35 protein-coding genes and 1 tRNA gene (1 of these 36 running past the window's edge) are annotated in these 43698 nt (G+C 41.4%); 18 read left to right on the forward strand and 18 right to left on the reverse strand.

All coding sequences use genetic code 11. The annotated features are described in order from the left end of the window. A tRNA-Lys gene (locus KVT36_RS02925) sits at nt 1–26 on the forward strand (it extends 55 nt beyond the left edge of the window). 837 nt (nt 27–863) lie between these two features. Here the strand turns inward: KVT36_RS02925 and KVT36_RS02930 are convergent. After that, nucleotides 864–1115 carry a hypothetical protein gene (locus tag KVT36_RS02930; RefSeq protein WP_217601978.1) on the reverse strand — a complete coding sequence of 84 codons (252 nt, stop codon included), beginning with the start codon at nt 1113–1115 and terminating at the stop codon, nt 864–866. A 391-nt stretch (nt 1116–1506) separates the two neighbouring features. Between KVT36_RS02930 and KVT36_RS02935 the strand changes: the two genes are divergently transcribed. The 9 genes from KVT36_RS02935 (at nt 1507) to KVT36_RS02970 (ending at nt 8771) form a co-directional block, all read left to right on the forward strand. Then, complete coding sequence (locus tag KVT36_RS02935) at nt 1507–1824, forward strand: hypothetical protein (RefSeq protein WP_217601979.1); 318 nt, start codon at nt 1507–1509, stop codon at nt 1822–1824. Between the two features lie 345 nt (nt 1825–2169). Continuing rightward, entirely contained in the window at nt 2170–2394 is a 225-nt protein-coding gene (locus KVT36_RS33110; RefSeq protein ID WP_217601980.1) for a DUF4160 domain-containing protein, read from the forward strand. Between the two features lie 10 nt (nt 2395–2404). Beyond that, nucleotides 2405–3919, forward strand: a complete 1515-nt coding sequence (locus KVT36_RS02945; protein WP_217601981.1) for a helix-turn-helix domain-containing protein — start codon at nt 2405–2407, stop codon at nt 3917–3919. A gap of 11 nt (nt 3920–3930) precedes the next feature. Continuing rightward, complete coding sequence (locus KVT36_RS02950; protein ID WP_217601982.1) at nt 3931–4575, forward strand: DUF4186 family protein; 645 nt, start codon at nt 3931–3933, stop codon at nt 4573–4575. Then, nucleotides 4562–5560 (forward strand): radical SAM protein, encoded by a 999-nt coding sequence (locus tag KVT36_RS02955; RefSeq protein ID WP_217601983.1) that lies wholly within the window; start codon nt 4562–4564, stop codon nt 5558–5560. Before KVT36_RS02950 ends, KVT36_RS02955 begins: the two co-directional genes overlap by 14 nt. A 28-nt stretch (nt 5561–5588) precedes the next feature. Next, the gene (locus tag KVT36_RS02960; RefSeq protein ID WP_217601984.1) at nt 5589–6866 is read left to right on the forward strand and encodes a hypothetical protein; all 1278 of its coding nucleotides are present in this window, start codon (nt 5589–5591) and stop codon (nt 6864–6866) included. Further along, entirely contained in the window at nt 6841–7368 is a 528-nt protein-coding gene (locus tag KVT36_RS02965) for a hypothetical protein (protein WP_217601985.1), read from the forward strand. Before KVT36_RS02960 ends, KVT36_RS02965 begins: the two co-directional genes overlap by 26 nt. Before the next feature lie 3 nt (nt 7369–7371). Next, on the forward strand, nt 7372–7932 hold the full coding sequence (locus tag KVT36_RS33115) for an AAA family ATPase (RefSeq protein WP_368669992.1): 561 nt from the start codon (nt 7372–7374) through the stop codon (nt 7930–7932). 17 nt (nt 7933–7949) lie between these two features. Then, on the forward strand, nt 7950–8771 hold the full coding sequence (locus KVT36_RS02970; protein ID WP_256449933.1) for an HNH endonuclease: 822 nt from the start codon (nt 7950–7952) through the stop codon (nt 8769–8771). Between the two features lie 147 nt (nt 8772–8918). Here KVT36_RS02970 and KVT36_RS02975 read toward each other — a convergent pair whose 3' ends face one another. From KVT36_RS02975 to KVT36_RS02995, 5 genes are all read right to left on the reverse strand, one after another. Then, nucleotides 8919–10226 (reverse strand): relaxase/mobilization nuclease domain-containing protein, encoded by a 1308-nt coding sequence (locus tag KVT36_RS02975; RefSeq protein ID WP_217601987.1) that lies wholly within the window; start codon nt 10224–10226, stop codon nt 8919–8921. Further along, nucleotides 10211–10603 (reverse strand): hypothetical protein, encoded by a 393-nt coding sequence (locus KVT36_RS02980; protein WP_217601988.1) that lies wholly within the window; start codon nt 10601–10603, stop codon nt 10211–10213. The genes KVT36_RS02975 and KVT36_RS02980 overlap by 16 nt, the downstream gene beginning before the upstream one ends. Before the next feature lie 292 nt (nt 10604–10895). Further along, on the reverse strand, nt 10896–11813 hold the full coding sequence (locus KVT36_RS02985) for a toprim domain-containing protein (RefSeq protein WP_217601989.1): 918 nt from the start codon (nt 11811–11813) through the stop codon (nt 10896–10898). An 11-nt stretch (nt 11814–11824) separates the two neighbouring features. Further along, on the reverse strand, nt 11825–12112 hold the full coding sequence (locus tag KVT36_RS02990) for a helix-turn-helix domain-containing protein (RefSeq protein ID WP_217601990.1): 288 nt from the start codon (nt 12110–12112) through the stop codon (nt 11825–11827). Between the two features lie 135 nt (nt 12113–12247). Beyond that, complete coding sequence (locus KVT36_RS02995; protein WP_217601991.1) at nt 12248–13201, reverse strand: hypothetical protein; 954 nt, start codon at nt 13199–13201, stop codon at nt 12248–12250. Nucleotides 13202–13888: 687 nt separating this feature from the next. Here KVT36_RS02995 and KVT36_RS03000 point away from each other — a divergent pair. Genes KVT36_RS03000 through KVT36_RS03015 form a run of 4 tightly spaced genes read left to right on the forward strand, consistent with a single transcriptional unit; the run spans nt 13889 to nt 23130 of the window. Further along, the gene (locus KVT36_RS03000; RefSeq protein WP_217601992.1) at nt 13889–15436 is read left to right on the forward strand and encodes a hypothetical protein; all 1548 of its coding nucleotides are present in this window, start codon (nt 13889–13891) and stop codon (nt 15434–15436) included. Further along, on the forward strand, nt 15408–17132 hold the full coding sequence (locus KVT36_RS03005) for a hypothetical protein (protein ID WP_217601993.1): 1725 nt from the start codon (nt 15408–15410) through the stop codon (nt 17130–17132). Before KVT36_RS03000 ends, KVT36_RS03005 begins: the two co-directional genes overlap by 29 nt. Next, the gene (locus tag KVT36_RS03010) at nt 17129–18022 is read left to right on the forward strand and encodes a hypothetical protein (RefSeq protein WP_217601994.1); all 894 of its coding nucleotides are present in this window, start codon (nt 17129–17131) and stop codon (nt 18020–18022) included. Before KVT36_RS03005 ends, KVT36_RS03010 begins: the two co-directional genes overlap by 4 nt. After that, complete coding sequence (locus KVT36_RS03015; RefSeq protein WP_217601995.1) at nt 18019–23130, forward strand: DEAD/DEAH box helicase; 5112 nt, start codon at nt 18019–18021, stop codon at nt 23128–23130. The genes KVT36_RS03010 and KVT36_RS03015 overlap by 4 nt, the downstream gene beginning before the upstream one ends. Before the next feature lie 181 nt (nt 23131–23311). Here the strand turns inward: KVT36_RS03015 and KVT36_RS03020 are convergent, their stop codons facing one another. The 4 genes from KVT36_RS03020 to KVT36_RS03035 all read right to left on the reverse strand — a co-directional run bounded on the left by KVT36_RS03020 (nt 23312) and on the right by KVT36_RS03035 (nt 26920). After that, the gene (locus KVT36_RS03020; RefSeq protein ID WP_217601996.1) at nt 23312–23536 is read right to left on the reverse strand and encodes a hypothetical protein; all 225 of its coding nucleotides are present in this window, start codon (nt 23534–23536) and stop codon (nt 23312–23314) included. 11 nt (nt 23537–23547) lie between these two features. Further along, nucleotides 23548–24915, reverse strand: coding sequence for a site-specific integrase (locus KVT36_RS03025; RefSeq protein WP_217601997.1), 1368 nt, complete (start codon nt 24913–24915; stop codon nt 23548–23550). A 224-nt stretch (nt 24916–25139) separates the two neighbouring features. Continuing rightward, entirely contained in the window at nt 25140–26411 is a 1272-nt protein-coding gene (locus tag KVT36_RS03030) for a toprim domain-containing protein (RefSeq protein ID WP_217601998.1), read from the reverse strand. Between the two features lie 158 nt (nt 26412–26569). After that, nucleotides 26570–26920, reverse strand: coding sequence for a helix-turn-helix domain-containing protein (locus tag KVT36_RS03035; RefSeq protein WP_217601999.1), 351 nt, complete (start codon nt 26918–26920; stop codon nt 26570–26572). Between the two features lie 243 nt (nt 26921–27163). On the opposite strand from KVT36_RS03035, the gene KVT36_RS03040 reads away from it, so the two are divergent. Genes KVT36_RS03040 through KVT36_RS03050 form a run of 3 tightly spaced genes read left to right on the forward strand, consistent with a single transcriptional unit; the run spans nt 27164 to nt 29816 of the window. Further along, on the forward strand, nt 27164–27550 hold the full coding sequence (locus KVT36_RS03040; protein WP_217602000.1) for a hypothetical protein: 387 nt from the start codon (nt 27164–27166) through the stop codon (nt 27548–27550). After that, on the forward strand, nt 27532–29421 hold the full coding sequence (locus tag KVT36_RS03045; RefSeq protein ID WP_217602001.1) for an RHS repeat domain-containing protein: 1890 nt from the start codon (nt 27532–27534) through the stop codon (nt 29419–29421). The genes KVT36_RS03040 and KVT36_RS03045 overlap by 19 nt, the downstream gene beginning before the upstream one ends. A gap of 5 nt (nt 29422–29426) precedes the next feature. Then, entirely contained in the window at nt 29427–29816 is a 390-nt protein-coding gene (locus tag KVT36_RS03050; protein ID WP_217602002.1) for a hypothetical protein, read from the forward strand. 77 nt (nt 29817–29893) lie between these two features. Here the strand turns inward: KVT36_RS03050 and KVT36_RS03055 are convergent, their stop codons facing one another. The 5 genes from KVT36_RS03055 to KVT36_RS03075 all read right to left on the reverse strand — a co-directional run bounded on the left by KVT36_RS03055 (nt 29894) and on the right by KVT36_RS03075 (nt 39440). Next, a complete protein-coding gene (locus tag KVT36_RS03055) occupies nt 29894–30058 on the reverse strand; it encodes a DUF1801 domain-containing protein (protein WP_217602003.1) in 165 nt (54 codons plus the stop codon). A 267-nt stretch (nt 30059–30325) separates the two neighbouring features. Then, on the reverse strand, nt 30326–32152 hold the full coding sequence (locus tag KVT36_RS03060) for a glycoside hydrolase family 2 protein (RefSeq protein ID WP_217602004.1): 1827 nt from the start codon (nt 32150–32152) through the stop codon (nt 30326–30328). 275 nt (nt 32153–32427) lie between these two features. Continuing rightward, entirely contained in the window at nt 32428–34599 is a 2172-nt protein-coding gene (locus tag KVT36_RS03065; RefSeq protein WP_217602005.1) for a TIM-barrel domain-containing protein, read from the reverse strand. Nucleotides 34600–34663: 64 nt separating this feature from the next. Then, nucleotides 34664–36406, reverse strand: a complete 1743-nt coding sequence (locus KVT36_RS03070) for a RagB/SusD family nutrient uptake outer membrane protein (protein ID WP_217602006.1) — start codon at nt 36404–36406, stop codon at nt 34664–34666. Between the two features lie 19 nt (nt 36407–36425). After that, a complete protein-coding gene (locus tag KVT36_RS03075) occupies nt 36426–39440 on the reverse strand; it encodes a SusC/RagA family TonB-linked outer membrane protein (RefSeq protein WP_217602007.1) in 3015 nt (1004 codons plus the stop codon). 464 nt (nt 39441–39904) lie between these two features. Here KVT36_RS03075 and KVT36_RS03080 point away from each other — a divergent pair, with 464 nt between their 5' ends. Beyond that, nucleotides 39905–41515 carry a DUF6377 domain-containing protein gene (locus KVT36_RS03080; RefSeq protein ID WP_217602008.1) on the forward strand — a complete coding sequence of 537 codons (1611 nt, stop codon included), beginning with the start codon at nt 39905–39907 and terminating at the stop codon, nt 41513–41515. 9 nt (nt 41516–41524) lie between these two features. Here the strand turns inward: KVT36_RS03080 and KVT36_RS03085 are convergent, their stop codons facing one another. The 3 genes from KVT36_RS03085 to KVT36_RS03095 all read right to left on the reverse strand — a co-directional run bounded on the left by KVT36_RS03085 (nt 41525) and on the right by KVT36_RS03095 (nt 43564). Beyond that, a complete protein-coding gene (locus KVT36_RS03085) occupies nt 41525–42082 on the reverse strand; it encodes a hypothetical protein (RefSeq protein WP_217602009.1) in 558 nt (185 codons plus the stop codon). A gap of 21 nt (nt 42083–42103) precedes the next feature. Beyond that, nucleotides 42104–42610 (reverse strand): hypothetical protein, encoded by a 507-nt coding sequence (locus KVT36_RS03090; protein WP_217602010.1) that lies wholly within the window; start codon nt 42608–42610, stop codon nt 42104–42106. A 246-nt stretch (nt 42611–42856) separates the two neighbouring features. Then, the gene (locus KVT36_RS03095) at nt 42857–43564 is read right to left on the reverse strand and encodes a Fic family protein (protein WP_217602011.1); all 708 of its coding nucleotides are present in this window, start codon (nt 43562–43564) and stop codon (nt 42857–42859) included. Nucleotides 43565–43698: the final 134 nt, after the last annotated feature.

Genomic DNA, 43698 nt, shown 5'->3' on the forward strand with positions numbered 1-43698 from the left:
CTAGGGTTCGAGTCCCTACGGGGTCACTTAGTGGTAAAGGGTTTCAGCCGGTTGAAGGTTGGAACCCTTTAAAATTTGCAAACAATTTGCAAACACTAAGGTTACTGGGCCTTTTGCAATCCTACGAAAGTGTTTAAAAGAGCTTTTGAAAAAGAAGGTGTTTACTATTGTTATAAAGTTACTGAATTACCTTAAACCCCATCAATCCATTCTCCATTTATTTAACTAAGTGTAAAAGCACGTTTAATACAAAAATTCAGGGGCGCACCATACCCCTGAACCCCCAGGCGGGGATACAAATAATAAAACAGAAAAATCAGCAGCCACAAAGACAAACGCACAAATTGAGCAGAAAACTCCTATCTGCTGTTATCTCAATTACTACCCATACACATAACATTTCAATTACCAAGATTCACCGGTTGCTCCAAATAATTGAATCAGCAACAACAATTCCTCTGTTCATTGTTTGTATCCCCACCTGGGGGTATGGGAGCAGCGATTGCCCCCATATTTTTGTATTATAAAAACCAGGTAAAGACCTGGTTGTATTATGATTATTGTCTCACTCCTTTACTATGCCTATTAAAACTTATGCTAATCTCTTTGGAAGAAAAGACTTAAGTTTCAACCAATATGTCAAAGAACTTCTTATATATATTGAAATACCTGCTTAATAATATCAGCAATCCTGACTTTTGTTTACAGGCTTGATTAATCAACTAATAGCTCTCAGCTCTGCCAAATGCATATTATGTTCATATCTATCTTATAAAATACTATTATCCCTACTCTATATTAATTGTCTTCAATGTAAAGCCCATCCATCGTAATAGTTTTTTCAGAATAATGCAAAGGGTACTTTATCGGTTATGATTACGGTACTTTTCACAATAATCCCATAGTTCTTCAAATGCTTCATCAAATACCGCTATTATCTTTTCCTTTTCCGCATTACTCAGGATAGTGACATCTCTCATCTTACGATAGAAAGTGGGCGTGCTCCATAGGCACTCCTGACCTACATGATCTCTAAAAAAAATTGGGAAGGCTATCAATCTTGAATAAATATCTTTTAGCATATTACCAGGGCCTGGATCTATTGTCTGCTTCATTATTGAGACATTTAAATCATTTAAGACAATGGTAAGCTATGGGGTACGCATAAAAAAAGCGCAGGCCACAACTTACCGTCTTAGAGGCACGGCCAAGCGCCTTGGGAACGGGTAAGTGGGCCCACGCTATAACATGGGCACTTCACTTATCCTCTCGTTCCCTTTTGAAAATTGGCCGTTTCCTAAGACGAGAATTTAAGCGAATGCTTCAAATCAGTTAGAAGATTCGCAAACTTATATTTTAAATGCTTAATTGCATAGAACAAAGGTAAGGTAAAATATTTGATTTCAAAGTATAAAAATTAGATGTATAAGTATATTTATTTGAATAATAAGTATTTTATTGATTTTTATCGTAGTTCTACTATCTTTTCGCATATTATATAGCGTTATGGCTAAAACGTATGACGAACTTTTATCGGAGCTAACCGAAACCGAAGAAGGCAAGGACAAGATTAACATTGTCAAAAATGCTTTACTGTCCGAAACAATGGACGATTTTAAGCAACTGTTTGCCATTGTAGCCAGGACAACCCTACAGACCTTATTAGGTATATCATTTTACGCATTTCCCAAAAAAGTGGCTAATCCGGGCCTGTTTACATTAGATGAAATAGACTTTATGGCGGAACTGTTTAAGGTGGAGTTTGATGTGATGTTAAGGTTTATTAGAAAGGCCAAGAAGGGAAAGGGGAAGCGTAAGGGGTGAATTCTAAAAGTTGAGCATATTTTGCCAGCCCTGTTTAAGCATCAAGCATTCCAAATAATCTTTCGGCTGCGTTTGCTTCCCCTATATTCAAATTTGCAACTTCTTTTTTAATGGTCCCAGGTACCTTCTCCTTTCTAACGCGAGATCAAAGGAAGGTGCTTCAGGCATAATCTGTATCTAGCTTTCATATACCTAATTAATTTTACGTATAAGTTATTGATATTGTATACAAATTATAAAAATGATAAAATAAAGCACAATTCTCTATTTTATTAACATAAATGTTAATTATATTTACATCAATGAATACGAAAGAATATTTATTTGTGTGTAAACTTCAGATTAATGAATTTTGGGACCAAACATGTCAAGATAAAAATATACGCCGGTGACCATCCACCACCACATTGCCATGTAGAAAGAGCTGATGGTACTGTCACAAGAGTGACCCTACCAACATTCATAATTTTAACTGGACCTCCTCTTTCAAAAGGGGAAAGGGAGATGATTGAAGACAAACTGGATGAGTTGTGCGACTATTTCGACCAGATGAATCCAAAGACACACTAAAAAGAATTTTATGAAAAAGTGGGATGAACTTAACTACCAAAAAATAAGAGAAGCCAAGCTGGACGGCGATGAATTGGTGGCCGTTTTTCGAAATGGCGACAGTATCAACCTGCCCCTTGTAAAGGTACTGCCAGTAGGATCCGATCCAGTCAATGCTATTCTAATTACCTATAATGAATATGAATTGCATTTCGACTCGAATAAGGATACAATAGTTGTTCCCTGGGATAGATTGAGAGTATTGACTGACCCGGATTTTGCCAAGGAAATGGCGGCAAAAGCGGAAGAACATGCTCAGCAGGTAGGTGCAAGACTGAAAAATTTAAGGGAGAGAAAAGGGATTAAAAGCAATGAATTAGCCGAAAGGGCAGGAGTTACTCCACAAACCATCACAAGAATAGAAAAGGGTTATACTGATGTGAGCTTTGCCACGTTGAGAAAAATACTCGCTGCTATGGGATACACTCTTAAGGACCTGGCTAACGAAGAATTGGCTTCTGAAAGGCAAAGGGAAACTAGTAGCTTCAAAACAATTTTAAGAAAGTTAAATAAAGCAGGTATTGATGCAACACTTGTGAGAAAAATATTACCGGCTGAAATTCTGCAAATTTTGGAATCCAAACTGGACAAGATTCCTTCACTTCTTGCTGATGAGGTTTCCTTTTATCTGAACAGGATATTTGGCTGGGACAAAAATGAAATCTGGAAAGAAAATGATTTCGAGTTTGTTGAAAGCCCGGCACAATTTGCCTATTTCAAGACACCATCTAAAGGTAATATAACACAAATAAAAGCCTATTCACACTATGCTTATTATATAGCTAATATTGTCAGGAAGGCGAATATACAAGAGCCTTCTTTGGAGTATCCAGAAAGTCTAGAAGATTGTAAAGAGATATTTCTACAGAAGTATCGTACAATAGAATTCGAAAACCTTGTAAACTTTGCTTGGGATCTCGGTATTCCGGTAATCCCGTTAAATGATTCCGGAATATTTCATGGAGCATCTTGGAATATCGACAATAATCATGTAATCGTATTGAAGCAAAAGACAGAATCTCATGCGAGATGGACATTCGACTTGCTTCATGAACTTTATCACGTTTTCGCACATCTTGAGAAGCCCAATACTTCAATTGTCGAAATGAGCGAACTGAATCCTTATGAAAACGACTCACCGGAAGAAGCAGAGGCAAATACCTTTTCTAATCAATTTATATTTGAAAAGAACTCGGAAGGTTTAATCAATCGATGTTTGCAATTAGCAGACTACAGGATGGAATCCCTGAAAAAGGCAGTGACTGAAATCTCCGAAGATGAAAACATTCCGGCGGATTATCTGGCAAACTATCTGGCCTTTCGCTTGCAGTTAGGTGGAAAAAACTGGTGGGGTACTGCACAGTCCTTTCAAAAGATTTCTCCTTCACCATCTTCTATTGCTGCGAAGGTCCTAAAAGAAAGAATACAGTTGCAAACCATCGATCCAATTGATAGGAATTTGCTGGCAACAGCAATAGAAAACTAAATCTTTTTAAAATGAAAGAAAGAAAGAAATTCAAAAGAGTAGTGCCGGAAGAAATAAAGATAACTGATCTTACAGTACTGGATATCACATGTGGCACTACGAAGTGTAGTGAGGGATTTCATTGTTACAGTCAGAAGAAATCAAGCATCAGGAAATTTGGTAAAGAACGAGTTTGCAAGGAATGTGGTGCAGACCTTATCGACTGGGAGAGAATTCATAAAGGTGGATTGAAGGAAGTGGACTTTATTTTCGAATCACTGCAGTCCGAAATAATCAGGCATGTTTTCTGGCATACGCCTATTCAGGAAGATGCTCTCGAAAAAACATTTGCAAATGGATACGATACCACAAAAGCCATTGCGCTTAAGCTGCTAAAAGCGAGGATAGGCAAATACAACTATTTTATGGATGGCCGGCAAACGCCAATGGGTAAGGATGAGATTGTCAATTATGCGCAACACGCTACTGCCACCTGCTGTCGCAAATGTCTGGAAACATGGCATAATATTAATATGGAAGTGCCACTTACAGAAGAACAACTGGAATACTGCGCTGAACTGGTTATGAAATATATTGCTAGGAGAATACCGGGCCTAACAAAAGAAGGAATTACTGATGAAGAACAAGTAAAAAAGCTAGCACGTGAATTTAATTAAGACAGACGAATACTCTGCGAAGCTAAGAGGCAAGGGGATTGACATCGTCAATAGGAAAATCCTCATAAGCAATTATTCTGGCAGCGAGCAGGAAAAGGATCTTACTGAACCTGCAAATTGCAAAGGCTTTGGTAGAGTCAGGCACTTTAAACTTCGCAGGTCTACGGATTGGCCAGTTAATCCTCTTCCTATCGTGCCTGCACTCAAGTATCTTCAGTTGCCGGACGATTCAGAGGTACGCGCTCAAATATTTCAGAACTCTATTTGCAACTGGCGATGCTGGTATTGTTATGTAGACTTTAAACTTCTAAACGGTGACAAACGTTATTCCGAATTCTTGAGTTGTGATGATCTCATTGATCTGTACCTGGCAGAAAATGACAGACCCTTAATTATTGATCTATCCGGGGGACAACCCGATCTTACACCGGAATGGATCCCATGGATGATGGAAACGCTTCGAAATAGAAACCTGGAGGATAAAATTTTTCTTTGGTCCGATGATAACCTAAGCAATGATTATTTTTGGCAATATCTCTCTGCAGAACAAATAGAGCTTGTTCGCACTTACCAACGGTATGCCAGGGTTTGTTGCTTTAAGGGGATCAATGAGGAGTCATTCATCATCAATACAAAGTCCGAAGGAAAGCTTTTTGATAATCAGTTTCATTTGTTTAAGAGACTATTTGATTTAGGTATTGACCTTTATGGCTATATTACACTTACATCTCCATCGGCAACAAAGTTCGAGAACGATGTACCAGTTTTCCTGGATAAAATTCAGCGAATCCACTACAACCTGCCTTTAAGGATTGTTCCCCTGAAAATTTATGAATTTAGTCCAACAAAAGATAGGAAAGATTACGACCAGCAGGATTTGCTGACAGGACAACAAAAAGCGATTGCCATTTGGCAAAACGAACTACGAAAAAGATTCCCAGATAATTTACTGGCCTTGCCAATAACTGATATCCCCCTGAACTAACTATTTTATCAACCTCAAAACCCTTCCTATGTACGAAGCATATCTGGAAAAAGCTATCTTAAGGATCTGTAGTCAACCGAGAACCTTCGAGTACATTAGTAAAAATTTAAGTGGGTTGGATCCTACAGTTGTCAATAGAATCCTTCGGCAGCTTGTGGAAAAAGAACTTGTGGTGTCGATGGACGGTTATTGGGTCATCAAAGAGGTTAGCACTAACAAGAACCTGGAACTCTATCCCAATGATGAGAAGATATTTCTTCAAAAGTACATGGGGTATTTTGATTTTCTAAAAACACCACATCCTCTGGATTTTGAATGGCGAAACTCAACTAAAAGCCTTCATCGGTTACTCAATCGGTTGACGGAAATAAATAACCCCCATGATAAAATACTCCTTCTCGGCATGCCAACCCTTTTTGCAACAGCAATTCAAAAGGACGTGCCGAACCAAATAACATTAATTGAGCGAAATAAGCCCATTGTACAATCGTTAACAACACAAATAACAGATAAGAGACGATTTAATATTTACGAAGCGGATATCTTCAAGATTGAGCCTGCTTCAATCAGTGACCATTTCTGCGTTGTTATGGACCCGCCTTGGTATACTGAGCACTTTAAACAATTTATGTGGCTCGCTGCAAGTAAAACAGAACTTGGCGGCATTGTCATAATTAGCCTGCCTCCGATCAATACAAGACCCAGTGTTCCTGAGGAAAGAATTGATTGGTTTTCATATTGTAATCAATTGGGGCTTTGCTTGGAAACACTTGCCCCTCAACAGCTCCAATATTCGATGCCTTTCTTTGAGTTTAACGCGCTTCGGGCAGCTGGCATTACTGACATTCTGCCATTCTGGAGGAATGGTGATCTGGCAATTTTTCGAAAAATTGACCAGGTTAAGATAAGTAGACCAACGATTGTTATTGAGGAAAACAGTTGGATTGAAAAAGAATATAATACTGTTAGGATTCGGGTGAAGAATCAGAATGATGTCGTTTCGTGCGAAGATGGTGCCCTTGAAATTTCGCACCTTGTGCCCAATGATATTCTTCCGACGGTGAGTGCGCGCCACGAGAAAAGAAAACTTGCGAATATGATGACCTCGGGTAACAGGATATTTGCAGTGAATCATCCGAAAAGATTCCTACACAATCTGGAATTACTTACTCAGGGGAAATATGAAGATACCCAGGACTACCGAAGTGTAGAAAAATTTATGACAATCATCGCTGATCTCGAAAAGCGGGAATATAAGGACTTTATAACTTGGATCTATTATGAAATGGAAAGACAAACTGATTAAGGATGTTATGAACAAGCTGACTTTAAGTAATACGAGTTCGATTCAGCTGAAGTCGAGTTTTGAAGCCGAACAAGTAAGTATACATCTAGCGATTTTCAGTGAACCGTTTTTAAGCTTACTCTTCAATGGGAAGAAGAAGATTGAATCCAGATTTTCAGTAAATAACGTTATTCCTTACAGGAAAGTTTTTAAGAACGACATAGTGCTTGTGAAAAGAACTGGTGGGCCGATACTAGGGGTGTTCTTTGTTAAAAGTGTGAACTATTATTCAAATTTAAACCCCTCAAAGGTTGAAGAACTTGAGAAGTTGTATAGTGAAAATGCATGTTGGAATATCGACCCGGAATTTTTAGAGAGTAAAAAGGTTAGCAACTTTCTTACAATTATCGAAATAACATCTGTCCATAGAATAGATCCGATTGAAGTTGATAAAAGTGACCGGACAGCATGGGCCATTATAAGGCCTGGATTTACTAATACATTATTTGATTTTAAAACCTAAAAAATGATAAACACACTTATAGGCATTATTGGTCCCACTTGTTCAGGGAAATCAACGGTGACTAGGATGATACAAGAGTTTGTTATTGTAGATGTTGTGTCATTTGGCAAATATTTATACGATTATAGTATTGAGAATAACTTGCCTACAGACAAACCGTCCTTACAGGACTTGGGAAACTCGTTCATTCATGGAGATCCTGAGGCTTTTTTAAGAAGCGTGCTCAATCATGGGATGACAGGTAAAAAGACGGTGCTTATTGAAGGAGTGCGGCATAAGATAATTTTTGATTTCTTGAAGAAACTCAGCGCCAATAGCCATTTTATCTACGTCGATGCTAGTAGCATGACTAGGTACCTACGGTACTGCGAGCGAAACCATTTTTCTCCTGAGGAGTATACATTTGATCAATTCGAATTAATGGAAAATCATATAGTTGAGTCAGAAATAAAATTCCTGAAGGAAAAGTGCGACGTCCTTATCGAAAATGATGTGATAGATATTAATGAACTAAGTACCAGAATATCTTCTATTATAGAATATTTCAATTCAGACGTTTTTTAATCCAATACTGAAATAGGATGAGATGTATTTTTTGTAAAGGAGATTCCTCAATGTCAAAAAGTGTTGAACACATTGTGCCGGAATCACTAGGTAATAAAAGAAATGTACTGCCACAGGGGATTGTCTGCGATACCTGTAATAATTACTTTTCTATCAAGATCGAAAAGCAGCTGCTTGACCAGGATTTCTTTAAGAGCTTACGCCACAGGAACAAAATAGAATCCAAAAGAAAACGGATACCAAAGGGAAAGGCAATTATCCCACACACCAACTATGAAGCGGAGGTGATATTGGAAAGGGGGCAGCCAGCCACACTTCGGTTAGATCCTGCTTCATTTGATGCGGTGAAAAGCGGTAAAGTAACCTACATTGTTGTCCCGTATGTTCAAGAACCAGATAAAACAAACAGAATAATTGCGCGATTTTTAGGAAAAATGGCGTTGGAGGCTATTGCACAGCGGCTTACCAAAAATATAGACGGTCTAAATTATCTTATCAATGACGAGCAATTTGATCTTTTGAGAAAGTATGTGAGATATAACTCGGAGAACATAATTTGGAATTACCACGTAAGAAAAATTTATGCTGAAGATGCTCCATTTATTCTAAATGATGGTACGACAACCGGGATGCTTTATGAATATGATATTCTTGTGACGGAATTGGAAGAATGGTATTTTATAATTGTTCTTAAAGGCTACGAATTTGCAATCAATATTGGTGGACCTTCATTGGACGGCTATTTATCTTGGCTTGAAGAGCATCAGCACCGAAGCCCTTTATATGTGACTAGCAAATATTCTTCTGATTTCCCCATACCTCCGTTTCCGGAGAAATAATGAAGAGAAGTAGCTTAACAGGTTTATAATGTCGATTGCTACCTTATAAAACCAAAGGACAATTAAATTTCTCCATCGTAGAGCAAGTTGCTTTGGAGAATCGCCGGATTGAACAATTATTCCTATTCTGGCTTGAGTTACTGGAGGTTATAATCCCAATGATTGGGACTGTCTTTTTTTCTTCTTTTTTCTTTTCTTACGCCACTCGTAAGACACATAATTTGAATAATCCGGTACAGGCTCCAGCCAAAATTTCAGCAGTTCGCCAATGCTTTTACTAAGGTCATTTGTCAATACAAAGTAGTGAGTATTTTTATTTTCAGGCGGGTTGGGCCATAATTTAATACCCTTCGTTGTAACTCGCCGGTGAGGGGTTTGTCTCCCGATAGGGTCGTTTATTTCACCGCACCTTTCCATAATGCGTTTGGCACTATAGTCTCGTCCCAGGTCGCTTCCGTTAAAAACGGTATGATTTCGAAGATCAATGAAGGTTATTCCATAAATATCTCCTCGCTTATTTTCCCTTAGCACGATATGAATTTGTTGTCTTGCCAGCGCCACCTTCAAGTCTTCTAACAAGGCATTGGGATCCCTGAGGAGGGTTATATCGATCCATGTTTTGATATGCTCCCTGTGTTTGGAAAGCTTTAGAGAACGATTCTGCGAGAACTTTTTTTCCAAAAAAGCCAATGTTGGCTTATTATGAATGGCACTAGCCTTAATTGGGACGCCGATAGGATTACCCTGTTTATCAAGTACCCGATAAAGTAATCCCTTATTCCTATACATTCGTGAATCTTCGGCACCTCGGTCGGCTTTTATATTATACAATGCTAAAACTGCATTCAGTTCCGGAAGTGATGAAAATTTATACACTTTTAATATATGGTCCAGGACGTTGGTAATAGCGCGTCGGGTTTCCGATTTCCCGTAAACTGCAGCCAATACATGTTCAGGTCGCAGTAACATCGAGTCTTGTTGATGCCGCCCCTTTGCCTTTATTAACCGGTGGGCCATTTCTATGGCTTCACACGCTATTCTTGACTGATTGCGGCCAATATTGTGCATGTCAATTTTATTTCCATTTGACCGGATATTGGTAGTCACAATATGGAGGTGCGGGTGGCCCGCATCATTGTGCCTGTATACAAGATAGGGCTGGTTCCCGAACCCGATCATCTGCATATAGCTTACGGCAATTCGTTTCATTTTTTCATTATCCAGCAGATCTTCGGGGTGAAAGTTGAGCGAAATATGTACACTATTTGCTTTTACTTCTTCACGCAAGGAAGCCCGGTGCTCAAGAAATCTCAACTTGTCGTAGAAGTTCAGGTGCTCCAAATCTTTCGAAAAATTCACCGCCATAATATTTTCAGCCACACCTTGCTGAACTTTCTTTTCATTATAGTTGAGTGTTCTGGAGAGGCTATCTGCTCTTTTTATCCGTGCAACCATAGATCTGAAAGTTTATTTATGCTGGATTTTATTTCATCAATCTTGGCCGATATGGGTTTATACTGTTGCCTGGCTTCAAGATAACAGGGTAAAATATCAGGAACTTGCCGAACTGCATTCAATTTTTTAACCGCCTGGTTAAAGTTGTTGCCAATAGCACTTAACTGGTTGCGTAGCAAAACCATGTCCGTCAAAAAGTCATCTATTGATTGATTTCTGGTATAATTCACAACCTTTTCCCCCATTATAACTTTGCGCAGGAAGTCGCTTAGTTTGCGGGATGTGGCAGTATGGAAGTGTTTTTCTATTTGCTGAAATTCCTCCGGTGTGAATCGTAAGGTCACTCGTCGGGTCCGGTTTGACTTGATATCTTTCATCACAATTCCATTTTCTCAGTTAAAAATATTGTACCAATCAGGTTCTTGCCCAGATACAAAACACGGTGCCGGGTAGTTCCCATTTTAATCTGCCGGATGGCAAAAATATCGGCTGCATGCTGTTGGTGAACCATCCCCTGCGACTCCGGAGCAAATTGGGGGAACCCGTTTGTCAGACAAACGGACATCTTGCAAGGTGCGGTTCCAGGCACCTTGGGTTAATCCATAGAGCGCAAGCCCTGGGCGACCAATTCATGCATATGTGCGTTATTAAATAGCTATTAGAAGGGTGTTATAAGTGTCTGCCTTTTGCCTGGTTTTGTTTTTTACTATGCTCATATCGTATAAGCCAGCTGTTAAGATCTTTATGATGCTGGTAAAATTCACTCCTATCAATGTACCTATTGCTCCACTTTAATGCCTGTTCAGTGTACTTCATCCCTGCGGTATCCCTGTCAAGAAAGAGATGAATTTGCTGGTGAGCTTCCATGACATGCCGGGATTTGTTGAAGAAAGCAAGAGAATTGAGTACAAGAAAATTTGTCAGTGCCGGTTCATTTTGATATTTAGTCAAGTAAGCCAGGTAGGAAAAGAACCCTTCAAAAACAGCCACCTCCTTTTTAAGATTGTCGATAAGTGTAACATCTTTTGGTGAGCTGCTGCCTTTGAAATTTGCGTTACGCAACTCAAATCCACCTGAATTGTTTTTGAAACCGATGGCATAAAACTGGTTGCCGGCCAGTTCATACCTTACCTCATAACATGATTCTTGTGCAATGGAAATAGAAATACATCTTTGCCGCAGATAGTAGCAAAGTGCAGGAGAAGTGATAGGGGAGTATGAAAGTATTTTTATTTTCTTTTCAGCCGCAAGCTCTGGCCCACCGATGTGGGTGGCTAAAACAGGAGCTGCGTCCAAAGGCGGGTGAAAAGAAAAAGACGATTGCAACTTTTCCAATAATTCAGAAACGGAGCAATTATGATACAAAATACCAAAGTCAATAATATTACCACCTTCCCCGATGCCATGGTCAAACCACACGTTCATCTTCCGATTGACTTTAAAGGACGGTGTTTTTTCAATTCTTAGTGGTGAATGATACCAGTGGTCCGATCCTCTTATTTTCTCTGGTTTGTACCCAAGCGAAAAAAGATAGTCTACCAGGTCAATTTGCTTCGCCTGGGCAATTGACAATTTTTGAGAATTCATAGCGGCAGAATTTAAAATGAGCGTTGACGGTTTTTCTTCACATAATCCAGCACCTCGGAGCGGAGAAAGTAAACACGTCCCCGTTGCTTATGACGGGGCAGCCCGCGTTTTACCCAATCATGGAGGGTAACCAGGGATATTCTGAAAATGCCTGCAATCTCTTTCCTTGAAAGTAATGGCTCTTCATATTCAGCGGGTGGTTGGGCACTGTTGATAACGTTGTTCCCCATACATTCTAGCACAGCTTCCCTGATCCACTTGCGGAAATCGTTCTCATTTGGAATAAATAAAGTGTCCATATAAATTTATTTTATGGACACAAATGTGGTTTAGAGAAGGAAGGAAGTCAATGATGGATTAGTCATGGATTTTTATAGGTTGAGTAATAATTGGTTATATGTGGTATAGTTAAGTGAAAAGGGATAAATAAGCGATTAGTAAAAGAAATCTTCCAGTGCCTCGATTAATTTTTTGACTTTGATATTTTCGGGTTTCAATCTATCCCGGCACTCTTTTATATATTTTTCTATAGTATTAATTTTCTTGTCCTTGAACCCATCAAAGTGTAAGAATAGAATGGATGCTAAATCCTGGTTCGGAAACTTCTTGAATATCTGTTCACTCTTTGCAATTCTATCAGGTGCTTTAGTTGTCTGTAGCAGGTAGAAAACCTGTACCAGCTTTTCCAGATGGTTATGATTATTTAGCTGAATGTCACCGGTTGGAAGAAAGCTGGTTACCCATTGAGCAAGTTCATCTTTTTCAGGAGAAACCTTTTCTGAAATATCGTCTTGCCCATTTTCGGTGATAGCCTGTATACCTTGCTTTGGTTTTTGTGGAATAGGAAGTATCTGGTGAGCCTGGTTTTCTTGTTTCTTCTCGGTTACCCAGTTCAACGCTGATTGCAATTTTAAACGGGTTCCATCCCGGGATTTTCTTTCCAATCTTTCAGAAAGCTCACAATAAAGGAAATGTAAAAAGCCCTCGCTATCTTCGTAAGCTTGGTAATGAAACTCCAGGTATTTAAAAATCTCCTCCTTATCATACCATGGCAGTTTATTAAAAATCTCGTTTTTATACTGCCTTTTATACGGCTCTTCAGGAAAGTACAAATAATAATCCTCTTGGTATGAGCCTATCTTATACTGAAAGTAGGGAGTAAAACGGCCGTGATTATTAGAGGAACTGGTACGAAAGCCAAAATCCCTTAGCATGTTTCGTAGGAACATATTGGAAAAAATCCTTTTCATCCAAATCATATCGCACAATTTTTCCAGGTTAAATAAAGCCTTGTCTCTAAAACTACTAAAATAAAAGTCAGTCGGCAAACCCAAAAAGTCCTTGTAGGATTTTTTACGCGTTTCCAGGCCACACAAAGTAGCATTCATTTGTACCAATATAAAATGGATTTGAGGGAAGCGGGGGATTAATAAAACATGAAATATATTTTTGTCCGAATCTCCATGAGAATAGCCTCTATTAATATGGGGAGTGCTTTTATTGAGATAGTAAACCTTTGGGTCAGGAAAGCAAAAATTTTTAAATAATATGGATTTAGATGTGTCATGATAAACAGGAATAACTTCCTGCCTTCATTTTTAAATTTGGCAATTAAAGTCGTTATATAATACTGAGCAGTTATTAGATTGGCGTCATTCAAATAATCAAATACTTCATCTATGATGAGAATAGCGTTTTCCTTCTTCAACTCAGATAGCCTATAGGTAGAAATTGCAGCATACAAACTGAAACAACATAGAAATTTATCTAACGACCTTGATTCGAAATATAAACTCCGTACTGTCGGATTTTTCGAAAATCAGCCCCGTTCGGAAATTGCACAGAATCCTTTTGGCGGGTTAACTTACCAGAAAGTGTCAATTTATAATAAAAAAAAATATATACAACTATAAAATTTAACGATTAACAAAAATATTCTTATATTTAAAAAGTTCAGATGCATTTTTATTACCCTAAACCTAGCAAATAATCAATGGTTGTTTCTCCCATGGTTGTCAAGCATTACATATACCCCAAGTTCGAAACTCTTTTAATTATTCATTATTCTCCAGGATATGAGTTATTACGATTTTAATAGTAAAGCCCTAACATTTTATACACAACGTGCGAAAACTAGTTTTTGTTCTTTTTCCCTTGACGAAAGCGAATTTGCCTTGTTAATTGCCCCAACTGAAGTCGGCTCATTTGAAATATTAAAGGCCGATTGGACATCGCTCGCTGAAAATGGAAATGATGTACCACGTTATTTTGGGTTAATTGCGTTACAATGTTTTGCGGCAACCTTGATGGAAGACGGAGATGAGGTTACTGAAAGAGCCTATAAGTTTCGACTCAAAAAGTTAATTGAGCCGAAAATAGATTTGCATCTATTATTCAAAGCACCTTTTGGTACACAAACCATCCAGGAAAAAATATGGTACGATGCCAAACAATTTTTGGAGCATCGTTTTGGTCTTAGACTTGAAATCCCAAGTCGTAAGACATTTGCAGGTCGTTATGTCCAATATCCGCTGTCTCAGTTGCTTCTTAAAACTGAAGATCTCAAAGATTTTACGGTTTTTTTTGCCGAGCATTTTCTGCCTGAAGAAGATATTCCCTTTGATTTTTTTAGGAAGAAACTAAAAGAATGGTTTCCAAGGACCATATCTCCACGGGCTGAAAAACTGTTAAGTGACCCTTTAAAGCAGGAGAGATGTTATGAGCAGCTATTTAATTACTTTCAGTCATGGTCGGGAGAAGTAATTCGAAAGCAACGGAAGGGAACTTATAAGATAAGAAACATTTCCAAAGCAGAAGACAAACAGGTGGGGGATTTGATCCTGATGATTGACCATGGACAGCATGATTTCTTTTTCAAAAAGAAGGCAATTCAGATTGATGAGGTTTTCACTCTTCCAGGATGCCATTATTTTCACCGCGGTATTCTGCTCTTTAATCCAGTTCCGGATTATGAAACTGATTACGAGCACTCGCGATTTCTTTACCTTAATGCCATAACTTACCTGCTGGTTGATCGAACGTTTAAGGCTAAAGAATATGATTTTCTTGAGAAACATGCTTCATCTAAATACCTACTTGCACCTAGTCGAACTTTGTTTTGTTATTCACTTCTGTCAATAGGAAATTCGCATCCGCTGCAGGGATATTTTTACCACGTAAATCCAGTATTCCTATCGGGAGGTATCAAGCTTGGCCGGGCCAATCTTTTTCTAACTGGTTTTGGTCCACGGATTGATTATCGTGAAAAATTCAATGTGCTATTTGAAAATAGGCCGGTAGAATATGATCCTCAAACCGCGCTTCCTGGAGATTATAAAGTGCGGGTAACCCATTATCGTGATGTTAGGTTTTCAATTATGAATGTCAATTCCTTCCAAAGCATTGCCCCTTTGCTCGAAGGTTGGGATTTTCATTCCTTGACAGTAACCGAGCATCCAATGCTGGAAGGTTGTATGTTTTACTTAACGGATACACCGGCACAGCATCCAATTCGTGCTTGGATTAACGCAAATTTGGCAAAAAAGGTTAACAAAATTGACCGGGATCAAAATTTAATTTTAACCCCCCTTTCATATGCGAATAAAAAAACATTCAAACGTTAAGGGCGTTATTGAAATGATACGGGGAGAGTATAATGCCCGTATTAGGATTTTGGCTTTTAAAAGAGACGGTGTTTACATTTACGATGAGAATGAAATAAAGACTGAATTTCCATCGGCAGGGTACGTTTTCGCACCGAACCTGTTTTCTGAAGACGATTATAAAGTAGGCGATCTCCTGGAATTTTCGACTTTGCCTTTCGATTCACCAAACGGCCCGGATGAAATGAGGCTTGATGTTAAAGTTCCCATCAAGACAGCTGGGACCGAGTTATTCCGGATTGACGAGGATATACTTGATAATCCACTGGCATTAGACCAGGTAAGATTAAAAATGTTTATAACTGAGGCAACGGGGAATTTTTACATCCAGAATTATTCAAAAGTATATGGGCCATTTAAGCTTTCAGGCAACGAAGTGATTCCCATAACAGATACCAAAGTGCATCGTTTTGACAAGATACCACCTATCATCGCAATCGCGGATAAGTTGTACCTCCTGGAAAAGCCAACAGAAATTGTTGCAAGGATTGATTGCAGCAGACCAGCAGAACTTGTATCTTGGTTCAAAAAGAATTTAAAATCCCTGACACTTCCTTCGCAAGAAATTCAACAGCTTCTGCAACAACTTGACCAAGCTGAAATAGCTGATCTTGACAGTGCAAAATTTGCTAGGATAAAGAAGCTTACTGAAAGCTTGCTTTTGACCCGACAGGAATTGGAACTGTTATCACGAACATCAACAACATTAGCAGAAATTTTTACAAACTCACTGCAACATCTCCGCGATGAACTTAAAGCAGAAGAAATAGAGCCCTATGAAAAGGAACGGGTCCAAATTCAAGTGGAATGTAGTCGATTGACACAGGCAAACAAACAATTACAGCTTGAACTCGAAACCATTTTAGCCCAAAAAGAAGAGCTCTCAAATGAAGTTGATTTTCTTGAAAGCAACAGAATTCGTCTCATTAAAGATATCAAAATAAGGAGCGCGTTGGCTGAAACAACTCCTGAAATCATACCCAATACTGCTTCCGAAAAGAAATTGTTCACTTTTGAGATACAATCTTACCAAAAAAGAAAGCAGGCATTTAATGACCTCTCTACCTTCATAAGCACTTATAAGTCTCTGTTCGAGGACGGGGATTTGGGACCAGGAGAAGGGAAAAAGGCACTTTTTCAGCTTCGTGATAAACGGGCACTTCTTTGTGCCAATCCAATGTTTATCAGGCTTATTGCAATGAATTCCAATAACTGCAATCTTTTTATCCAGCAGGTTGAAGCAGATTGGATCAAGTTCGAATCCTTTTATGACAATGGTTTGAAACAATGTTGGCAGTCTGCCCATAATAATCCTGATATCATTCATTTTCTATTACTTGAAGATATCAATATGGCCGCTATTGAGTGTTACGCAAGGCCAATGATGGATTTGATCGCAGGTATCCGTAACACCCTACCTGGCCTTCAGACATGTTGGCCTCAAAATCTTTGGATTTTTGGTGTCCCGATTGAAAAAAATGGAGAAACTGAATTTGGTATACCGCTTCTGGCACACAGTTTCAGGGACTGGGGTGCTATACCAATATTTGCGAATATCAACTGCGAGTTGGGTAAGGACGACCGTTACCTGCCTTTACAGGCATTGATCGGGCATGATTTTGAATTCTCTGTTTCTATTAATGTGTTTTTTGCATGACCAGCCGTCTCAACATAATAGAAGGTCTTTTGCAGTGGTTCTATTTTGAACCGGATAAATTCCACTCTTATCAGAGTATTGAAAAAACCTGCAAAAGAGCGCTTACTACAATTTTTTCTCCCGATGAGGCAAGATATGCTGTTTATAACGTTTTTTATCCCCTGCTAAGATGGGGAATAGTCGAGTATTATGGGGATAATCGTTTTCGTTTGTCGCCAACAGCTGCAATATATCATCATGGAAAAGTCCTGGTGTGCCATGTGCCAACCGCCATGGATGATACTCTACAGTCTTTCAAACTTCCTGAAATTCTTCCTGGAATTTCTTTATATAAGCATTCCCCGGTGGTAGTTGACTCCTGCAAAGAATATAAAATTCCTTTGGTGCGATTTGAATTATGCCGGTTATTAAGCCTTGTTCCAACAATTGCTAAGTTAATCCATCTTTGGAATCAAGAACAAATCATCGATGCTTCGGGGTTCTTTCAGTTCAATGCCTCCTATTCATGGATAAAAATAAACAAGCAAGCAGTTTTACCAGGTGTGTACAAAAAGTCGGAGAAAACTTTTGCAAGGAAATTCATAATGTTATCTGGGGGAGAATGCAAGACAATTCCCGAACGAAAGAAACAATTTGATGGTTTTTCACTTGCCGTACTTTTAAGCCGCATTCAAAATGCCTGTGAATTGGGCATCAGTTACTCAAAGCAGTTGCAGTTGCTTACTATACAAACACATTTCTTTCCGGTCATTTTAGAACGTATGCTTTCTATTAATACGTTGTTTTCAGATTATCCCGGTGCTGATGTTGCCAATAGGATTTATCATATAGATAGTAAAGAGTTTGCCTTAGTAAACAATGTCTTTCACAACGCAATTCAAATAATATGAATAACCCGTTTGAAATCTGGAAGGAATTACGTAATATCTACTTAAAATACATTGATACCGGTATCCCACTTAAATATAAACCGCTGGAAAACGAGCGAAAGGATTTGTTAATGGAGCCGGAGGCCATTTGTAAGGAACCTATCATCGAGCTTGTACCTCGGTACGATGAGCAGTATACTCTATCAGAAGCCTGTCAGAAACTTCATCTTGATCCACTTTTTGCAATATTTGCAAGGAAGGGATTTTTTCCAGATAGGCATGGACAGGAAAGCAAAGTATATATGCACCAGTTTAGGGCAATGCAGGAAGCCCTTGTAAACAGGAAACATATGGTGGCTACAACTGGCACGGGCTCAGGGAAAACGGAATGCTTTTTATTTCCACTGTTGTACGACATCTTTAACGAAAAGAAAAATAGGGGGACAAGAAAGCTACATGCAGTTCGCGGTCTGATTCTTTACCCTTTGAATGCGTTGGCCGAAGATCAGATGAGAAGATTGAGAAAAGGATTAAGCAATTCAACAGCAATAGAATTTTTAGATCGTCAACTCGACGGACAGCGTATCAGTTTTGGGAGATACACCGGAATTACCCCGATTAGTGGCCGCAAGACTGCTTCAAAAATCACCCGACTCAAGACGGAGGCTAGCAGCCTTTCCAGAGAATGGGCGGCAGCGAAACAGTATGCTAATAACAAAATGGATGAAGACTACCTTTATGATCTCCCTAACATGGATCCAGGTATAAATGCGGAATACTGGGACCGGTGGACAATGCAGGCAACTCCTCCTGATATACTTGTTACCAACTATTCTATGCTCAATATAATGCTCATGCGGCAGCATGAAAACGATATTTTTGATTTAACACGTACATGGCTTGAGTCAGATCCAAATAACATATTTCACTTAGTAATAGATGAATTGCATTCTTACCGGGGGACAGCAGGAACAGAAGTATCCTATCTAGTAAAATTGCTTCTACTGCGGCTTGGCCTCGCGGCAGATTCGAACCAGGTCCAGTTTCTGTGTTCAAGTGCTTCTATGCAACCAACAAGCCGATCAAGGAAATTTCTTACTGGTTTTTTCGGGCTCCAAGAATCTTCCTATGATCAAAAGTTTGTTATAATCGGCGACGAGCCCAAGAATCACTATACCCCGATTTCATTGTTGGATGCTGCGCTGTACCGATCGATGAAAGAAGATACTGTTCCTGAATTACAGATTGCTGCAATTTTTGAAAAAGACCAGGTCATACCGCGTCTTCAAAGCCTCGTATTGAGGGCGATGGAAAGCAGAGCGATTGCGGAATCTCTTTTTGGAGATACTCAGTATGCAATGGATGCACTTGAAGGTCTGTTGGTTGGACTCAGCCACTTAAAAAATGAAAAGAATGATAGTAAGCAACCGGTGAGGGCGCACTTTTTTTTCAGAAATATAGAAGGGATTTGGGCTTGTACGAATCCAAACTGCAGTGAGGTTCCTGAGGCTTACCGATTTGAGGGAAGAACCGTCGGCAAACTATATCGGAACCCCCAGGCAATATGTCGATGCGGCTGTGTTGTCCTTGAAATGGTGGTTTGCAGACAATGTGGTGAAATATATCTGGGAGGATGGGAAAAAGTAGAAGAGGAGGGGCATTTCCTGTCTATTGAAAAGGATATTTTTCAGGATACAAACCGTTACTTTACGATTTATCCGGTGGAGGATAAAAGGAGCGACCGGTGGAAAGAATGTGACTTCGATTTTAAAGATGGCTCTTTTAGGCGAACCTCAATTGGTAAGATGTTGATGTATGTGCCTGAAAGAGATTATTCACAGCAATATCCTCATCACTGCTATAATTGTGACTATAGTGAAAATAGTTCAAGTGGCCTTACCCCTATTCAACGACATTATACCGGTGTACAAAAGGTGAACCAGTTAATGGCAGACTCACTGATGTACGCCATCAAAAAGTTCTCAACGGATTCAGACAAGCCTAAACTGGTGCTATTTTCGGACAGTAGGTCTGCCGCTGCAAAGCTTTCAGCAGGCATTGAGATAGATCATTACAGGGATACTTTCAGGGCGATCCTGCTTAACAACCTGGAATTAAGATCAGGTGAAAAGGATATTTTGAAAAAACGTTTTGTGTCGCCTGAGACGATGACCGCTGATGAAAAAGGCTTATACAAGCAACTGCGAGGTAGTCAGACTTATAAAACTATCATTGAGAAAATTGAAGATTATCGTGCATTCGGTGATACAGAATATGTCTCCGAAATCAATGAATTTCTCAATGCAAAAAATGTTGTTAAGGTTGAACGCATTGAATCTGATGTTATCAATAAGTTATTTGAACTTGGTATAAATCCAGGTGGTCCACAACCATCTATCAATGAAAACTGGACAAAGAGCTTTGATTTTTCACAACCTGTTTTTAGCTTATTACATGAGGGGGTTTTGGAAAGAGATCTCCGAATCAGGATACTGTTAGCCGCAAGAAAGGAGATACTTGTTACTCTTTTCGCCCATAACAAAAGGTCACTTGAGTCTTTGGTCCAGGGAAGGATCGAAGCTGAGGCTCAACACCCCAATCAAATAATAAGGGAATTTATAAATACTACTATCCGCATTCTTGGAGAATCATGGCGGATTGAAGGCTATTACAGAAACACAGCAGATGGTTTCCCAATGAAAATGTGGAGATATGCCAGGCAGGTTTTCAAATTCAGTGGGTGGAATTTTCCTGAGGAGATTCGTGAAGACATAGTTGATTTCTTGGCAAGGAATGGTGTCATCGTTTCAAGAACATCAATTTTACTGACGGGACGGGGCCTAGTATTTATCCCGGCTACTGTTGGAGATAATGTATGGAAATGTAAGATTTGTGGTATTGTTCATTTGCAGCCAAGTGCCGGTATATGTAGTAATTGTAACAAGGAATTGGATAAACGGGACACATTGTTACAAAAGGAACTTGAGAATCTTGACAACTATTATATCTACCTTGCCCATCTTGCCCGCACGAGCTCTCCATTTCGTCTTCATTGCGAAGAACTGACTGGACAGACTGACAAGGAAGATGCAAAGAAACGACAGCGGCTTTTTCAAGGACGGGTTACTGAAGGAGAAGTTCAGAAAGTCGAAGAAATTGATCTTTTAAGCGTCACGACGACCATGGAAGCAGGTGTTGACATTGGATCCCTTACTGCTGTTATGATGGGCAATGTCCCTCCTCAACGATTTAACTATCAGCAACGTGTAGGGCGCGCAGGCAGAAGGGGGAAGCCTTTTTCGATGGCCCTATGTGTTGCAAGGGGTAATAGTCATGATCAGACCCACTATGCACAGTCAAAACGAATAGTCTCAAGTACACCCGCGGATCCTTACCTTGATCTTGAACGTGTTGAAATTCTGATGCGGATGCTCAACAAACAAGTACTCAAACTAGCCTTCAACAGTTTTGAACTTTTTGAGGATGAGATTATCGATAATGTACATGGAGAGTTCGGGAAATATAACAAGTGGTCGAATTATCGGCAAACTGTTCAACGCTGGATTGAGGATCACGAGTCCGAAATACTGGATGTTATCAGGCATCTTAAGAGAGGTACTTTCATTGCAGAAACTGACGATCATATCTACCAGAAATTGAGAAATACTCTCGTATTATCCATTGATGAAGTAGTAAACAATACCCGTGATTACACCCAGCTTGCATTAAGTGAAAGGCTTGCCAATGCAGGTCTTCTTCCAATGTTTGGTTTTCCGACAAATAGTCGTATTCTTTATGAGAGTCGCGCCACTCAATTACCTCCCGACAATGCCATTGACAGAGATCTTGATATCGCTATTTCTGAATTCGCGCCTGGCAGTGAAGTTATTAAAGACAAAAAAATCTTGGTTCCCGTAGGGCTAGTACACTATCTTCCTGGTGAGGGTTTTCATCCTGTTGAAGTCGATGGAAGGGGCGTACTTGAACATGGGTTACAAAAATGTATGAATGCAGATTGCAGAACAATATATTCAAATGTTGTCGAAGGTCAGCTATGCCGGATTTGCAATTCTTCTCTCCAAATAATCAAGGCTTGCTCACCCCTGGGCTTTTGCCTTGATTTTGAGAGTGCACCGCGAGATTTTGAGGGAAGGTTCGAATGGTCACCCAGAAGCGGGTTAGTGACCCTTGACCCTGATTCCAATCTTTTGCACGAGGTGATACTTCATAACCTTTGCCTGAAATCTAATAAAGTGCCATCGGATGGTATTGTTCACCAGATCAATGATAACCAAGGTAATATGTTTCGATTAGGGCAAATCCGCAGTAGTGGCCGATGGGTTGTAGGCGATCTTTTGCAAAGAAGAATAAGCCTGCTTCATGAAGATAATTATGCACTTGTGTCTTCTCGTCACACAGGAGTTATTACTTTGTCTATTAACCAAGAATTTGAAAATTATCATTTAGACGGCTTGAATCATTATCATAGGGCAGCCTTTTTATCTTGGGCATTCCTAATACGAAAGGCTATCTGCGATAGGCTTGATATTGAAACCAACGAATTTGATGTAGGTTTCAGGGTCGCGCCAGTTACACGCAAGCCGGAAGCATATATAGTAGAAAAGGCCGATAATGGAGCCGGATATTGCAATTATTTAAACGGCACTACAGATCCAGAGATAGCTGAAGAAGTATTTATTAAGTTCCTCCTACCGGAGGGAAGAGTGTATGAAGAGATACTTATGAAGAATGAGCATGCTGATAGATGTGGATCTTCCTGTTATGATTGCCTTAGAGATTATTACAATCAACAACATCACAGCCTGCTTAACTGGAGAATGGCACTGGATGTGGCCACCATAGCCAATGATAAAAATGCAGTACTGGATTTTACTGCTGCACATTGGGGACATTACCTAGATAACGTATTACTTAAAACTTTAGAGAATAAATTGTCTGGGAGAAGGATGCTCATCAACGGTTATCGCGTAATTGCTACTGACAAAAATAAATTTGTGCTAACACATCCTTTTTGGAACGACCATAAATTGGACAACATTCCAGCTTCCATTGATGGACCTGTAAAACTCCTAAATATTATGAATGCTGTTGCGAAGGCAAGATATTAGCAACTATTCATAAAGTTGATTTTGATAGTAGTCTGTTTCGATGGAGACTATATCCCAGTGGTCGAGTAATCATAAAAAGTAAATTCCATGAACGATTGAGGCTTACTGACGTCAGGTGGTATTGGTGGAGTAGATGATGAGCCGTTGAATCTATCGTCTAGTTAAAAAAAGGAAATCTACCTCACTCAAACAACCCTTTGGAATAGTACAAAAATTCCAAAGGGTTGTTAGTAAATCTTGTAAAATGGATTATATAGGGACTTTCAGATAATCGAAAGTCTTCAGTAAATTGATAGAAAGGGGCAGTAGCTTTTTTCCCCTGAAAAGAAATCTTCCAGACACGGCGCGTCTTTGCCCCCAAAATCGTAATTGCCTGTTTGGCATCTTGCCATATTTCTGTTTTCATAACTGAGAGGATTATGATGCTTCTGATATGGGTAACTGTTTAAAAGCAGATAATTTCTCTGCAAACTGCCGCTTGGTTTCATCTTCAAAACTATCCAGGTAATTCTCTGTCGTCTTTTTGTCTGTATGCCCTAATGCTTCCTGAATAAATTCCGTACTGGCTCCTGAACGTTTCAATACGCTGGAAAATGAATGTCGGGTTACAATGGTGGTTACTTTTTTATCTATATTAATTAATCCCTTAATACGGTTCATCCACTTATTAATAAATTTAATAAATAATTGAATGTTATCGTATTGTTCCTGCGCAGTCATTCCGGGGGTGAGTATAGGGAAGATATAATTTTCCGCATCTTTATCAGTATTACCCCACCGTTCCATAATACGGTGCATGTCCTCTGTAATATAAACTACAACCGGTTTAGGATCTTCACGGGTAGTCCTTTCAGTTTTTGCCCGGATAAAAGCAAGGTAATCTCCTTTGACATCTTTATATTTTAACAAGGCAATATCCTTTACATTCATACCATTGCCAAAGTAGCTAAATAGCCAAAAATCTCTGGCCTTCAGTTCGCTTTCCGTTTCTGGTAGATGATTATATATTTTCTGGATTTCAGGCAGTTCAAGGGCTTTCTTAATATTTCTGCCGGTAGGGATACGGTATAAGCGTCGCCCAAAGGGGTAACATTCATCCTTCTTAATAATCTTTTGGGCAATAGCTTCATTAAATACTGCCCGTAAGGCGCGTAGATACATACCTATAGTGGTTTTGCTGCTCCCCTTATTTAGCATCCATCTTTCGTACTGGTGTAAGTAGCTTACCGTAATATCCTGGAACCTTAAGTTACCTCTAAAGTTCTTTAAGGACTGATAACTTAGATTATTACTCTTTGCAGTACCAATACGTTCTTCCAGCAATAATTTCTCAACCAGGAACCTATAAACAATAGAGATAGTGCCAGGAGTCGTATGGTCTTCAGCAAATATTGAATATTTCTTTTTCAAAGATTCAGGAAGCTCACTTGAGGCAGGAGCGGTCAAGGTGCAAGGGATAAGTTTTAATAATTTAGAAGATTTTTGAATAAATAATGGGTTGCCCAAAATGAACTCCCTTTCAAAAACATCAAAACTGAATGGTTGTATAGCTTTCACCGCCTCCCTGGCTTCTACTTTAATTTTGTCCAATTGTTCCTTTATGTCCTGTAATCCTGTACTTAAATGCGGAGCTGGTAGTTTATTAAAATCCGTCTCTGACAAATCGATGACAGTCGGATAATACCGCGGTAAGCGGTCAAAGATTACCCGTAACTTAATTGGGTACTTACTAATTTTCTTTTTCATTCTGCGACTATCCAGAATGATTGCTAACGTAGCTGACATAACTGAAATGTTTTACCGTTACACAATGCCTTACTTCTTCAAAATTTGCAAACAAGTTTGCAAACAAACATCAGTTAAACACTTGAAAGAAGACTACAACGAAAATAAGCAATCTCTTTGAAACGCAGCATGGAAAAGGGTTACAGCAAAATTCGATTAAACCCGGATAAAATAGATTAAGCATTTATAGCGACTCTTAATCAGCGGGTCTAGGGTTCGAGTCCCTACGGGGTCACCTTCGGGGACATTTCAGAAATATTACTGGAATGTCCCTTTTTTATTCCCTGAAAGGCCGTGTCCAGACTACATATCAGGCGAACGGCTTCGTTGAGGCGGGGTGTTCGATAATTGAATCCGTCAAAAGTCAATTTTTCGGGGTATATCGAACACACGATTTCACGTTTCTCAGTAATCGTTGCATTTTCAAACAGGTAATCCAGCCTGGAAACATTGTCTACTGCTTTATTTACTATATCATCTATTTTGCTTCTCTGAGCCGGAGTGTTCGATAATTGTGCCTCCAGGGAGTTTATTTCGGGCTGGTACTCTGCTTTTATTTCCCGGTATTCTGCGGCTGTAATTTCTTCTTTGAGCATTAGCCAGTCGTTTAAATCCTTGTGGCCTTTGTAGAACTCACTCCGGTCTATATATTTATCCTGTTTGCCGATGTTCCATTCCAAAGCCTTCCGGGTGTTGTTAATGCCTGCTGCGTCCCGGTCTAAAGTCAAATGAATTTGTTTGTATTCTTCCATCAGTGGGCGACTCTTTTCAAAGAAAGAAAGGGAATTAAGCACAAGGCAATTTGACAGTGGGGCCTCCATATTGCGGTTGATAGTTTGGAAAGACAGGAAGCTAAAAAAGCCCTCGAATACTACAAGATCATCAGACCGTTTGCCTTGTTGTAGGGTAACATCTTTAGGGGAACTACTGCCTTTAAAGTATTCGTTGCGCAGCTCATATCCTCCGGCATTGTTGGGAAAACCGATAACGGTATGCTTCTTTCCATACAAAAGAAAGTCTACCTCTTGGCAAAACCGGCTGGCAATTTCCGGAGGGATACTTCTTTTTTCCAGGTAATCCAGCAGGGGTTGTTCCCCAAGGGAACGGGTATCACAAATGACAATCTTGCTTTCGGGGTTATCTTTCTTTTCACCAGCAAAAGAAACCGGGGCAGGATGCTGACTGCCCGAAATAGTGAGCGGATGAAAAGAAAAAGCCAGACCGGATTGCTGCTGCGATAAGCGATTCAGCAGGTCGCCAACCGTACAATTGAAATAAAGGGTTCCAAAGTTTACCAGGTTACCGCCCTTCCCGGTTCCGTGGTCGTACCATATATTTAGCTGCCGGTTTACTTTAAAGGACGACGTTTTTTCCTCCCGGAATGGGGATAAATACCAATAATCCTGGTTCCTTACCTTTTGGGGTTGATGGCCCAATGAAGCCAGGTAATCTACCAAATCAATCTGTTTTGCCTCTGCACATGTTAGTTTTTTCATACACTCGTTTTTCAGGTTCACAATTAAGTATATACAAAAACGGCTTGTAAACAATTGCTAACAGATAGCAATCACACATTGGGCAAAGGCCGTTTTTTGTTCGCGGATGGGTGGCAAGGCAGCATGTAGTATCTTCGTAGACGGGTAGCTGCTGTCCGTCAATCTTCAGGGTAACCTTTGCGTTCCTCCTTGGGCATCTGCTTATTATTCTTGGAATGAATAATTGGAGAGCGTTTTTTCTTATGGCGCATGTACTGCATAACTTCCGACTTAAGGAAATATACCCTGCCTTCCTGACGTAAGTAGGGGAATCCTTTTTTCATCCAGTCTGTGAGGGTCACCAGGGAAATATCCAGTATTTCGGCAATCTGCCGCCGGGAGAGCAAGGGTTCATCTTCTGGTCTTGGCTCCTGCTTAAGCTGGCTAACGGCAGTGGCTAATTCTTCCCGCAGGCTTTCCTGCATCCACCGCCTAAAATCTTCCTCCTGTGGAAAAAACAAATTTTGCATGGTAATTCCATTTAGTTACCACAAATATGAGCCTGTGTAGGAGAGGAAAACAAACCCCAACGAATTTGGGGTTAACTAAAACGAGGGTAAAACAGCCATCTTTTTTCTTGAACAAGGTAAATTCTGCACTGAAAACAAGCAATATGTTTTGATAGTTATTTAGCTCCTATATGATGATTATTATTTTATATTTGAGGCAAAAAAATTACCATCTAAGAATCAATCATTTAGTCCCCCTGTACCATGAAAAAGTTATCCCACTTTATTGTCCTGTTCTTTTCCATTATTTATCAAAATAGCCAAGCCCAAACAGACATATTACACGATTCCCGCGTTGATCCGCTTTTGAAACAAGCAGCTGCCGGACAGCCCGGCCTTGTTATATCCGGCAGAAAAGATGCAAGCAGGTATGTAAACATGGCGGTGCTGGATAGAAATCGCAAAACGCTCACATTGTTCACCTGTCATGGCAGCGCCTATGATTCGGCACAATTACTTGATATTGAGTATACCATATCATTTCCAAGACCCTCGATCCTTTTGACTTTTATAAAGATTTTTGCCTGGAGAACCTTTCTTACCTGGAAAATGCGGAGTCACAATTCCGGCAGTTGGGTAACGCAGCCTTGAAGGATACTTTCCATAACCGGCAGGTAGTATATAGTTCACTTCCGGTAAAGTCTGCCGCAAGTACCTTGCAAAAGGTAATGGCTATAGAAAGTTTGATAAAAAAACAATGCCTGCAATTGTATCTGTTTGATAGTAGGTCTCCTGCTCATTTGCTCCGCAACGATAGCTTTCTGCTCCGTAAATCCCTTGCCGGTAAAATGGTCAGAAAAAGGGATACAACTACCTACCATAATACTTATCTGTTCGGCTCGGCTGCCAAAATAGTGTTATACAAACAAAAACCGCAGAAAATGTTTGTCTATAACGGACAAGAGCATCTGATAGACAGCGTGCCCCTGAAACCGGAGAAATACGCTACCCTGGTGAAAATCAAAGAGGATGTATTCCTGCTTTACCGGGGCTGGCTGGAGCTACAAAGCCAGCAAGTATTGGATGCCACACAGCAGGTGGAGAGCCTGCTGAACCGGCAGGATACCAGTTTATATACACAAACTTACCGGTTGGAAAACAAACGGCAGTTGCAACTTGCCATGTCTCAACTGAAGGAACAGCAAAATGTTGTTGAGCACAAAATAAGCGGTTTAATAGTTCCTGATCAGCAAATGGTGGAATATATGCTGAAGGATGCCTACCAGGATGCGCCTTCGGAGATTTCATATTTACCGGGTCTCGGATTTGCCTACAGCATTTCTTATATACGTGGGCAGAAGGTGTATGAGCTGACAGATCACCGGGGCAATGTAATGGCTACCATAAGCGATAAAAAGAAAGGGGTAGATGAAAATGGGGATGGTGTAGTAGAGTATTACAATGCGGATGTGGTAAATGCGAGCGACTATTATCCGTTTGGCGCATTAATGCCAGGAAGAACCTACAGTACAGGGAATAAGTACCGCTATGGGTTTAATGGGAAGGAGAATGATAATGAAATCAAAGGAGAGGGAAACCAGCAGGATTATGGAATGAGGATTTATGATCCCAGGATAGGAAGATTTCTGTCGGTTGATCCCCTGCAAAAACATTTTCCATGGTATTCACCTTATCAATATGCGGGGAATAATCCAATCAAATTTATTGATTTGGATGGATTGGAGCCAGTAAGTGTTGAAGTAAAAAATAATCAAATAATTTATACAGGCGGTTTTATCGTTAACACAGAGGACATTTATAGGATAACATTTCTTAATGTTATCCTTGGAATGAAGTTGCCAGATAATATAAATATTCCCTCAAATCCTTATGATGATGGGGATCCTTATAATAGAAGCACATGGGAAAAAGCATATCAAAACATTAATTACTTTTTCAAACACCATGCGCCTGCTTATTCCAGATCCGAAGCAGCAACAAGAACTATTCATAACGCTGTTATACAGAACTTATTTAGTGGAAATTCAAAGGACGCAGGATTTGCGATAGAGCAAATTGATAAGTCTGAGGATTATACATATAGAAACTCACTGGCGCAAGATGGTATATTCTACGCAAATCTGCTAAGTGGTTTTAGATCTCTATTTACAAAACCAAAGTTTTTTTCTTCAGATCCACTAGTGCAGTCCACCATAAATTCAATAGAATCAGCGAACCCAGGATCAATCTACGCAGTTGAATCTATTATTAAAAACCCTATTACGAATAAAACAGTGACAGATTTTGATATTGTCCTTGAAAAGCATATTATTGAAGTTACTGGAGGTAGTGGAAAGGGTAAACTGGCACAAATAAAGGAAAGAATCCAGCCTAGTACTACAAAAGAGGTAGTATTATTCGGCCCTAATATAGGAGGCGCTGTAGAAAAAAGCTTAAAGAGCAATAACATAAAAGTGTTTAAAAATGTTGACGATTTAATCAAATACGTCACTCCTCAATAAAGCATATGCAGTTTGCAATAGTAATAACAGATACATCATTTGATTTGGCTGATTTTATAAGAATTAATCAAGGACCATTTAGTTTTCAATATTCTGGTGTGTCTGAAATAGTTTATGAAGACACGCGGAAGAAGTATAGTCATATCTCAATAAAGAAAGACAATACTCTTTATGAGCTAATGGAAGACGAAGAAAAAATGATTGTCGATAACTCATTTGAGTCCTTTAATATGTTCTTATTTATGTATTTTGAATTTGAAAATGCTAAACAGATTATAGGCAATATCCCTTTAGATAAAAAAATTCTTATTGATAATGATCACGGCTGTATTATGAATAGGGATTCATTTATGAAGACTAATAGTTATCAAGAATTCATAAATACAAAACATTAGGTCTAAGTATCTTTTGGCCTGCTGAGATGAGATAAGTATTTTACTTATCGCTTATAACAATATGTATTCTCCGCTTTTCAGGTGGCAATGTCACCCTTGTAGTAGAAGCTGGGACCGCCCCATTTTACCTCTTCAGTTATCGAAGGATCAACCTCCATGATCAATGACCGGATCGCCTGCATTTCCCGCTTCAGCGGATGATTGAGTCCGGAAAGAAAATCGTCTACTTTTTTCGATGTCATAACAAGATAATTGATGTGATGGCAATAGCCGGTATTGCCTGATCGGATTAGAAAGGACAATGCGGGTGCCTGTCCTTTACCTTTTCGGCCCCAGGTGAAGACGAAATTAGAAGGACGGTCCGACAAAAAAATTTACAAATGTTGAGAATCCCGGAATTATTTTCCGGAAGTGATCCGGCTTAGTTGCATAGCGGTTATCCCCCCGATACGAGCGATGTGATATTTCTTTAAACGAGGGATACTATTCTTATGGGACAAGGGAAGCTGCTAGTGATCCCCCTCATTCATCTTTTTTGATTCCTCTATCACCGCCTGGTTAATCTCCCTTATCCTCTCCCCCTGCATCTTTTCAACCTTCCTGTCATAAGTCAGCAGGCCATTAACTTCATGCTCCACATCTGTTGTTTGTGTGTAAATGGCCACGCTAAGGCCCCTGTATTTCATAAGCTGCTCTACCTGCTCTAGTAAAAGAACATAGCGGTCTGTAAGTGCGGCCTGGGTAGGCTCATAAGCATACGCATTATTTTCAACAGGCCACATATGCCCGCGGGTAAACAATCCAACACCGCCAAATTCGCCCAATGATGCTGCACGCTTATCATCCGGTACAGATGCGTGGTAGGGTCCTACATAAATATGAGTATCTACATAATCCCCGTTTCCCGGATCGCCATAAGGTTTTTGATAGTCTGGATTATTATTAAACCCTGAATTACCGTTCACCAGCCGGGAGGGATCATATGCTTTCACCCAATTAGTTATTTCTTTAACATCGAATGCGCCCCAGTTCTCGTTAAAGGGCACCCAGGTTATAATGGAGGGTGAATTGTAATGTTCATCAATGATTGCTTTCAGCTCCTGGCGGAACTCTTTCCGGGTGACAGCTGTATCTTCATGCTGGTACCAGATAGCCGGCATGTCCTGCCAAACCAGCAGCCCCAGTTTATCAGCCCAATAATAAAAACGCTGCGGTTCGGTTTTCATATGTTTTCTGATAAGATTGTACCCTGCTTTTTTTGTGAACGAAATATCAGACTTCAGCGCTTCTTCGGTCGGCGCTGTCAATACACCATCCGGCCAGTAACCCTGGTCCAGAAGTCCCAGCTGCATAACAAATTTTCCGTTCAAAAGCGGCCTGACAACACCGTTCAGCTTACCCAGCTTTATATCCCGCATTCCGAAATAGCTCTTTACTTCATCCGCAACACTGCCATCGGAATTGTAAAGTGTTAGCTTAAGATCATAAAGAAAGGGCGTATCAAGCGACCATAATACAGGCTTTTCAATGGGCAGGTAGAAATAAGTGCCTGCCACTGCGTCAACCTGGGAAACGGTTTTATGGCCATCGGAAGCCACTGCTGCTATCTTATTTGCACCTTCACTGTTAACGAATACTTTTAATCGCCGGCCGTCAACGTCAGGAAGTAAGCGGATGTTTTTTATATAATTGCTGCTTACCGGCTCCAGCCACACTGTTTGCCATATGCCTGAAGTAAAGGTATAGTCACCCCGCGGGCCATTTTTCCCTGAGGGTGTTCTCCCGTCATTCGGGTCATTTGCCGCAACAATGAGCGTATTTGAACCGCTTTTTAAAAACGGGGTGATGTTGAAATTAAATGCATCGTATCCTCCTTCATGGGTTCCGGCCTTTTTCCCGTTTATGAACACCGTAGTGTTATGGTCCACTGCGCCAAAATGCAGGATGATCTGTTTACCTTTCCAGGCTGCCGGTAGCTCAAATGTTTTTTGGTACCACATATTTATTTCCTGCTTCCGCCGGATACCGGATAAAAAAGATTCGGGACAATAGGGTACCAATACTTTTTCATGAACACCCTCAAATGAGGCAGGCGCTTGCGGATGAAGGGCAACAGGCGCTCCCTTACCACCACCATAGTAATCCCATTTTCCATTCAGGCACATCCATTCGTCCCGTTGCAGCTGAGGCCTTGGGTATTCTGACAGCGGAACGGACGCCTGCATTGCGTCGTTTGTCCAAGGTGTGGGCAGCTGTGCATCCTGTGCGGAAACATTAAAATACCCGGTTATCAGTAAGATGATCAATAAGGTGCTACAATATTTATCAGATGTCATGAAGTGAATTTAATTATTTCAAACCCGATTATCTATTTACTTGCTTATTTATTTGTTTTTATTTTAGTATTACTCAGGTTAGCATCAGTAAAAAAAGGGAATAGAAGAATATCCTGATTATGGAAAAGGATAGCAAAATAAGGGAATAGCTTAAAATAAAAAAAGGCATGTAACCTGCTATTCAGCGTTACATGCCTGGATAAACTATTCGTAAACCAACCTGTATGAAATTTCTTATTTTTTGAAGAAGCTGCGAAGCGTGCAGCGTTAATTATTTATTGAACATCCGTTCTTAACACGCCGCTCTTTAAATCTATCGGGCCTGAATAGATCCGCCCGTTTTTAACCACTACTGCCTTAACCTGGTGAATGTCTTTGTTAATATTGTATTTGCCCTGGTTAGCTATTAGATTAATTTTAGTCACCCCATTTTTTTCTGCTGCCTGAAATCTGAGCAGGCAATAATCACCCTTTTTAAAACCCCAGCCTTCGCCGGCATCCCAATAAAGCTCGCCACTGGCTTTGCCCTGGCTGTCCAGGCATATAAACAAGGTCAGCTGATCTATGGAAGGTTCGTTGGTATGCTGAATGATCTTTCCTGCAGGAATAATACTGCCGCCTTTGATCAGCAATTTCGCCTGGTATGGATCTGAACCATCACCGTCAACAAGGCTTAAAGGTTCCCAGATCCCTTTAGGCAATTGCGGATCTTTGGCAAATGAAGGCACTACCAGCAAATTTTTTCCAAGCAAAAATACCTGGTCCTCTGCTCTTAGCTTTACATCGGCAGGATCGTCAAAAAACACGGGACACATTAAGGGTAAGCCGGTTTTATGCGCATTGTAGAACAAGGTGTAGAGGTAAGGCAATAAACGATACCGCCGTTCAAGCGCTATCCGCGATGTTTTTTCAATGTCTGCACCAAATGCCCAGGGTTCTTTGTCATTGGTTCCGGCACAGGCATGGCCTCTTGCAAAAGGCATAAACACGCCAAAGCCCAGCCATTTTGCCCACAGATCAGGAGAAGTATTACCCAAAAAACCACCAATATCAGGTCCGCTGAAAGGCTGGCCTGATAAGCCCAGCGTTATTGACATGGGCACGGAAACCTTCATGAATTTCTCATCAGCGTAATTATCTCCCGTCCAGGTGGCGGCATAGCGCTGTCCGCCAAGCAGGTTTGCCCTGGTTAAAATAAAAGGCCGTTTACCTGGTTTGGCATCCATAAAACCCTGCCGGGTAGCTTCTACCATCAATCTGCCGTAAGCGTTATGATATAACAGGTGCGGCCCTGCCGGTAAACCGCCACCACCGCGATGCGGGGTGTTGTATGGCATAGTGCCCAGCCGCAGGTTTTGCGGTAGCTCATTGTCATTTACAGCAGGTTCATTCATATCATTCCAGATGCCATCCATATCGTTTGCCAGGAAGCTATGATACAAACCGGACCACCACTGCCGCGTACGGGGCATGGTAAAATCCGGAAAGGCGCAGTCGCCCGGCCAAACTTTCCCGTGGTATTCTTTTCCCGTGGTGTCTTTCACCCAAACATCCTTTGCCGTGCCTGATTGGTATACGGAATATGTGCTGTCGAACTTAACACCCGGATCGATCATAAAAACCGAATGAAAACCCTTTGCATGCAGGTCCGCATTTAATTGCTTAGGGTTTGGGAAATTGGTTTTGTTAAAAGTGAATACCCGGTAACCTTCCATATAATCTATGTCCATCCACACGGCATCACAGGGGATCTGTTTTAAACGAAAGGTGTCGGCAATTTCTCTTACCCTTTGTTCCGAACCGTATGAGAACCTGCATTGATGATATCCTAAGGCCCACCTGGGCGGCATCTCAATAGTTCCGGTTAATTCGGCCAGTCCTTTCAGCACATCCTGCGGCGATTTGCGGTCGATCACAAAAACACGGAACAAGGCGCCTTCTGTATTAAATTCAATTTTATCATTGTTAGTGGTCAGCGCTGATTTCCACGGACTGTCAAAAAGGATCCCAAAAGCAGTTCCATCTTTTCTAACGCCTAAAACCCAGGGGTGGGTTTGATAAAGGCGTTTGCCATCATCTGTTCCATAAGCACCATTATCAGTGTTCCAGAGTTTAATGGTTTGGCCGTTCCTTAACAGCGGGCCGGTTACTTCACCGCCGCCATACAGGCTTATGCCGCCTTGTAAATGAACACTGGCGCTGGCCTTGCCATTTGTTAAGAAAAATTCAGGAACAATGTTCCAGTTTGCCGGCACAGCACCCTGTATGGCAGGGGCGCCTTTCAGCATGAGCGATGGTGTTTTGGAAACATCAAACCCCGCCGGTATAAACGTAACGATTGAATTACCTACAAGGCCCGACCGCTGAACCGGGATCTTTTGCGCCTGTGCTGCGGAGCAGATAAGAATTGAAAGGACAAACAGGTAACACTTTGACAAGAGAGTCATGAATTGAATGTTCATTTAAAACCAGCTGCCCCGTACTCCGGGGCAGCTGGCATATAGTGGTGTATTAATTGCTATAACCTGGGTTCTGTACAAATTGTGGGTTAACAGCCATAATATCGCGGCCTATCGGGAATATTGCCGTGTGGTTATCGGCATCGGGCTTTTTATCCCACCAGGTGCCGGTATTAAATACGCCCCAGCGGATCAGATCTGTACGGCGGCGGTTCTCACCTAAAAATTCGCGGCCCCATTCATCCAGCATTTCCTGGTCGGTAAGCTGGCTGCCATCCAGTCTATACAGGCTGGGAGAACCTGCAGGATAATTCCGCTGGCGCACTGCATTCAGCAGTACTGCGGCACCTCCTTTATCGCCTGCCCGGTATTTACATTCAGCCAATGTGTAATAGATCTCCGACAAACGGATCTCCGCATAAGCTGATGTGATACGGTTAGGATCGGGAGTGGGATATAAAGGATATTTGAGGAAAAATACGCCTGAGTTGTGATCGGCATGATTCATATTTGATTCCTTGTCAGCGATCCGGGTTCCGGGTTTTGCACCCAGGAACCAACCTACCTGGTCACGGATAAACAGCGGGTAAGGGCCTTTGTTACCGCGAACAGTATCGGCCTTTGGTACGCCGTTCACGAGGCGCTGAAAAGGCAGGTAGCCGTACAGGAACATACCTTCACGTTTACTGTCGCCCAGGTTTTTGTAAAGCTTCAGGCGATAATCGTCAGGATAATGCTGGAACTTAACGAAAGGTTTGCCCAGCTGAAAGCTGTACTCCACGCTATCCACATCTCTGCCGGGTTGCAATGCATACCTGGGGTTAGCCTGGCCAAAATCCGTAAAGCCGCAATACAACGGCGCCGCGTCGTAAGTTACTGCCCAGAAGAACATGCCGCCATCATATTGCCAGTGCGTGCGTGCAAGGGTGGATGGGAAGCCATAAATGGTTTCTGAATTCACCGTATTATTGGTATAATCATACGGCGCATCCCAGCGGGTATCCAGCTGATAGCTGCCGTATTTGCCGCTGATAATGTCCTGGCAAACCGTGGCACAATCGCTGAACTTATCCTGGTTTACATACACTTTGGCATTCAGGTACAGGCGCGCCAGCAGAGATGCTGCCCCGGCCTGTGTCCACCGGCCAATGCCATTATTGCCCAATGTTTCGCGTTTAGGCAGATCGGGCAGCGCCGCTTTCAGCTCTGATTCAATGTAGGCGAACATTTCATCCGGTGTTGACTGCTTATTAGCAGTAGTGGTATGTTTTACATCCGTTACGATCTCAATATTGCGGTAAAAATCAAATGCTCTTAAATAGAACCAGGCCCGCAATGTTCTGAGCTCGGCTTTAAAATCAGCCAACTCGGTTTCTGTAATACTCAGTTTAGCCGGATCCGTTATGCCTTCCATATCCTGCAGCGAGTTGGTGGCAAGTACAATACCCTGGTAAAAAGCTGTCCAGGCGCCGCTGGTAAAACCATCCTGCGTGGTCCAGGTATGATAGTGCATACGCTGGTAATAACCACCATCCTGCCAGTCGCCCTGGCGGTTGTAGGTGCCTATTTCATCGGTGGAGTTCTCGTTTACGGCATAAACATCATTCCCCTGGATGCTCCAGTAGGCGTGTTCAAATGGCCGTAAAAAGTCCCTGATCACATCATCACGCCGGGTAAGGAACTGCCCTGCATCTACTTTATCATAAACAGTTTCATCCAGTTTTGTGCAGGCGCCTAAAAACAACGCGGTGCTCAAAGCGGCATTTACTATATATTTTCTATAATTCTTTTTCATTACTGTACCGGTTTGTTGTTTAGAATGTAGCCTGTATGCCTGCCAGTATCTGGATGGTGGCCGGGTAAAAGTTCATGTTATAAATGTTCGTACGCGGATTACCCTGAACACCAGGTGTTATGTCATTCACCGGGTACAGGTCGGGATCGCCGCCTGTGAAGCTGGTAAAGGTATGCAGGTTGCTTACCGCTCCATAGATCCTGATGGCTTGCAGGTACTTGGAGTTAACGGTATAATTATAACCCAGTGTTATGTTATCGATCTTAACAAAGGAGCCTGATTCCAGGAAATAGTCTGAAGCAAGCGCCGTGGTGGCCTGATTAGTAAGCTTTGAATATTTGCTTTTCGGATCGTAGGCAGATTTTAAAGTATTAGCATCGGTTTGTGTGGCTGGTGTGCCCAGGTAAAAAGCCTGCATGTTGAACAGCTTATACCCAAAGTTTCCCCTGAGGAAAATGTTAAGATCCCAGTTCTTATAGGTGAATACATTACCCAGTGAGCCGGTGATCTTAGGCAGGCCGTTGCCCACAAACTGCTTGTCATCCGCATTTGCCTGGTTGGCGGGCACTATAGTTCCATCTTTTTTATAAACCAGCAGCGAACCATTTTCATCCACACCCGCTGATTTTAACATATAAAAATCCCCGATGCGGCGCCCTTCCTGCAAACGCTGGATGGTACCGGGAGAACCCGGGGCAGGCAATCCTGCCATATCGCGGTAAGGATCACCGTGGTAGAGCTTATTGGAAAAGGAAACGAATTTATTGTTGTTATAAGCGGCTGCAAATGACAGGTTGTAGCCAAATTCCTTGCGCCGTATCACCGCTGCGCTCAGCTGCAGCTCAATTCCTGAGTTCTTCATAGTGCCTACGTTCGCAAAAGTTTCCGTTTGCGGGTTGGGCGGAAGCGGTACTCTATAGTTGGCCAGCAGATCTTTGTTCGTACGCACATAATAGTTCAATGAACCTGATATGCGGCTGTCGAATATTTCAAAGTCGATGCCGGCGTTAAAATTGATCGCTTTTTCCCAACCCAGGTTCGGGTTAACGTTCTGCGACGGACCATACACCTGGTAGGTTTGACCATTGAAAGCAAAATATCCGTAACCGCCATACAGGATCAAAGACTTGTAGTTGTCAAAATCCTGGTTGCCGGTGATACCGTAATCTGCTCTCAGCTTCAGGTCGTTCAGCCAGCTAACCTTGCCCTGCAGGAAGTTTTCATCAGAAATGCGCCATGCCACGGATACGGCGGGGAAGTTACCCCACTTGTTAGCGGCGCCAAATTTTGAAGAACCTTCGTGCCGGAGGCTTGCGGTTAATATATATTTATTATCAAAATCATAATTCACCCTGCCGTAGAATGACGCCAGGCGGGAATCATTCTGGGTAGAGGATACAGCGTCCTGCCCATTGCCCTTATCGCCACCATTCCAGGTGCCGGAGCCCAGGTTGTTCCACAGGAACGCATCGAACGGAAAATCAAAGTTATGGGCCTTGAATTGCTGGTAATTGAAATAGCTATATGAATAGCCGCCGAGTACCTTAACGTGGTTTCTTTTAATGTTAAGCGCATAATTGATCGTCCATTCGATGTTCCGCTGGTCGTTATCTATCTGTTCCTGTGAAGCTTCGTTGGTTTTGGTCACCTGCCCTGAGTGAACAATAGTTGTCAGGGTAGACGGCCGGAAATTCAGGTTCTTATAGGATGATTTAATAGTAGATACCGTTACCGTTGAATACAGGTTCTTCATAAGGTTCACCTTCAGGGAGCCGCTCATATCCAGCTCCTTTATCTGTGCCTCACTTTTAATAAGCCTTGCATTTTCAACGGGGTTGTTTGCGAAGAACCCGGTATTAATAAAGTTATATTTCCCTGTACTGTCGTAGATAGGGATGGTTGGATTCAGTGTAATAGCGTTGTTGAAATTCCCCTGGTCAGAGTTGCTGGTATGCATGTACCTGGGTGCAACGTTCAGGGAAACGGTATAAACATCGCTTTTTGAAGTATGGTTCAGGTTCAGGCGGGCGCCGTATTCCTTTTTATAGGCGCGCAGGTCAATACCATTGGCATTCCGGTAATCGGCAGAAGCAAAATAGTTGTCGTTAGGTGTGCCGCCGGAGATCTGTAAGGTATGCTTTTGTGCATATGCCTCCTGGCGGGTAACGGACTTCATCCAGTCGGTATTACCTCCAAATTCAAAACCCCGCGGTGTTGAGGTATTGATCCGGTATTGGCGGAACTCATCGGGACTGAGCACATCCGGTACCATCGTCAGCCTGTCCATGGTCACATAACCATTGTAAACCAGCTTTGATTCGCCGCTGCCTTTTTTAGTGGTAATAATAATAACACCATTCCCGCCGCGCGTACCATAAATAGCCGACGCCGCACCACCTTTAAGTACGTCGATGGATTCAATATCGTTCTGGTTAATATTATCAATATTACCTCCCGGTACCCCGTTTATAACGTATAAAGGCCCTAAACCTGCGCTCCGGGATGATACCCCGCGCAGCTGGATGCTGGGAGAGGAGTTAGGATCGGCCGTGGACGTATTGGAGATGGTGAGCCCTGCCACCTTCCCCTGTAAGGACATTAAGGGGTTGTTGGCTGCTACGGTTTTCAGGTCCTTGGCGCTTACGTGCGTTATGGCGCTGGACACTTCCCTTTTGTTCAGGGTACCGTAACCCACGCTCACCACTTCAACGCCTTCAAGCAGCTGGCTGGATAGCGCCAGCTTAACTAATAAGGTGTTCTGAGTAGTAACAGGGATTGTTTGTGTGGCATAGTTAATTGAAGAAAAAATGAGCTCACTGGCATCTGCTGTTAACGTTAACCGGAAAGAGCCGGTTGCGTCGGTGGTGGTTCCGGAGCTTGTCCCTTTAATTCTGATCGTTACCCCTGGTAACGGAGTGGCTGTGGTTGAATCAATTACTTTCCCCTCCAAAACCCTGTTTTGCGCAGCTGCCGGGTAGGCGAAGGCAAAGATCAGGGCGAAAGCACTTAATAATCGTAGAATTTTTTTAAACATAACGGTCTGCTTGATTGGTTCATTAACGCGGACATTCATCGTTCATCGCTGCAGCTGATGATTGTTGACTTCCTATGCCAGTCACGGCTTTTTCTTTGGCGGGTCAAATTAAATCACTAATCAGGCGTGTGATGCCGTCCTGGCACAGGCCGATCCAAAAATCTAAGCTTTTCTAAAATTAGATACTTGATAATCAATATCTTATTAAGCCGGCTGTACCGAAAAATCTAAGGTTATCAGACACGTTTTCACTCAATTACACGGCAAAAAGCTGTACTTTTAACCGCATAAAATCACCAGGATCAGCTATTAAAGCATCAGGGTTAATTTCAGGAAAACGAAAAATGGCCGGTACTTCATTTTTAAAATGGGCTGATCATTCCGGGTCGAAGAACAATGATTGGGGGACTTCCGCTATACAGGGCGGCAGATTACACATTACTTAAATTAGATCTCAGATCTATATGAATAAAATATTATTTGTTTCACTTTTCCTGCTCGCGGGTTTTAATGGATATGCACAAAACACAAAATCAGACAGCCTTTTAACCGTCCTGAAATCCGAAATTGCCAGGGAAAATATTTATAACCAGGACAAAGAAAAACGGATAAACAGGCTGCAGCTTCAGCTGCTTCATACAGACCGCAAAGATTTTTATGCCCAATTCGGGCTTTATTCAAAGATCTTTGAAGAGTACCGTTCCTTCAAGTTCGATTCCGCATTTGTTTACGTCAAAAGGATGATCAGCCTTTCGGAGCAGTTTCAGAAAAAGGACTCTCTGACCCAGAGCAAGATGATGCTGGGAAGCATTTTGCTGAATTCCGGATTTTATAAGGAGGCTTTTGATGTTACCGGGGAAATAGATACCAGCGGGTTGTCCAGGACACTCAAAACCGATTACCTGATCCTGCGGGCGCGGCTGCATGCCGGTATTGCCGACTACGACAACGATGCCTATTTTTCACATAGCTATTACAAGCAGTCGGAAGATTATTTTAAACATGCCGATATTGTTACGCCCCCCAATGATTTTGAGAAAACGATCGACCTGGCCTTTCTGCCGGATTCAGTCAGGGACAAAAAGCTAACTCCGGATTTTTTCTTTAATTATATTATGCGGCGCGGCCTGCCTGAACATGGTATTGCCATGGTTGCTACCAGGATCAGCTTTGCCTATACAGGGCAGGACCGGATCCTTTTCCTTGCGCTGGCGGTGATAAATGATGTGCGTTCCTCTACCAAAGAAACACTGGCCATATTTTTACTGGGGCAGGAGCTGTTTAAGCTGGGTAAAACAAACGATGCCTATATTTTTCTCCAGGAAGCTGCCCGCAACGCCAAATTCTATGGCGCCAGGAACCGTGCCGTGCAGATTGAAACCATGCTACCCCTGGTTGCGGGTAAGCTGATCGATGAGAAACAACATGAAAGGGATAAGCTGCTCATCGGTCTCCTGATCTTTTTGATCGTTGCCGTTATATTATTTTTCCTGCTGGTCATTTACCGGCGGCAAATATTACGCATCAAGGCAAATGAGCTGATGATAAAGGAAAAGAACCATGAGCTGGAAAGCGTGAACGGGAAACTCTGGGAATCTTCTAAAATAAAGGAGCAGCTGATCGGGTTGTTTTTTAAAACGTGTTCATCCTACATAGAAACACTGGATAAAATAAAACACCAAACCCTGCACAACATAAAACTGGGGAAATATAAAGACGTGAACCAGTTTTTAAACAATGTTCATATTGAAGAAGAAAAAGGGAATTTATACAACATGCTTGATACGGTGTTTTTAACCATGTTCCCTAATTTCATTACCTCTTTTAATGCGCTTTTAAAAAAGGAGGATCAGATCTGGCCCAAATCCGGGGAAACCCTCAATGCCACGCTCCGGATATTTGCCTTAATGCGCCTGGGGATCAATGAACATGAGGCCATTGCCAAAATACTGGATTATAGCGTTAGCACGGTGTACACTTATAAAATGCGGATCAAGTCCCGGGCCCTGGTTCCAGCCAATGATTTTGAGCAGAAGATCATGGAGATCAAGTTTATTGAGAGTAATGATCAGTGATGGGGCGGCTTACCTGCCTCCAGGCACCAGCTCAACCCGGTTAAGCGTATAGCTAAAATCTTCATTCCCAACCCTGAACTCCTTGTTTTCATCTAAAACAAAAAGAACGTTCTCATCTCCCTTGAACAAATACATCCGGGCTTTAGAATTGTCAAATTCCAGCGCATAAACCGCTGCATCGGGATCTGATCCGGGGCCTTTAACAATTGTCCATTTACCTTCCAGGATCTTCCGCTGGTAAGAACCACCTTCCTGCTTAACCACATCTCCCCCTCCTGCAATATACAGGGTAAATGTGGATGGTTTCAAAGTGACCGGATCCCGGTAAAACACAAGATCCCATTTTAACTTTTCGCAGTCACCGGGTATGGGGAGGTTTAGCTGTTTTGCTATTTCAGGACAGGGAGGCCTTCCTTCAAAAACGCCTAAAACAGATGGCCCTTTTGGTATGGGACGAAAAGTAATGGTTTGTGAAAGTTTATTATCGGCCGCTGCTGTCTGCGCTTTTGAGAGATTCACAACCAAGGAGCAGAAAGCTGTTACGGATATAAACAATATAGCTTTCATAATATTTTTTTTACAGGATTCTTATTTATTACCGGTCCTGTTAAAGGTATAGCTCCATGCAGCGCTCCCTATCATCAAATGCAGATCACTGTCCAGCAAGTGGAGCAGGTCGTCATTGAGCTTTAAAAATGAAATTGTCCGGTTTGTTTTGGGATCGTGCAGCTGATAAATTATTGCCCCGGGTTTTGATGCAGTGCCTTTAACAATCGTCCATTGCCCTTCCATTTCAATTAATTTCCCGCCTCCAATAAGCCCGGTAGTACCTTGCTTAGGCAAGCCGTATATGCAATGCAGCTTATAGCTGATGGGTGATTTCTTAAATGCATCCTGGTAAAGTACCAGCTTCCATTTTATCAGCTCACAAACTGCATTTACAGGGATACCGGGTAAAGGCCTGGTGCCCTTGCTGCAGGGAGTGCTGGCCAGGAACACAACGGATGAATTTTCCCGGCTGGTATTTTGTGAGCATGCATTTGTTATTGTAAATAACAATACAGGAACTATAAAAATCGATCTGAGCTGTTTCATGTACCTGAATTTCACTAAAGCTACAATCCAGGGGCCAGCCAGGATAAAATTTTACATCAAATGCCGCAGCGGCTTGACAAAGAGCAAGCTTCATGCAATATTCATTATGCGAATATAGGTTACAATAATTCAGCTACACTATAATAGCAGATCCCAAAACTTTTCTTCTTGAATGGAAGCAACAGGAACATGATCATGATCTATAAATTTCTTTGCAATATACTTTCTTTTCATTCTGAGATTGGGTTAATCCGTTGACAATAGTTCCATCAATTTATAATTTACAAAATAGGTCGTCCTGCCAATTTTTTGTGGTTTCACAATGTCTGCATCAGTTAATTTTTTTAACCAGGTAGAGGCTGTTTGCCGGTGAGCCATCTCCTTTTTCTCTAGTAGTTCGATTTTTAAATATGGTAATGTGAACATTAACTGCAACAAATCATAACTAAAAGAGGAACCTAAAGCCTGTTTCATTCTTTTCTCCATTTCCTCTTTCAAGGAAAGCATATTCTTTATTTTTTTGGTAGTTAACTGTGCTGTTTCTATTATGGCTGTAAGTATGTACATAACCCAGTCATGCCAATTATTTTTCTCAGTGACTCCCCGTAGCAACTGGTAATATTCCGTTTTATATTTTACGATATATGAGCTTAGGTATAAAACTGGTTGCGATAATAATTCCTGTTGCACAAGATACAGCGCATTTACAATACGCCCCGTCCGCCCGTTACCATCAGAAAAAGGGTGAATGGCTTCAAATTGATAGTGTATAAAAGCCATTTTTATCAACGGGTCAAGCAGTGCTGCTTCAGGATTATTGATAAACCGTTCCAAAGCTGCCAGTTTTTCTCTTAATACATCTTCACAGCATGGCGGGGTATATAAGGCATAATGTTGAATTGCTATAATGATTTCATCATTTATCTCTGAACGTGTCGTTTGTTTCGACCCCAACTTTACATGATGATGAAATTATGCTATTTTTTCGACATAAAAAGACATTGATGTTGAAAGGTTTAACATTTCGGTAACTCATATGATCCCGCTCGCTTCAGGCACTCAATCGAGTAGGAAGATAGTCGGCTTGG

Source organism: Chitinophaga sp. GbtcB8 (genome assembly GCF_019091455.1).
In the GTDB taxonomy this organism is placed as follows: domain Bacteria; phylum Bacteroidota; class Bacteroidia; order Chitinophagales; family Chitinophagaceae; genus Chitinophaga.

What these genes read in the sequence shown, in the direction of transcription:
- KVT36_RS02930 (WP_217601978.1), bottom strand. Translation starts at nt 1,115, where the DNA reads ATGAAGCAGACAATAGATCCAGGCCCTGGTAATATGCTAAAAGATATT.
- KVT36_RS02935 (WP_217601979.1), top strand. Translation starts at nt 1,507, where the DNA reads ATGGCTAAAACGTATGACGAACTTTTATCGGAGCTAACCGAAACCGAA.
- KVT36_RS33110 (WP_217601980.1), top strand. Translation starts at nt 2,170, where the DNA reads ATGAATTTTGGGACCAAACATGTCAAGATAAAAATATACGCCGGTGAC.
- KVT36_RS02945 (WP_217601981.1), top strand. Translation starts at nt 2,405, where the DNA reads ATGAAAAAGTGGGATGAACTTAACTACCAAAAAATAAGAGAAGCCAAG.
- KVT36_RS02950 (WP_217601982.1), top strand. Translation starts at nt 3,931, where the DNA reads ATGAAAGAAAGAAAGAAATTCAAAAGAGTAGTGCCGGAAGAAATAAAG.
- KVT36_RS02960 (WP_217601984.1), top strand. Translation starts at nt 5,589, where the DNA reads ATGTACGAAGCATATCTGGAAAAAGCTATCTTAAGGATCTGTAGTCAA.
- KVT36_RS02965 (WP_217601985.1), top strand. Translation starts at nt 6,841, where the DNA reads ATGAAATGGAAAGACAAACTGATTAAGGATGTTATGAACAAGCTGACT.
- KVT36_RS33115 (WP_368669992.1), top strand. Translation starts at nt 7,372, where the DNA reads ATGATAAACACACTTATAGGCATTATTGGTCCCACTTGTTCAGGGAAA.
- KVT36_RS02970 (WP_256449933.1), top strand. Translation starts at nt 7,950, where the DNA reads ATGAGATGTATTTTTTGTAAAGGAGATTCCTCAATGTCAAAAAGTGTT.
- KVT36_RS02975 (WP_217601987.1), bottom strand. Translation starts at nt 10,226, where the DNA reads ATGGTTGCACGGATAAAAAGAGCAGATAGCCTCTCCAGAACACTCAAC.
- KVT36_RS02980 (WP_217601988.1), bottom strand. Translation starts at nt 10,603, where the DNA reads ATGAAAGATATCAAGTCAAACCGGACCCGACGAGTGACCTTACGATTC.
- KVT36_RS02985 (WP_217601989.1), bottom strand. Translation starts at nt 11,813, where the DNA reads ATGAATTCTCAAAAATTGTCAATTGCCCAGGCGAAGCAAATTGACCTG.
- KVT36_RS02990 (WP_217601990.1), bottom strand. Translation starts at nt 12,112, where the DNA reads ATGGACACTTTATTTATTCCAAATGAGAACGATTTCCGCAAGTGGATC.
- KVT36_RS02995 (WP_217601991.1), bottom strand. Translation starts at nt 13,201, where the DNA reads ATGAATGCTACTTTGTGTGGCCTGGAAACGCGTAAAAAATCCTACAAG.
- KVT36_RS03000 (WP_217601992.1), top strand. Translation starts at nt 13,889, where the DNA reads ATGAGTTATTACGATTTTAATAGTAAAGCCCTAACATTTTATACACAA.
- KVT36_RS03005 (WP_217601993.1), top strand. Translation starts at nt 15,408, where the DNA reads ATGCGAATAAAAAAACATTCAAACGTTAAGGGCGTTATTGAAATGATA.
- KVT36_RS03010 (WP_217601994.1), top strand. Translation starts at nt 17,129, where the DNA reads ATGACCAGCCGTCTCAACATAATAGAAGGTCTTTTGCAGTGGTTCTAT.
- KVT36_RS03015 (WP_217601995.1), top strand. Translation starts at nt 18,019, where the DNA reads ATGAATAACCCGTTTGAAATCTGGAAGGAATTACGTAATATCTACTTA.
- KVT36_RS03020 (WP_217601996.1), bottom strand. Translation starts at nt 23,536, where the DNA reads ATGAAAACAGAAATATGGCAAGATGCCAAACAGGCAATTACGATTTTG.
- KVT36_RS03025 (WP_217601997.1), bottom strand. Translation starts at nt 24,915, where the DNA reads ATGTCAGCTACGTTAGCAATCATTCTGGATAGTCGCAGAATGAAAAAG.
- KVT36_RS03030 (WP_217601998.1), bottom strand. Translation starts at nt 26,411, where the DNA reads ATGAAAAAACTAACATGTGCAGAGGCAAAACAGATTGATTTGGTAGAT.
- KVT36_RS03035 (WP_217601999.1), bottom strand. Translation starts at nt 26,920, where the DNA reads ATGCAAAATTTGTTTTTTCCACAGGAGGAAGATTTTAGGCGGTGGATG.
- KVT36_RS03040 (WP_217602000.1), top strand. Translation starts at nt 27,164, where the DNA reads ATGAAAAAGTTATCCCACTTTATTGTCCTGTTCTTTTCCATTATTTAT.
- KVT36_RS03050 (WP_217602002.1), top strand. Translation starts at nt 29,427, where the DNA reads ATGCAGTTTGCAATAGTAATAACAGATACATCATTTGATTTGGCTGAT.
- KVT36_RS03055 (WP_217602003.1), bottom strand. Translation starts at nt 30,058, where the DNA reads ATGACATCGAAAAAAGTAGACGATTTTCTTTCCGGACTCAATCATCCG.
- KVT36_RS03060 (WP_217602004.1), bottom strand. Translation starts at nt 32,152, where the DNA reads ATGACATCTGATAAATATTGTAGCACCTTATTGATCATCTTACTGATA.
- KVT36_RS03065 (WP_217602005.1), bottom strand. Translation starts at nt 34,599, where the DNA reads ATGACTCTCTTGTCAAAGTGTTACCTGTTTGTCCTTTCAATTCTTATC.
- KVT36_RS03070 (WP_217602006.1), bottom strand. Translation starts at nt 36,406, where the DNA reads ATGAAAAAGAATTATAGAAAATATATAGTAAATGCCGCTTTGAGCACC.
- KVT36_RS03075 (WP_217602007.1), bottom strand. Translation starts at nt 39,440, where the DNA reads ATGTTTAAAAAAATTCTACGATTATTAAGTGCTTTCGCCCTGATCTTT.
- KVT36_RS03080 (WP_217602008.1), top strand. Translation starts at nt 39,905, where the DNA reads ATGAATAAAATATTATTTGTTTCACTTTTCCTGCTCGCGGGTTTTAAT.
- KVT36_RS03085 (WP_217602009.1), bottom strand. Translation starts at nt 42,082, where the DNA reads ATGAAAGCTATATTGTTTATATCCGTAACAGCTTTCTGCTCCTTGGTT.
- KVT36_RS03090 (WP_217602010.1), bottom strand. Translation starts at nt 42,610, where the DNA reads ATGAAACAGCTCAGATCGATTTTTATAGTTCCTGTATTGTTATTTACA.